Origin of the sequence: Dehalobacter sp., assembly GCF_030063005.1 — a bacterium.
Taxonomy (GTDB): Bacteria; Bacillota; Desulfitobacteriia; order Desulfitobacteriales; family Syntrophobotulaceae; genus Dehalobacter; species Dehalobacter restrictus.
In genome coordinates, this window is the sequence record NZ_JAPDHR010000014.1 from 1 (window position 1) to 57,671 (window position 57,671).

The 57,671-nt window shown below is 43.8% G+C and carries 52 protein-coding genes, 5 tRNA genes and 1 riboswitch (1 of these 58 running past the window's edge); of the genes, 42 read left to right on the top strand and 15 right to left on the bottom strand.

Features of this window, described 5'->3' with window-relative positions:
• Positions 1-116: 116 nt before the first annotated feature.
• The 3 genes from OKX56_RS04030 (at position 117) to OKX56_RS04040 (ending at position 1,620) form a co-directional block, all read left to right on the top strand.
• Positions 117-680, top strand: coding sequence for a transposase (locus tag OKX56_RS04030; protein ID WP_287895699.1), 564 nt, complete (start codon positions 117-119; stop codon positions 678-680).
• A 268-nt stretch (positions 681-948) separates the two neighbouring features.
• On the top strand, positions 949-1,119 hold the full coding sequence (locus OKX56_RS04035; RefSeq protein WP_158208560.1) for a hypothetical protein: 171 nt from the start codon (positions 949-951) through the stop codon (positions 1,117-1,119).
• 60 nt (positions 1,120-1,179) lie between these two features.
• Positions 1,180-1,620 (top strand): hypothetical protein, encoded by a 441-nt coding sequence (locus OKX56_RS04040; protein ID WP_287895701.1) that lies wholly within the window; start codon positions 1,180-1,182, stop codon positions 1,618-1,620.
• Here OKX56_RS04040 and OKX56_RS04045 read toward each other — a convergent pair.
• Complete coding sequence (locus OKX56_RS04045; protein WP_287895703.1) at positions 1,617-3,863, bottom strand: cell wall-binding repeat-containing protein; 2,247 nt, start codon at positions 3,861-3,863, stop codon at positions 1,617-1,619. The two genes, OKX56_RS04040 and OKX56_RS04045, sit on opposite strands and share 4 nt — an antisense overlap.
• Positions 3,864-4,181: 318 nt before the next feature.
• Between OKX56_RS04045 and OKX56_RS04050 the strand changes: the two genes are divergently transcribed.
• Together OKX56_RS04050 and OKX56_RS04055 are read left to right on the top strand one after the other, a co-directional pair.
• Positions 4,182-4,436: an IS66 family transposase gene (locus OKX56_RS04050; protein WP_287895705.1), complete on the top strand. Its 255-nt coding sequence runs from the start codon at positions 4,182-4,184 to the stop codon at positions 4,434-4,436.
• Positions 4,437-4,820: 384 nt separating this feature from the next.
• Positions 4,821-4,905, top strand: a riboswitch (cyclic di-GMP riboswitch).
• Between the two features lie 13 nt (positions 4,906-4,918).
• Entirely contained in the window at positions 4,919-6,220 is a 1,302-nt protein-coding gene (locus OKX56_RS04055) for a DUF5667 domain-containing protein (RefSeq protein WP_287895707.1), read from the top strand.
• 147 nt (positions 6,221-6,367) lie between these two features.
• Here the strand turns inward: OKX56_RS04055 and OKX56_RS04060 are convergent, their stop codons facing one another.
• The 3 genes from OKX56_RS04060 to OKX56_RS04070 all read right to left on the bottom strand — a co-directional run bounded on the left by OKX56_RS04060 (position 6,368) and on the right by OKX56_RS04070 (position 7,829).
• Positions 6,368-6,607: a DUF2922 domain-containing protein gene (locus OKX56_RS04060; RefSeq protein WP_287895709.1), complete on the bottom strand. Its 240-nt coding sequence runs from the start codon at positions 6,605-6,607 to the stop codon at positions 6,368-6,370.
• A 38-nt stretch (positions 6,608-6,645) separates the two neighbouring features.
• Positions 6,646-6,873: a DUF1659 domain-containing protein gene (locus tag OKX56_RS04065; protein ID WP_287895710.1), complete on the bottom strand. Its 228-nt coding sequence runs from the start codon at positions 6,871-6,873 to the stop codon at positions 6,646-6,648.
• 89 nt (positions 6,874-6,962) lie between these two features.
• Positions 6,963-7,829 (bottom strand): DUF3102 domain-containing protein, encoded by an 867-nt coding sequence (locus OKX56_RS04070; RefSeq protein ID WP_287895757.1) that lies wholly within the window; start codon positions 7,827-7,829, stop codon positions 6,963-6,965.
• A gap of 555 nt (positions 7,830-8,384) precedes the next feature.
• Here OKX56_RS04070 and OKX56_RS04075 point away from each other — a divergent pair.
• The 3 genes from OKX56_RS04075 (at position 8,385) to OKX56_RS04085 (ending at position 13,639) form a co-directional block, all read left to right on the top strand.
• The gene (locus OKX56_RS04075) at positions 8,385-9,650 is read left to right on the top strand and encodes an efflux RND transporter periplasmic adaptor subunit (protein WP_287895711.1); all 1,266 of its coding nucleotides are present in this window, start codon (positions 8,385-8,387) and stop codon (positions 9,648-9,650) included.
• Positions 9,647-12,943: an efflux RND transporter permease subunit gene (locus OKX56_RS04080; RefSeq protein ID WP_015044697.1), complete on the top strand. Its 3,297-nt coding sequence runs from the start codon at positions 9,647-9,649 to the stop codon at positions 12,941-12,943. The genes OKX56_RS04075 and OKX56_RS04080 overlap by 4 nt, the downstream gene beginning before the upstream one ends.
• 99 nt (positions 12,944-13,042) lie before the next feature.
• On the top strand, positions 13,043-13,639 hold the full coding sequence (locus OKX56_RS04085; protein WP_015044696.1) for a TetR/AcrR family transcriptional regulator: 597 nt from the start codon (positions 13,043-13,045) through the stop codon (positions 13,637-13,639).
• 276 nt (positions 13,640-13,915) lie between these two features.
• Here OKX56_RS04085 and ytvI read toward each other — a convergent pair whose 3' ends face one another.
• Complete coding sequence (gene ytvI, locus OKX56_RS04090) at positions 13,916-14,980, bottom strand: sporulation integral membrane protein YtvI (RefSeq protein WP_015044695.1); 1,065 nt, start codon at positions 14,978-14,980, stop codon at positions 13,916-13,918.
• A 266-nt stretch (positions 14,981-15,246) separates the two neighbouring features.
• On the opposite strand from ytvI, the gene OKX56_RS04095 reads away from it, so the two are divergent.
• From OKX56_RS04095 to OKX56_RS04105, 3 genes are all read left to right on the top strand, one after another.
• Positions 15,247-16,872 (top strand): S41 family peptidase, encoded by a 1,626-nt coding sequence (locus OKX56_RS04095; RefSeq protein ID WP_015044694.1) that lies wholly within the window; start codon positions 15,247-15,249, stop codon positions 16,870-16,872.
• A 91-nt stretch (positions 16,873-16,963) separates the two neighbouring features.
• The gene (locus OKX56_RS04100) at positions 16,964-17,764 is read left to right on the top strand and encodes a cell wall hydrolase (protein WP_015044693.1); all 801 of its coding nucleotides are present in this window, start codon (positions 16,964-16,966) and stop codon (positions 17,762-17,764) included.
• Positions 17,765-18,028: 264 nt separating this feature from the next.
• Complete coding sequence (locus OKX56_RS04105; protein WP_015044692.1) at positions 18,029-19,033, top strand: hypothetical protein; 1,005 nt, start codon at positions 18,029-18,031, stop codon at positions 19,031-19,033.
• A gap of 99 nt (positions 19,034-19,132) precedes the next feature.
• Here the strand turns inward: OKX56_RS04105 and OKX56_RS04110 are convergent, their stop codons facing one another.
• From OKX56_RS04110 to OKX56_RS04120, 3 genes are read right to left on the bottom strand one after another with little or no spacing between them, the layout of a single operon-like run.
• Complete coding sequence (locus OKX56_RS04110; RefSeq protein ID WP_242824918.1) at positions 19,133-19,708, bottom strand: hypothetical protein; 576 nt, start codon at positions 19,706-19,708, stop codon at positions 19,133-19,135.
• Positions 19,709-19,731: 23 nt separating this feature from the next.
• Positions 19,732-20,346: a type 2 periplasmic-binding domain-containing protein gene (locus OKX56_RS04115; protein WP_015044690.1), complete on the bottom strand. Its 615-nt coding sequence runs from the start codon at positions 20,344-20,346 to the stop codon at positions 19,732-19,734.
• 58 nt (positions 20,347-20,404) lie between these two features.
• Positions 20,405-20,911, bottom strand: coding sequence for a YlbF/YmcA family competence regulator (locus tag OKX56_RS04120; protein WP_015044689.1), 507 nt, complete (start codon positions 20,909-20,911; stop codon positions 20,405-20,407).
• A gap of 169 nt (positions 20,912-21,080) precedes the next feature.
• Between OKX56_RS04120 and OKX56_RS04125 the strand changes: the two genes are divergently transcribed.
• Positions 21,081-21,836 carry a GDSL-type esterase/lipase family protein gene (locus OKX56_RS04125; protein ID WP_015044688.1) on the top strand — a complete coding sequence of 252 codons (756 nt, stop codon included), beginning with the start codon at positions 21,081-21,083 and terminating at the stop codon, positions 21,834-21,836.
• A gap of 184 nt (positions 21,837-22,020) precedes the next feature.
• Here OKX56_RS04125 and OKX56_RS04130 read toward each other — a convergent pair whose 3' ends face one another.
• Positions 22,021-22,773: a ZIP family metal transporter gene (locus OKX56_RS04130; RefSeq protein ID WP_015044687.1), complete on the bottom strand. Its 753-nt coding sequence runs from the start codon at positions 22,771-22,773 to the stop codon at positions 22,021-22,023.
• A 202-nt stretch (positions 22,774-22,975) separates the two neighbouring features.
• Here OKX56_RS04130 and spoIIR point away from each other — a divergent pair, with 202 nt between their 5' ends.
• Positions 22,976-23,599 carry a stage II sporulation protein R gene (gene spoIIR / locus OKX56_RS04135; protein WP_015044686.1) on the top strand — a complete coding sequence of 208 codons (624 nt, stop codon included), beginning with the start codon at positions 22,976-22,978 and terminating at the stop codon, positions 23,597-23,599.
• A 94-nt stretch (positions 23,600-23,693) separates the two neighbouring features.
• Here the strand turns inward: spoIIR and OKX56_RS04140 are convergent, their stop codons facing one another.
• Positions 23,694-24,452, bottom strand: coding sequence for a LytR/AlgR family response regulator transcription factor (locus OKX56_RS04140; protein ID WP_015044685.1), 759 nt, complete (start codon positions 24,450-24,452; stop codon positions 23,694-23,696).
• A 109-nt stretch (positions 24,453-24,561) separates the two neighbouring features.
• On the opposite strand from OKX56_RS04140, the gene OKX56_RS04145 reads away from it, so the two are divergent.
• The 20 genes from OKX56_RS04145 to OKX56_RS04240 all read left to right on the top strand — a co-directional run bounded on the left by OKX56_RS04145 (position 24,562) and on the right by OKX56_RS04240 (position 41,376).
• Positions 24,562-25,218: a GerMN domain-containing protein gene (locus OKX56_RS04145; RefSeq protein WP_015044684.1), complete on the top strand. Its 657-nt coding sequence runs from the start codon at positions 24,562-24,564 to the stop codon at positions 25,216-25,218.
• Between the two features lie 213 nt (positions 25,219-25,431).
• On the top strand, positions 25,432-25,881 hold the full coding sequence (locus tag OKX56_RS04150; protein ID WP_015044683.1) for a MarR family winged helix-turn-helix transcriptional regulator: 450 nt from the start codon (positions 25,432-25,434) through the stop codon (positions 25,879-25,881).
• Positions 25,882-26,043: 162 nt separating this feature from the next.
• Entirely contained in the window at positions 26,044-26,910 is an 867-nt protein-coding gene (locus OKX56_RS04155) for a fumarate hydratase (protein ID WP_015044682.1), read from the top strand.
• The gene (locus tag OKX56_RS04160) at positions 26,903-27,478 is read left to right on the top strand and encodes a Fe-S-containing hydro-lyase (RefSeq protein WP_015044681.1); all 576 of its coding nucleotides are present in this window, start codon (positions 26,903-26,905) and stop codon (positions 27,476-27,478) included. Before OKX56_RS04155 ends, OKX56_RS04160 begins: the two co-directional genes overlap by 8 nt.
• Positions 27,479-27,482: 4 nt before the next feature.
• The gene (locus tag OKX56_RS04165) at positions 27,483-28,127 is read left to right on the top strand and encodes an O-methyltransferase (RefSeq protein WP_287895713.1); all 645 of its coding nucleotides are present in this window, start codon (positions 27,483-27,485) and stop codon (positions 28,125-28,127) included.
• Positions 28,128-28,220: 93 nt separating this feature from the next.
• Positions 28,221-28,919: a TIGR01906 family membrane protein gene (locus OKX56_RS04170; RefSeq protein ID WP_242824917.1), complete on the top strand. Its 699-nt coding sequence runs from the start codon at positions 28,221-28,223 to the stop codon at positions 28,917-28,919.
• A gap of 48 nt (positions 28,920-28,967) precedes the next feature.
• Positions 28,968-29,702 (top strand): ribonuclease PH, encoded by a 735-nt coding sequence (rph, locus tag OKX56_RS04175; RefSeq protein ID WP_015044678.1) that lies wholly within the window; start codon positions 28,968-28,970, stop codon positions 29,700-29,702.
• A gap of 20 nt (positions 29,703-29,722) precedes the next feature.
• The gene (locus OKX56_RS04180; RefSeq protein ID WP_015044677.1) at positions 29,723-30,322 is read left to right on the top strand and encodes an XTP/dITP diphosphatase; all 600 of its coding nucleotides are present in this window, start codon (positions 29,723-29,725) and stop codon (positions 30,320-30,322) included.
• Between the two features lie 129 nt (positions 30,323-30,451).
• Positions 30,452-30,528 (top strand) — tRNA-Pro (locus OKX56_RS04185).
• Positions 30,529-30,555: 27 nt separating this feature from the next.
• Positions 30,556-30,632: transfer RNA gene (locus OKX56_RS04190), tRNA-Arg, on the top strand.
• Positions 30,633-30,677: 45 nt separating this feature from the next.
• Positions 30,678-30,753, top strand: a tRNA-His gene (locus OKX56_RS04195).
• Positions 30,754-31,000: 247 nt separating this feature from the next.
• Positions 31,001-31,927 (top strand): tyrosine-type recombinase/integrase, encoded by a 927-nt coding sequence (locus tag OKX56_RS04200; protein WP_287895714.1) that lies wholly within the window; start codon positions 31,001-31,003, stop codon positions 31,925-31,927.
• 129 nt (positions 31,928-32,056) lie between these two features.
• The gene (locus tag OKX56_RS04205) at positions 32,057-33,052 is read left to right on the top strand and encodes an HNH endonuclease (protein WP_287895715.1); all 996 of its coding nucleotides are present in this window, start codon (positions 32,057-32,059) and stop codon (positions 33,050-33,052) included.
• Between the two features lie 13 nt (positions 33,053-33,065).
• On the top strand, positions 33,066-35,366 hold the full coding sequence (locus OKX56_RS04210) for a DNA cytosine methyltransferase (protein ID WP_287895716.1): 2,301 nt from the start codon (positions 33,066-33,068) through the stop codon (positions 35,364-35,366).
• A 39-nt stretch (positions 35,367-35,405) separates the two neighbouring features.
• On the top strand, positions 35,406-35,852 hold the full coding sequence (locus tag OKX56_RS04215; RefSeq protein ID WP_287895717.1) for a very short patch repair endonuclease: 447 nt from the start codon (positions 35,406-35,408) through the stop codon (positions 35,850-35,852).
• A gap of 1,691 nt (positions 35,853-37,543) precedes the next feature.
• Positions 37,544-37,816, top strand: coding sequence for a hypothetical protein (locus tag OKX56_RS04220; RefSeq protein ID WP_287895718.1), 273 nt, complete (start codon positions 37,544-37,546; stop codon positions 37,814-37,816).
• A 59-nt stretch (positions 37,817-37,875) separates the two neighbouring features.
• Positions 37,876-38,124 carry a hypothetical protein gene (locus OKX56_RS04225; protein ID WP_287895720.1) on the top strand — a complete coding sequence of 83 codons (249 nt, stop codon included), beginning with the start codon at positions 37,876-37,878 and terminating at the stop codon, positions 38,122-38,124.
• A gap of 111 nt (positions 38,125-38,235) precedes the next feature.
• Positions 38,236-39,168, top strand: coding sequence for a YqaJ viral recombinase family nuclease (locus OKX56_RS04230; RefSeq protein ID WP_287895722.1), 933 nt, complete (start codon positions 38,236-38,238; stop codon positions 39,166-39,168).
• Between the two features lie 15 nt (positions 39,169-39,183).
• Positions 39,184-40,041, top strand: coding sequence for a hypothetical protein (locus tag OKX56_RS04235; protein ID WP_287895723.1), 858 nt, complete (start codon positions 39,184-39,186; stop codon positions 40,039-40,041).
• A 228-nt stretch (positions 40,042-40,269) separates the two neighbouring features.
• Positions 40,270-41,376 carry an ankyrin repeat domain-containing protein gene (locus OKX56_RS04240; protein ID WP_287895725.1) on the top strand — a complete coding sequence of 369 codons (1,107 nt, stop codon included), beginning with the start codon at positions 40,270-40,272 and terminating at the stop codon, positions 41,374-41,376.
• Between the two features lie 1,491 nt (positions 41,377-42,867).
• Here the strand turns inward: OKX56_RS04240 and OKX56_RS04245 are convergent.
• Both OKX56_RS04245 and OKX56_RS04250 read right to left on the bottom strand, forming a co-directional pair.
• Positions 42,868-43,086: a helix-turn-helix domain-containing protein gene (locus OKX56_RS04245; RefSeq protein WP_287895727.1), complete on the bottom strand. Its 219-nt coding sequence runs from the start codon at positions 43,084-43,086 to the stop codon at positions 42,868-42,870.
• Positions 43,087-43,298: 212 nt separating this feature from the next.
• Positions 43,299-43,964, bottom strand: a complete 666-nt coding sequence (locus OKX56_RS04250; RefSeq protein ID WP_287895729.1) for a helix-turn-helix domain-containing protein — start codon at positions 43,962-43,964, stop codon at positions 43,299-43,301.
• A gap of 282 nt (positions 43,965-44,246) precedes the next feature.
• Here OKX56_RS04250 and OKX56_RS04255 point away from each other — a divergent pair, with 282 nt between their 5' ends.
• The gene (locus OKX56_RS04255) at positions 44,247-44,945 is read left to right on the top strand and encodes a hypothetical protein (protein WP_287895731.1); all 699 of its coding nucleotides are present in this window, start codon (positions 44,247-44,249) and stop codon (positions 44,943-44,945) included.
• Positions 44,935-45,708: a RusA family crossover junction endodeoxyribonuclease gene (locus OKX56_RS04260; protein WP_287895732.1), complete on the top strand. Its 774-nt coding sequence runs from the start codon at positions 44,935-44,937 to the stop codon at positions 45,706-45,708. The genes OKX56_RS04255 and OKX56_RS04260 overlap by 11 nt, the downstream gene beginning before the upstream one ends.
• A 563-nt stretch (positions 45,709-46,271) precedes the next feature.
• Here OKX56_RS04260 and OKX56_RS04265 read toward each other — a convergent pair.
• The gene (locus OKX56_RS04265) at positions 46,272-48,344 is read right to left on the bottom strand and encodes a cell wall-binding repeat-containing protein (protein ID WP_015045397.1); all 2,073 of its coding nucleotides are present in this window, start codon (positions 48,342-48,344) and stop codon (positions 46,272-46,274) included.
• 179 nt (positions 48,345-48,523) lie between these two features.
• Between OKX56_RS04265 and OKX56_RS04270 the strand changes: the two genes are divergently transcribed.
• The 7 genes from OKX56_RS04270 to clpX all read left to right on the top strand — a co-directional run bounded on the left by OKX56_RS04270 (position 48,524) and on the right by clpX (position 54,931).
• Positions 48,524-49,291: an IclR family transcriptional regulator gene (locus OKX56_RS04270; protein WP_015044675.1), complete on the top strand. Its 768-nt coding sequence runs from the start codon at positions 48,524-48,526 to the stop codon at positions 49,289-49,291.
• A 284-nt stretch (positions 49,292-49,575) separates the two neighbouring features.
• Complete coding sequence (locus OKX56_RS04275; protein ID WP_015044674.1) at positions 49,576-50,193, top strand: hypothetical protein; 618 nt, start codon at positions 49,576-49,578, stop codon at positions 50,191-50,193.
• 109 nt (positions 50,194-50,302) lie between these two features.
• Positions 50,303-50,376 (top strand) — tRNA-Gln (locus OKX56_RS04280).
• A 10-nt stretch (positions 50,377-50,386) separates the two neighbouring features.
• Positions 50,387-50,471, top strand: a tRNA-Leu gene (locus OKX56_RS04285).
• 337 nt (positions 50,472-50,808) lie between these two features.
• A complete protein-coding gene (locus tag OKX56_RS04290; RefSeq protein ID WP_242824916.1) occupies positions 50,809-51,966 on the top strand; it encodes an MGDG synthase family glycosyltransferase in 1,158 nt (385 codons plus the stop codon).
• Between the two features lie 311 nt (positions 51,967-52,277).
• On the top strand, positions 52,278-53,627 hold the full coding sequence (tig, locus tag OKX56_RS04295; RefSeq protein WP_015044672.1) for a trigger factor: 1,350 nt from the start codon (positions 52,278-52,280) through the stop codon (positions 53,625-53,627).
• Positions 53,628-53,677: 50 nt separating this feature from the next.
• Positions 53,678-54,931 carry an ATP-dependent Clp protease ATP-binding subunit ClpX gene (clpX, locus tag OKX56_RS04300; RefSeq protein WP_015044671.1) on the top strand — a complete coding sequence of 418 codons (1,254 nt, stop codon included), beginning with the start codon at positions 53,678-53,680 and terminating at the stop codon, positions 54,929-54,931.
• A 542-nt stretch (positions 54,932-55,473) separates the two neighbouring features.
• Here clpX and OKX56_RS04305 read toward each other — a convergent pair.
• Together OKX56_RS04305 and OKX56_RS04310 are read right to left on the bottom strand one after the other, a co-directional pair.
• The gene (locus tag OKX56_RS04305) at positions 55,474-56,670 is read right to left on the bottom strand and encodes an adenosylcobinamide amidohydrolase (protein ID WP_015044670.1); all 1,197 of its coding nucleotides are present in this window, start codon (positions 56,668-56,670) and stop codon (positions 55,474-55,476) included.
• A gap of 1 nt (position 56,671) precedes the next feature.
• On the bottom strand, positions 56,672-57,671 hold the 3' portion of the coding sequence (locus OKX56_RS04310; protein WP_015044669.1) for a heme ABC transporter ATP-binding protein. 272 nt of this gene lie beyond the right edge of the window; 1,000 of the gene's 1,272 nt are visible here — the last part of the coding sequence; its start codon lies off the right edge, out of view; the stop codon is at positions 56,672-56,674.

Genomic DNA, 57,671 nt, shown 5'->3' on the forward strand with positions numbered 1-57,671 from the left:
TATGCTCAAGCTAACAACATATCTGATGATGATTTTAGGATAATGGTTAACAATGCTCTTTGCGATCTTCTTGGAGTGGATGAGCCTGATTTAATGTAGCTCACGTCTGAATCTGTTTGACGCTTACGTTACCGCTTCTAAAAGCATACCCCCATCGGTATCGATGGATACAGCCACATACGACATTTGACTTCATTAAACCGAAAGATTCCAAGCTTTATGATTTACATTTTCGTGCCGTTCGCTTCGCTATTGCTGATGGTGTGTATGAAACGGTTTATACAAATCTCAATGCCGAAGATTTTCCGCCGGAGAAAATAAAACAATTCTATAATCTGCGCTGGGGAATTGAGACATCTTTTAAGGAACTTAAATATGCTGTGGGTTTGGCGAGTCTGCACAGCAAAAAGAAGGATTTTATATTGCAAGAGATTTTTGCCAGACTAATTCTATACAATTATTCTTCCATTATCATGCACCACATCAGTATTTCGGAAGATTTGCGAGTAAATTTTCCAGTGGCTTTAAATATATGCCGTCAATTTTTGAGAGAGTTAATTCCAGCGGTCCAAGTTCTTAAACTGATAGGTAAGCACCTTTCCCCAATACGCCCTGGCCGACAATTTCCTAGATATCAAAATCCGATTTCAGCAGTAGGGTTCCAGTACAGAATTATTTGACATGCGTGAAAGGACTTTTAAGATGCTTTTCGGGCATCTGCTTTTGTGTTGCTCAAAATTCAAAAACACCTGCGTTTTCTATGTTATTCCGTGTATACGACAACCCCAGCGGTATCACTTTTCTACTGCTGGGGTTTCTTAATAAGCTTATCTTAATGACATTGCCTTCGTAGTAGACAGTTAAAATAATAAAACTGTTTCTATGAAGGGAGCATATTTTTTATGGGACGGAAAACAAAAGTTCCAATAGAGGAAAAATTGAGAGCAATTGAAGATTATCTTTCTGGCAAAAGTGGGACATCTCAAATCTGTTACGCTTAAAGACCTTGAACAAAAGAAATCTTTAGCGGAGAAACAGCTGATTGTATTGAAAAAGCAATACGTCCTCGGAATGATCACAGGCTTATCTGTAGCGAATGCGACAAATTCTCTTGACTAGCTCAACGCAAATATTAAGAAGCTGACTTATACTAAAACTGCCATGGTATAGCAACTAAACGTGAATCTGGGGCAGGATGCTGATATTGATCTGGCTGTCGGCATAGTACCGGTGATATCAAAACAACAAATTTCCGCTATCAATGTCGATGCGGACTATTTGACTGCAAAAGGCCGGAGCTATGATGTGTTATTGGATTCTAATTCAGATAATTCTAAGAGTAAGTTTAAAATCGACTTCTACCAAACGTATCACACACTTTTAGAAAAACAAAGCGCTTTAGGCTCCGCGCAACAAAAGCTGACAGCGGCGGACAGCAAATTTAAAATTTCCGAGTTAAAATATAAAATGTCCAGTATTTCACTGCTCCAATACGAAGCGGATAAGAGTGAGTATCTGAGTCAGCAAATAGCCGTAGAAATAGCGGAAGAGACGCTTACCCAAGCTTATCGTGCTTATGAATGGGCTAATCTAGGATTAATTGTAAGCGCTGGGTATTAGAAAGGTCCTAACGTGTAGGTATTGGAATAGCCATGATTGGATCCGCCATTAACTACTAGTCGGAAAGTATATGTCTGGCCACTGGCGAGACCCGTTACCGTTGCCGACGTAGAATTTTTGTCCAGCCACGTTGTATTGGAATTGACCCAGGCCGTTCCTCCATCAGTAGATTGCTGGAGGACAACGCTAGACGCATTGGCGGCTGCGCTAAATGTAAAGCAGGCCAGTCCGCTGACAATTGTACCACTGAAATCAGATATTGGGACACCTATAGGGACAAGGGAGAAGGTATTGGAGTCTCCTGCCCGATTCCCTCCCGTTACAACCAGTTTGAATAAGTAGGTCTGACCGTTGATAAGACCTGTAACTACAGCAGAGGTAGAACTGGAACTCAAGACAGACGTCGTCGAGGAGTTCTGCCAGGTTGCGCCGCCATCAATGGATTGTTTTAGACTAATCTGCGTAGCCCCTCCCGGGGGGCTAAAATATAACGTTGCGTCACCGTTACCTGTAACTCCGGAAAGATCATATATGGGGATATTTGCGATTGAAGTATTGTTTTTTCCTTCGGAAAGCCATTGGCCGGAGACATAAGCTACATAACCTTTAGCTACGTTCGCTGTTGTGGTGGTCACATAAATTACGACTTCGTTACTGTTAATGTTAGCTGTACTGATCGTTCCTGTACCGCTTATGGTTTGTGTCGCGTTGGCGTTAAGCGTTTTAATCGTTGTCATTTTTCGCGTTGTCGTCTCCAACTTTGCTGTTATTCCATCGCAGGCAACGTTGACCGTGCCGAAATCTCCTTTTAAAGTCACCTGGTCGCCACGAATCATATTTACTATGGAGAATCCTACCGATGAGGTGTTCTCGTAACCATCAAGAGTGCAATTCGATAAAACTATCGTATTCTGTACTTGGGATTTTCCTTTAAGATGGATGACTGCTTCTTTTCCAGAGGGGACATCGATTACCAGGGTTTTAGACATAAATGTATCGCAGCAAATACCATCCACCGATCCCCCTCCCCGAATGGTCGTTCGGCCTTTGACGGTTACATTTTCTAAGGTTACTGTTCCGTTTCCGATACCTTCACCGAGTAGTAGGTCGCCTTCAATGACCGTATTTCGGACCGTGATATCCGATGCTTCGATTGCCAGACTTCCGGATATTGTCGTTTCCCCTGATGGAGGCCCATAGGTTCCCTTTTGGTTAAAAATGCTCCTTAAAACTTGGTTTTGACTGTGGGTATAGCCATTTAGAACACTGTTAGGAATCGTTTCTTCTCCGCCCAGGGTAAGTAGATGGCTGGAAACGGTCATTTTTTTGAGGATAAAATCTTCGGATGGCCCGATAGGAATTTTACCACAGAGGACAAGGGGAGATGATGTTTGGGCCGCAAGAGCTATCCCTGCAAGTGAGTTCGTTAAGCCTGCTTTGTTTTCCGCGCTAGCGAGATATATTATATTAAAGTCGAGGTCTTTGGAGAATTTATCAAGAACTGCGCGGTTCGTAGCATAGCGGTCGTTGCCTGCCAGTCTGAGGGGAGAAGGGGCTTGATCCTCAATATTTTTGCCGACGACTCCCGTGCCGCCGATAATATAGGTGCGAGTTATTTTATAATTACTCAAGTGCATTTTTACCACCTCAGGCAAGTTATCCGCTGGCGTAAGCAGGATGGAGTACCCTTTAGCGGCGGCCACTGCGGAGATAGACAGTGCATCCGCGAAGTTTACTCCGCTAACTAGTGCGACCTCTTTGGTGCCAAGTCTCTTCGCAATTTCGACAGAAGTCACATATCTGTCCGAACCATAGATCCGGTCAGTGGTTTTTATACCAATTGTTTTCAGGGTTTGCTCTACATCGGCGGAGATTGCCTCGTATCCGCCTACGAGGATCGCCTTGGTTGCTCCTAATCGTTGTATTTCGTTTTGGGTATATCTATTGATAGTATTTTTTTCTGTGAATAGGATGGGGGCATCGTATTTTTTGGCTAAAGGACCTGTACAGAGTGCATCAGCCAACGCGTCTCCTTCGACTAGAACCACATAATCGGATTTTTTCCATCCTTCCTGCGAGATGGCCACAGCTGTTTGGTAGCGATCCGTACCCGCTAGCCGATTTTCATCAGCCCTAGCAATGTTCGGACTAGGCAGAATGATTAGCATCAGAACAAAAAAGCCTATTATAAGAAATGTAGAAAGTACTTTTTTCCTTAGATGTAGATATTCTAGATATTTCACTGCCAAATCTCCTTCATATAATATAGAATTATCGCTATACAAGTTATTATTTCCCATTCTAATCCTTATCACTTTCTAATTCTCTGTGTGTGACAATATTCCTCCAAATAATATGATAGAAAAAGTCATAAAATGTACAAATGTAATTAATCTACTAGGTACTTATTGAAAAAAACGATGGGATAAATAAAACATAAAGTACATAACAGGGGCACCCGAGAGGCACCCGAGGGGACAGGTTCATGATTGATATCATCCTCACAAGTTGATCTAGATTTGACAAACATTATAAGAAAAGAGAGGGGACGTAACCGAAACATGAAGTTACGCCCCCATGGGTATCAAGTTTACCATAGTTTAGACCCTGGGATCACAGTGGTAGGATGCCTAGCTCACATGAAGAGAAAATTTACGGATGCGATTAAGGCCTTAAGCCCGGAGGAGCAAAAGAAGACCGTTTACTTCAAGGGACAGGAGTACTGCGATTACCTGTTCCACATTGAAAAGAAATACAATGATGCTGACCCTGGAGAGCGTCGGATAAATGGCTGTTTCATGATAATCTTGTTATGAAAGAGTAACAGAAAAATGAGACAAATAACGCTGAAATCCACTTTAATCCTCCTTAGAGTTTTTTGAGTAAACTTGAGAAACTCTAATTTAGAGGATTTTCTCACGGATCTAAGAGAGTTTTCATACACATTCTTATTAGACGCTTACAATGATTTTAATATGATTCGGGCCTGCTGGTTTACAGTGAGCTCTTTTTTACGCCACTAGAGTTTACGCTTACTTTTTAATTATTTAACATGCGAATATTTTATATAATTTCAACATAAAGTAAATTTAAAATTAATTTTTATGGGACAAAAGTCTCATTTTTTATACCCCAATGGTCTGGAATAAGTCCGAAAACCTTGATTTTCAAAGTATTCTGGAATATAATGGCCTCAGCCAAAACGATAATGGCAAATCCGTCGAAAGACGGAGACGCAAAGCCACGGGTCTAACACCGAAAGGTTATGACAGCCGGGTTACCGAAAGGGGTAGATAGAATGATCCATAAGAAGATTCTCGTTTCAATTCTTTGTGTCCTGTTAATCATTGCGGTCGCGCCAACCTGTGTATTTGCTGAAACAACCACGGATGGAACCACAGTAACCGAGGATGTTTCAACGAGTACTCCTGATACGACCACAGATCCCGCTACAGATTCAACAACGACTGACCCAACGACAGACACAACAACAGATGCAGTAACAACCGATTCCACAACAATGGATTCGACCGGCCAGGCCTCAGCTGAAGATGAAGCCGGTGTAACGCCGGACAGCTGGCTCTATTCAATCGAACAGATGATTGAAAGTGTTCAGGTTGCTGTAACTTTCTCTGATGAAGGAAAAGCGGAACTGCTCGTTGAGTTTGCCAATGAACGGCTCGCCGAAGCGGAAATCATGTCCGAACAAAACCAGTTGGATTTGATGGAACAGGCTCTGAAAGTGTACTCGGATACGATAAAGAAAGCCAACTTCCAGGTACAGCAGATGATCGAAGACAACGAAGCAGCTGAAGGTACGGATACGACGGCTACAGATTCTGCTGCGGATGATGGGGCCGTCACGACTTCCACAGATGAAACAGTCGCAGAGGACACGGCAGCAACTGACACAGAAGAGAATACGGTGATCAGCAATCTGCTTGCCAGCATTGAGCTTGTTCAAAGCGATGCAGATAAAGTCGTCTTAAAAATCAGCGGCAATCTGACAGAAGATCAGGCTGAGATCATGCAGAATATCATTAAAGCCGAAGTTCAAAACACCATTGCGATCAAAGCTTATGTGGCTGCCAAAAAAGCCTATGGGGATGCAGTGCAGCAATTTGCAGCGGCCAAAGCAGAGTTGGGTGAAGCCCGTGCTTCAGGTGACGAGGCTGCCGTTGCCGCTGCCCTGGAAAAAGTCGAACAGGCTGAACAGTACAAAAACGACATGCAGGAGCTCAGGAAAGATGTTCAGAAGATCAAAGTAGAGACGAACAAAGAAACGAAGGAAGTCTTGAAAGAGCAAACCCAAAACATAAAAGAATATAAGAAGGCCAATAAGGGCCAAGCCGTGAGCGACCAGGAAGATAGCCTGGAAGCAGGGGACGAACAGGATGCAACGGCTGTAGATAATCAGGATGTAACGGATACTGGCGATCAGACTGCCACAGTCGATGGCCAGTCTACTTCGGATGAAACAACAGTGGATGGCACAAGTGATGAAAGTGGTGGAACCGTCGATGCTCAAAGTATTCAGAACACAGTCACGAATACCCCTCCAAATAACGGACATAACGGTAAAGGGCAAGGAAAAAGATAGGACTTTATATTTTCAATAACTGAGAATCATTCAAATTGCATAAAATGCAATGCCTCCCAAAAAGAAAAACAGACAGCTATCAGGCAGATAAAGTGCCAGGGCTGTCTGTTTTTGTGGTCTTCATCTGTTTAGGCCGGTACTGCCCGCTTACGCTTGCGGAGGATCATAAAGGTCATTGGTCGTAGTTTCGATGACCTTTATATCCTTTACCCCTGTAAGGGCACCGTTTGCCGTGAGGAATATCCCGCCTGCTATAAGCGCGTTCATAACGTCCATGGCTTCAGCCAGCTGAATATCCTCTCGCGGTTGGGGAACTGTTAGGGAAAACGTGTTCTCTCCGGTGGTCGCGAAAGTTAATCTTGCTGTTCGGTTGGTGGTCACAGCCAATTGAATCACCTCCTTGACGCCTGAAATTGCCCTCCGCTTTACGCTTCGTTTGTCAATTCATCCGTTCTTCTGAAGTAAACGTCAAGCAGCGTATATTCCGACAGACTGAAGATGGCGTGAGCCGCCTCATAGACAGCTTGATTCGAAGCATTGTAAACAATATTGTTAAGGGTTCGCTGTTTGGTTATCGGAGCATCGGAGGTGCTGACTCCGGTCTGATAAACCAATACCAGAGCGGCGCCGGATGGTGCTGAAACAACGGCCATTCCAATCATCTCCTTTCTCTTTTATTGGACAGCTTACTTGCTGTCTTGTATATACTATGCTTGGCTTGTCCAAAGGTTCCCAAAAAAAATCAGGAACGAACTCTAAGCGGTTTCTTGGGGGGCGGCCACTCTTTAATCGTCTCTGCCATGTATTCAATCAGTCGATTGGCCTCTTTTCTTTTTTCTTCTTTCAGGTTCGGATCGATATGGGCCAGATTGGTGAGCGCTGTCGTCAGATCGAAGAAGGTATCGGCGATTGTTTTGCAGCAAGCGTTGCATTTTTCTACATACTTGATGTGAGCGTCCGGGTCATGTTCGGTTTTAAGGTTGTGGGTAAAAGGGGCTGTTATTGCAGAGGGGGCATCACCGGCAGAGGAGGCATTGTTGGCAGATTGCGCTTCTGCATTGATATTTTCCGGATTCGTTGGCCTTGTTGCAGCCTTAGCGTGCTCCTTTTTTAATTCGGAGATGGTGCTGTCGATCGTCTCCAGCCCTTTTTTAAGTAGCTGATTCTCCTGAAGCACCTGCTCCTTCGCCTGATTGGCCTGATCTCTGTCCTTCAGAGCCTGCTGAAGCTCCTGTTTCGTCATACTGCCGACGTCATTGTGCGTGATGAATTCCTCCCGTTCCTCTGCCGGGAAACCCAGTAAGAGGAGGGCCTGGGTATAAGTCAAATGGGACACTGGTGTCCCATTTGAGCTGTCGGATACTTCAGGGAAGTTAGGCCCGTACTCTTCGTAGAGCTTTATCAGCCTGGAGGCAGTTCGGCGAGAATAGTTCACGGACTCTTCCAGCCACTTAATCCATTCCCCGTGTTTGAGCATGGCCTTGGCTTCCTGCAAATGACGGCCGATTTCAATGGCGCTGGTAAGCAATATTTTCTTAGTTTGGTAGGTTATCATATTTATTTCAGCCGCAATGACAAGCGGTGTGCGTTCGGTAGCCGGATTATCCATACCGCCCATCCGTCCTTTCATTATGAGTCTAATTACAGCATATGTAGATAGGCTTCGGATGGTGAGGGCTTGGTTTTGTGACGTAACAGACAAAAGTAATGGCAATGGCAAAAGATAGCTAAAGATAGCAGGAATAGCTATAGACAATAAACGCAGCGCAATAATAAATAAATCCCACGGGTTTTGAATCCGTGGGATTTTTAATATCAAAATGATTTCACGAAGCACGATAGTCTGAAACTCATCATTGGACATAGCGGCTTCCCTCCAAAACAAAATGGATCCTTTAACAGATATTATGCAATATAAAAAAGAAAAAAACAACCATAAAATTCCAAAAATTTACAAAATAATGTTGCCATTTATGGGAAGAAAATATTTGGTAATATCTAACTTGAACCCATTGACCCAAGGCACAAAGGAAGATAAGATAAGAGAGGTGACGTGCCGACTGACCAGTCGGTCGCGACGGCCACGGCCGCAACCACGACATTCATGAATATGTCCCAAAAAGAATAGACTTAGAAAGATATTGATTTACGGGGGAGTAGAAAAATGAAATTCAAAATGAAACGGTCTGAGCAGGGTGGCAGCCCGGACTTGAAAAAACCGATTGGGAAGAAGAAAATGATCATTACCGTGATTGCAATCCTGCTTGTCCTTCTGGTCGGGGTAAGAATCTACGGTGCGATACAATCTGCTGCTGAAAAGAAGGCGGCAGAACAAAACAGACAGAATTATGTCCCGGTGGAAGCGTTGACCTTACATAAACAGAGCATCTCTTCTGCGATTACCTTAAGCGGCAAAGTTGAAGCGGATAAAGAAGCTTCCGTGGTCGTCGGCACCCCGGCCAAAGTGGCGGCGGTCTATACCAAAGTTGGGGACCGGGTCAGCAAGGGCCAGGTACTTTTCAGCCTTGATAAAACCGATCTGATGTCCAGCTATAACCAGGCTTCAGCGGCCTATCAGCTGGCGCAGGCCGGCTATGAAACCAATATGGCCAATTATGAAAACAGTAAAAAGAATTATGAGAATATGAAACAGCTGTATGAAATCGGCGCGGTCAGCAAGTCGGAGCTTGATCAGGCTGCCGTGGCGGCTTCGGATGCGGTTCTGGAAACGTATAAAGGCCAGCTGGCTCAGGCCAAGGCTGCTTATGACGCGGCGCAGAAAGCCCTGAATGATATGGATGTCAAGGCGCCGATCGACGGTGTCCTTACAGCGCTCGATGTGAAAATTGGGTCGATGGTGATGAGCGCCGTTTCTCCGGCCAGGGTGGTGGATTTGAATAAAGTGTTTGTTACAGTAAGCCTCAGCGAGCAGGAGATCAACAGCGTGCACAGCGGCCAGTCGGTTCAGATTGAAGTGCCTGCGGCTTCAGTGAAAGTCAAAGGGGTTATTGACAGTGTAAGTATTGCAGCCAATGCCCAGGGCAAATACGCGCTCAGAACCTATATCGATAATAAAGACGGAATCATCAAACCCGGCATGTTTGCCAATGTGACCTTAAACATTGCCGGCAAAGATAATGTCTTGGCTGTGCCGACCGATGCGGTGATTTTTCACGGCGGAAAAGACGTCGTGTATGTTGCCAAAGATAATGCTGCAGCCGAGATGGAAGTAACGACAGGACTTGAGAGCGGCACCGAGACGGAGATCGTCGGCGGACTGACGGAAGGGGACATCGTCATTATCAAAGGGCAGAACTTTGTGCAGGATGGTACGGAAATCAAAGTCGTAACTGTTGACGGCAAGCAGGTTGCTCAGGAAACGACGGATACGGCAGCTTCGGCGCAAACAGGGGGAGGCGTTCAGAAGTGAAAATATCTGAAACGTCGGTAAAACGCCCTGTTACAGTCCTGATGCTTGTTTTTATTATCATCATTCTCGGATTTGTGTCCTTCACGCGTATTCCGCTGGACTTGATGCCCGAAATGGAATTGCCTTATGCAATCGTGAGTACATCCTACAATGGAGCAGGCCCTCAGGAGATTGAAAACCTGGTCACGCAGCCAATCGAAAAGGCTGTTTCCACAGCCCAGAATGTCAAAAATATCAGCTCCATCACTTCGGAAGGCAGTTCGCTTGTTATTCTGGAGTTTAATTATGGAGTCGATATGGATCAGGTTGCCCTCGACCTCAGAGAAAAAATTGACCTGATTAAAGATTACTTCCCCGACGGCGTCAGCAGCCCGATGGTCTTGAAACTCAATATGAATTCAACCCCGGTCTTGACGCTTTCTATTTCGTCATCGACGATGAGTCTCTCCGAACTGCAAACCCTGTCGGAAGATACGATCCAACCGAGACTGGAAAGAGCGGAAGGGGTTGCTTCCGTGTCCGTGACCGGCGGAACCAAGGATATTATTGAAATCCGGACAAAAAGTGAGAAATTAGCCGGTTATGGCATTAGCCTCGCTTACCTTCAGGGAATCCTGGCTTCGGAGAATGTCAACCTGCCCGGAGGTACAGTCAAGAAAGGGACCCAGGAGCTGACTGTCAAAACGACCGGGGAATTCATGTCGGTAGCTGAGATCGAGCAGCTGCTTATTCCGCTGCCTACCGGCGGAAATGTTCAGCTGAAAGATTTAGCCGATATCGAATTAAAGCCGGATCAGCAGACAACCATTTCCAAAGCGAACGGCAATCCCGGTGTCAATATTTCGATCCAAAAACGTTCCGACGCCAATACAGTCCAAGTTGCGGAAGCAGCCTATGTAGAGATCGACAAAATCCAGGATGAACTAAAAGATGTCAAGATTACGGTGGTCATGGATAATGCAGCCTATATCAAGGCTTCATTGTATTCGGTCGCGGAGCATGGGGTTATCGGCGCTCTCCTGGCGGTACTGGTCCTGTACATTTTCCTGCGAAATATCCGTTCTACCCTGATTATTGCTTCAGCTATCCCGATTTCCATTATTGCGACGTTTTGTCTATTATATTTTACCGGCATTACGCTGAATCTGATGACGCTGGGCGGATTAATGCTTGGTATTGGCCGTCTGGTTGACGATTCGGTCGTGGTGCTCGAAAATATCTACCGCTTCCGACAGAACGGCTATTCCAGGGTCGAAGCGGCAGTGAAAGGATCTTCGGAAGTAATCATCGCTGTCATGGCTTCCACGCTGACGACGGTCGCAGTCTTTTTACCGATCGTCTTTGTCCAGGGATTAACCTCCACACTATTCCGGCAGTTTGCCTTGACGATCGCGTTTTCGCTCGGAGCATCGCTGGTCGTTTCGATGACGGTTGTCCCGATGCTCGCTTCCAAGCTGCTGAAAGTAGAGCGGAAGAATCAGACTGCTGGTTTTGCTGATGCTGGTAAGACAGGGGAAACGGATAAAGCATATACACAGACCGAAGCGGCTGAAGCATCCGAAACATCCGAAACATCCGAAACAGTGAAAGTAGCCATAACGGATGCAGCGGAAGATGAAGAAAATGGCAGGGGATTCTTCCGTACTCCTGCGTTCCTGGCGAAAGCCCACGATAAATTTGACCAGGGCTATGAAGCGCTGCTCCAGGGGTATAAGAAACTGCTCAGATGGGCCCTGGGCCACAGGAAACGCGTTTTTATCGTTACAACCATTGTCTTTGTCGTTTCCATTGCCTCTGTTGCCGCTGTTGGGACAGAATTCTTCCCGACGACGGATGAAGGCATGCTCTCGATCAGCGTTACGCTTCCTGACGGGGCAAAGGTCGGCGATACCTCGGCGGTCATGCGTGAAATTGAAACGAAGATAGAAGATATTCCCGAGATCGATACCATCTTCCTGGATGCCGGATCATCCGGAACCATGAGCCTGACAGGCGCACAAGGCAACGTTGGTACCTTTACCGTGAAGCTGCTTCCTTTAACGGATCGGAAACGCGGCGTCGTGGAGATCTCCGATGAAATCCGGGACCGGATTAAGGACGTACCCGGGGCCAAAACCAGTGTCGCAGCAACCCAGTCCGTGATGAGTGCCGGTGATCCGATCAGCATCACCATCAAAGGTGAAAATCTGGATCAGCTGAAGAAGATCGGAGACGATTTTGTCACCGTGATTAAAAAAGTCCCGGGAACCCGCGAAGTTAAATCCAGCTATGAAGACGGAATACCGGAAGTTGAAATCAACGTGGACCGTAAGGCGGCCAGCCAGTATGGTCTGAGTGCCGGAACAATCGCCTCTGCGGTAAAAGCATCGATCAGCGGGGCAACCGCGACACAGTTCAAATACAATGGGACCGAAATCGATGTAAAGATCAAAGGGGACGAAACGTTTAACCGGAATCTCCAAGCCCTTGAGCAAATTCCCATTACCACGGGCCTCGGCTATACCGTTACGTTGGGCCAAGTGGCGGATGTTTCCGTCAGCCGCGGTCCTGTCAGCATCAGCAGGGACAACCAGGCGAGGACCCTGACGGTCTCCGGTCAGATCAGCGGCAGGGACGTCGGCAGTGTCTCCAAAGATATTCAGACGGCGCTGGCAGATTACCGGATGCCGAATAATTATACCTATGAAATGGGCGGACAGCAGCAGGAAATGGTCGATGCATTCAGTGACCTGTTCCTTGCGCTCGGACTTGCCGTGGTTCTGGTCTATATGGTCATGGCTTCCCAATTTGAGTCGCTGGTTTATCCGTTTGTCATCATGTTTTCCATCCCGCTTGGATTTGCCGGAGCGTTCTTAGGATTATTCATCACCGGTAAACCATTAAGCGTTATGGGGATTATTGGTATTATCATGCTGGCCGGTATTGTCGTTTCCAATGCGATCGTTCTGGTCGACTATATCAATACACGACGAAGAACGTACAAGGAGGACGTGCATGAGGCAATAATCAATGCAGGACCGATCCGCTTGCGGCCGATCATCATGACGACGCTAACGACTGTTCTAGCCATGCTGCCGCTTTCACTCGGGATCGGGGAAGGCTCGGAGTTTCAGGCGCCGATGGCCATTGTCGTTATCACAGGTCTCCTATTTTCAACCCTGGTTACCCTGGTGCTGATTCCGGTCATGTATTCTTTCACGGATGATCTGTCCAACAAATTCAAACGCAAATTCAGAAAAGACAAAAAGTCTAAACCGGTGATCGCAGTAAACACGGATCAGCATACCCTTTAACTTGTAACAAGGGAAAAAGCTTTACTCAAAAAAAGCTGTAATTAAAAGACGAAGAATTTGATTTTACAGGCATCGGATCGGATAAAGGGGGGAACAACGGTGACCAAGGAACGGAAAAAAACTGAAATCCTCCAGGCAGCCGGCAAAGTATTTTATATCAAAGGCTTTGAAGGAACAAAAGTGGACGATGTCGCCAAAGAAGCCGGGATCGGCAAAGGGACCGTCTATGAATATTTTGATAGCAAGCAACAGCTCTTTGAGGAAATGGCCGTTTATAACTGCGAAGAGCATGGACGCAACATTCAGGACATTTTGGAAAAAGGAGGCTCTTTCAAAGAAAAAATCAGAGTTCTGGCAAAATATCAGGCAGAGTTGGTCAAGGAGCATATGCCGATTGCCAGGATGATGTCCTGTTCCAAGATTATGGTCAGGGAGATGGGAGCGGTCTTTATTGAACAAAATATCCGGGTCGGAGAGATTATCAAAAAGCAAGTCGTGCAGGCCATGGATCAAGGGGAAGTCAGGGCTGATATCGATCCGGAATTTGCTTCGGCGGCAATCATGGGCATAATCATGCAGTATTGCGGCAAAAAAGTGATATTTGCTGAGGCCATGCCTGAGGAAGCGGACTATGACAAAATCGTTCAGATCCTGATGTCGGGAATTGGAATAAAGCCGGATGATAACAGAAGATAGTGAGCAGATCATAAAGAATCAATAAAAAACAGGTACGTTTCCGATGGGCTGAAGGTGCTCTCTGCGGGACGTACCTGTTTTTTATTATATAGAATGTTGACTAGTACCATGTAACCCTAAATCTTGTATATCCTGGCGGCGGATTTCTTTTCATACTGCGTTGTCGTCAATCGCCATACACTCGGTATGGCTCAATCCTCCGCCTTGTCTTAAAAGAAATCTGCTCACCATTATATTACAATTTTAGGGGTTACAAGGTACTAGAATATAGCTTAGTTATATCTTGAAATTCAGTTTGATGACGCCGACCTTGACAAGGGCTCTATAGAAAATACAGGCCAGCGGGAACAGGAATACGCCGAGGACCCCCATCACTTTGAAACCAATCCAGATACTGATCAGAGTCGTCAGAGCGCTTAAACCGATGCGCTCGCCCAGTATCTTGGGTTCAATCACTCTCCGTACGACAATGATAATGATATACAGAATGGCCAGACCTGCGGCCAAGAACAGCTGATCCTGGAAAAGCGAGACAACAGCCCAGGGCATTAGCACGGATCCGGTACCGAGGATCGGCAGGATATCTACGATTACGATCAACAATGAAATGACTGCCACGTATTTTACATGGAGGATAGCGAGACCGGCAAAAGCAATAATATAGGTGATTGTGCTCAAAATGACCTGCGCTTTAAAAAACCCTAATGTAGCATTGCGCAAATCACTTAAGACGTAAGCGACTTTCAGCTTGGAGGAATCTTTGAAGAAGGAGTAGAAGAAACGGTGGATATTGCTTAACTGGAATGTGAACAGGAAAACGGATACCAGGTAGATAATCGACAGGAAGAACATGTTCGGTATCGCCGTGGAGATACTAAGTGTTGAGGAACCGATCGCGGATACCAGGTTGATGTTAGCCAGGTCATTGATCCATTTCATGATCATATCGTTTATTTCGGGAGGCAGCAATCCGATCGTTTCCTGGATACGCCCCGTAACGTTCAAAAACCAAACCTGAATTGCCGGGCCGTTCGATTGAATAAAGTCAAGCAGGTCCAAAAATTGAACATAGAGCTTACTGATGATCAAGTAGAGGAAAATAACAATACTGGCAAGAAAAAACAGGTAGGTCACAGACACGGAGAGTGTCTTGCTTTTAAATCTGGAGACCTTGCTCAACCATGCTGCTGCAGGTTCCAGAAAAAGGGCCGTGAAGTAAGCAAGGACAAATGGCATAAAATGCGGAAGAATCTTATAAAGGCCATATGGAATGACGAGGGTTGCAACAATGATTAATACGGCGATAAATACTTTTTTGGAGTAATCAAGAAGATTTGACATTGTCCGAACCTTTCTTATCAGCGATGATCAGAAAAATATGTTTTTAAAATAGTCCTGTTTAGATAATATTATCGGAAAAGCCTTGAATATGCAATCAAAGTCTGGGAAGCACATGACAAATAATCCTGAAACGGAAAGGGGAATGCCCGTTTTCGTCGAATTACTGCTCAGATAAAAAATTTGAACGAAACTTAAACGAAGCCTGAACATGCAAGATCATTGAATTTAGGCCGGACCTGCAAATCATACAGGAGGGAAAAAAGAACGTGAAATTTGGTAAAAGTCTAAGGTTTTTGATGACAGTGCTTCTGGTATTCTGTCTGGGTTTGGGACTTCCGCTGCAGGCTTATGGCGCGGAAAACGATGCCCTGGATGAAGTCAGAACAATTTTGCAGGAGCAATATGTCGATGTTGTTCCGGATGAGATACTGAACGCGCCGACGGTCGAAAAAATGCTTCAAGGGTTGGGTGATAAATACACCGAGTATCTGACCGCAGCCGAATATGATGACATGATCAATTCACTGAATATGTCCTTTTCCGGAATCGGGATAGAACTGGAAATGGTACAGCAGGGGGTCAAGGTTACCCGGATCATTACTGGTTATGGGGCTGATAAGGCAGGAATCAAACAAGGGGACATTATCCTCGAAGCAGATGGCTATTCCCTGGCGGGAAAGACCTCGGAATATTGCGCTGGCAAACTTCGGGGGACGGAGGGAACCAAGGTTCAGGTAAAAGTCAAAAGAAACGCTCAAATCCAGAGCTTCACTGTCGTACGGATGAAGATTGTGATGCCGCTGGCTGAAGGCCGGGTGCTGGAAGGGCATATTGGCTATATCGCAGTTAATTCCTTTGGCGAGGATGTTGCAACCCAGTTCGGCAAGCAGGCCCTGGCCCTGCAGGAAAAAGGCGTAGACTGCTGGATTATTGACCTGCGTAATAACTCCGGAGGGTATACGAAAGCGGCAATGGAGCTGTTGGGTTATTTTATCGGGGATAAAAGCGCGTATATCATGAAAGCAAGGGGAAACCTGGGTATTGTCGATACAGCCGTCAAGCAGGCTTTCACGATGGAAGGGCCGATTGTCTTGTTGATCAATGGGTACACGGCAAGCGCTTCTGAGATTACATCGGCCGCGCTGAAGGACTATGGCAAGGCGACCGTCATCGGGGAAACGACCTACGGTTCAGGCCGGGTTAAGGCTTTGATCCCATTAAGCAACGGAGACTATTTGAAAATGTCCGTTTACAGGTTTTTCTCTCCGTACTATAACCCGATTGATGAGATTGGAATCAAGCCTCATCTGGATTTGACCGGCGTCAATGAGCTGAATACGGCTGTTTTGATGCTTAAAAACTATAAGTCTGAAGATAAATCACAAGATAAATCAGGGTATATCCAGCTGGAGGCGGGCCCTTATCTTTATCCGCTTTCGGTAAAAGAGCTTCGTCAAACTGAAAATTGGGTACTTGGCAAGAAAATCCTGGATTCAGCTTATGTAACCACAACACTTAAACTCGGAGGCCCCAACGGTTGGGAGCCATTTCCTGAAGAGGTTCTCCAGGACCGCTGGCAGATCTACTACCCGGGATATGAAGAGTCCGGAGATCTTAAAAATATCCCGCTCGGCAAGGTGTTCAACGTGAGCTTTAACCGGGAAATGGATTGGAATTCCGTAACGGCAGACAGTATTGAACTGATCAATACTGCTACAGGAGAAAGAGTCAAGTGCGCATACGTGTTTGTCGATCAGCAGCGTATGACTGTGAAACCGGAAATGAAACTTCAAGCCAATACTGGGTATTGGCTGGTGATACATCCTACAATCAAGGATGCTAAAGGTCAGGCAATTACCGGGGGTGTAGCGTCAGCCACAACGGCGAAATAACTTTTCTTTGTGATTCTTATAACAAACAACGTATAAAAATCACCTTTTATGGGAAAGAATAGAAATAGATTAATCCCAAGAGGTGATTTTTTTGGAAGACCGACGATGCCGGAAAGGTTTGGCAGTGATGCTGACCACGGCGATTATCCTGACTGCTACTGCCCAGACAGTATATGCTGTACCTGAAAAATCAAGAGAATTGCTCTATTCCCGGGTATTGGAAATCCAACAGACTGTCCTTGAGAATGTCATGTCAGATGCCAGAGACATTATTCTGACGAAAGCAAATGAGAATCGTATATTCCGGATTCTTTTGGACAAATTCTCCGGACAGCCGGAAAATCAGATTTCCTTTGTGATCGAACAGCTGCCTTTGGAAAATAAAGTTGTTACCGCAAACATAGAATCAGATACGGTGATTGAGACGGCTAAACTGGCCGAATCGACTGATTCAGCAGATTTGATTAATTCGGTGGATTCAGCCCGGGAGCCTGAAAGGGTTACTTCGGATATTTCCCGCAGCAGTCAAATTGTTTATGACCAGGAAGATGTGATACTTTTAGCAAAAATCATTTATGCGGAAGCCCGTGGAGAAAGCTTTGAAGGTCAGGTTGCCGTAGGGGCAGTGGTTCTGAACAGGGTGGAAAGCCCGAAGTTCCCGGATACGATCCGGGAGGTCATTTACCAGCCGGGACAGTTTTCTGCAGTCCTTGACAGGCAGATTGAACTGACACCGGGAGATGAGGCCTATCAGGCTGCGCTGGAAGCGCTTGAGGGGCAGGATCCAAGCGAGGGCGCTCTCTTCTATTACAATCCGCGGACAGCGACCGACAGTTGGATCAAAACCCGCAGTGTGGTAAGAAACATCGGAAACCATAATTTCTGCGTCTAACACAGGAAGATATATGGTTAATAAGATCAAATAAGGGTATATGGCTATAAAGCTATAAGACTTAGGGTTCTTTCCTCAAAGGAAGGCAGCTGAAACGAATCAAAAGATTTGTCTGCAGCTGCCTTCTGTCGTGAAGAACGCTTAACAAAATAGTTTTATATAAAAAGTTAAGTAAGCTTCACGGTGTCACAGCTGCAGCCTGCTTTTCATATTATGACATAGCACAACACAGCGCAATTTGTAAACATACGAGGAGGTTAAAAGATGTTCGGACATAACAAAGGGTTAGGAATCTTTCCCCAGGGTATTGGGGGTATGCCCGGAGAATCGATGGGTATGACGCCGAGACAGCTCAATTTAGTCGCTTCGGAAGGCTTCAGCGGAAACGGAATGGCGACGATCGGAATGGATAACAATTTTTCGGTCATTGCGCACCTACCGCCCGCCCATACATTTAGTCCTTATGCTCCGGCAGTTTATGCGGCTTATCTGGTTGACGGCAAGGGAAAAAACGGATTTTATGCAGGAACGCTAAGACCGACCGGCAATGGAATGTATCAGGCCAATTTTAGGAGTCCTGTGCCACTCGTACATTATGACAAAGTTGTCATTTCACTGGAGAGCCCGCAGTCCATCATGCAGTCCCCGCAGGGTCCTATTGTCATGAAAGTCAAGGAAGGCTTTTTCCCGGGGCTGGGACCGGTCAAGAAAGCCGGCAGCAATATGTGGGGAAAGGTGAGAGGCTTTGTCGGCAGCAGGTTTGGCAGCAAAGATGAAATCAGCCAGAATCAGCCTGCTCCCGGGCAAAATTCCGGGCAGGTCCCTGCCCAGCGGCCAGTTCAGCAGTATCCCCAGCAGCCCCAACAGTCCCAGATTCCGCAATATTCACAGCAGCCTCAAAATCAGCAGTATCCCAATTATTCGCAGAGCCCTCAGTATCTTCGGAACTCACAGCAGCAGTATCCTCAGTATGCCGCCCAGCAACGTACTTATCCGCAGCAGGGTTATCCACAATGGGGAACGCAGATGCAGCCAAACAGGCAAAGATATGACCGACCGTATATGCCTCAGGGCGGATATCAACAGGGACCGGTTTATGGGCAGAATCCTGCTTCACAAGTTTCAGCTATGCAAAATCCGATGATGCAAACTCCAGCGTCTCCGGCGCCGGTTCAACCTCTGGAATTTCAGCCGGCTGCTCAAGTCATAGAACAACCCAAGAATCAGACGATACAGCAAGTATCGGCCGACGAGCCGAAGGAATCATAACGGGCAGCAAAGTTCATCTTTGCCGGAGTCCGAAAAAATAAATATTAATAATACCTGATAAGACGCACGTGGCCGTAAAGGTCAGGTGCGTTTTAATGATTAATTACCGTTTGCCGTATTCGCCGTGTCCGTCCTGCCAAAAATGGTCAGCAGGCCATAGAGAATAAGGCAAGCCAGCGGTACCACGTATCCCGGAACACTGTCGATGGATTTGAGTTTAAAAGCATATAAGGTGGAAGCACGGCTTTGCACAGGCGTAAAAGGGACACTAAAAGAAACATTGATTGTCATTCCTTCCTTCGGGATCAGCGGAGTCTGAGTCATCTTGAGACGAAGTATTCTGTCCTCCCTTAAAGCACTGATGTCCGGCAGGGACTGACCGTATTCTCCCGGAAAGAATATTCGGGCTGAAACCGGAACAGCGGACCATTTATAAAATAGGGCCGTTGCAAGTTCCAGACCAATAATAATAAAATACCCATGCGGAATCATGATTTTGGTCAGCGGGATGATCAGGGTGCCGACTGGACTGTTGTTACTTGGATGGAGTGCGTTGGAGATCAGGAGGGAGATATAAAAAGGGACCGCTGCCTCTATTATTTTTTCCCCAGTCAAAGATTCGGCAGGAGAGGTGTTCTGATAAATTTGACTGCGGTGATGGAATACGGCAGACATTTTTTGCATTGGCCCCCTTTTAATTATTCAGTATTGCCCGGATCATTTTTGTATTTGGGGTAGAACAGGAAGTAAATAAATAAGATAAGCAAGGGGATAATCGTTTTCGGGAGTTTCTTAATTTCAAATATTTCAATGCCATAAATTAATACAAATTTGGTGCCGGTACTTTGAGGCACTCCGGAGTAAGGTGTAATCAAAGCCAAATTAAACGCCAAACCTTTCGGTTCCAACGGAGTTTCGGGTTCCTGCTGATTTCCTGTGTCATTACCACCTGCTCCGGCATCATTTGACTGGGGAGATAAGGGCAGGCCATTAAGGAATAGCCTGATATCCGGATAAGCCTGCTGATATTGACTGAGAGCAGGAATACCCGAGAAAGCAGAAGACCACTTTGCCAGCAGAGAAGTTGCGAGTCCAAGCGCAATAACTGTCAGGTAACTGAGGGGGATGTTTAATATTTTCAGCGGTATCAGCAACGCTCCGGCGGGGCTGTAGCTATTTTGCGGAAACAAACTGTCAGTCAGAAAAAGGGCCAACGTTAAAGGGATAGGTGTTAAGGGCGGGAACATTTCTGCAGAGGAAGAACTTCCAAAGTATTGATTATTCAGATATTGGTTGCTGTTCAAAAACGTCATTAAAAAAATCTCCTATCCCTTATAATAAGAAAAGACAAACGGCAGAATAAGACGTGGTTTATTTGCTCTTGGGATTTAACCGGCTTAGCAGTTCGGAGACATTGAGCCCTTCAGGGATTCGAAAGCCTTCCGGGATCGTCATGGCAGGGCCGTTTTTGTCGCCTCCGATCGTATCCAGAAGCTGCTGGGCAAGATTTTGGATTTCTTTGGGGAAAGGCAGCTGTTCGGCACTGGGCATACCGTAAATTGTGGTTGTGATCGTCAGGTTCACAGTTGCCATTATTTTCTCCAGATCCTGCTGGATGGAGAAGAAGCTTCGGATGGAAGGATATAGTTTGATCAGGCGCATTTTTAAGTCGATGAGCGCTAAGGTATCCTTTTCGGATACCACTTTACTGAACATTTGAGCGGTCAGGATTTGGCGTTCTTTATCCTGATATGCCGCAAAAGCTTTGGCAGCTTCAGGGTCGTTTTGGATTTCGGCTTCTGCTTCTTTCAGCCTTTGTACTTCCGGTGTTTGCAGAAGCGCTTCGCCGAGTTCGCGTGCTTTAACAATGTATTCCATATGAATTAGGCACCTCCTTATGTATCAGGTTATGCAGTTTAAAATGCCGGAGTGCCTTAAAATGCTAAACAAACTGTAATCAATAGGAAACGAAGAACGAAAAAAGTTTTATTCGGGAAGGATTTAAGGGAAATATGTAGAAAAATATTGCGATGAGGAGGAATGAACATTGCGCACTTACCGTTTGGAAATTAGGGTTATTCAGCTTTCCGTATTGATGGCTGTTATTGTATTGGTCTTTGGGTATGTAAATGTTTGGAACGGAGGAACACCGGAACAGTCCGCCAGCGGCAGCTCGACAGTCCAGAACGGCGGAGCAAGCACTGAGGGCGGTGCAGAAAATGAAGCCGGCAATACCGACGGTGATGCTGTTTTGAATGGCAGCGGTACGACTGTCAATACCAAAATGGTGTGTCTGGGTGATTCATTTACGTACGGTTACCCGGGTGAACCAAGTAATTCCTGGCCGCAGCATCTTGCGGATGTCCTGAAAGTGGAAGTGGTAAATTCCGGTCAGACTTATCAGAATGCATCCAGCCTGCTGGATCGCTTTGAAGAGGATGTAATTGCTGAGAAACCGGGCACAGTTATTATTTTTGCCGGCGTTGGAGATGCCATCCGCGGCACACCACTGGAAGAATACCAAAACAATATCAAAGCCATAGTCGAAAAAGCTATAGCCAATCAAATCAAGCCTGTCCTGGTGCTGCCGATTCCTTTCCCTGACACGGATGAGCTCTATAAACAATACAGGGAATGGGAAACTGCTTATGCACAGGAACAAAAGATTACAACACTTGATTTTAAAGGGGTGCTGTTTGGCGATGGGGACGAGATCCTCAGAAAATATTCCGATGACGGGAGATATCCGAATAAGGACGGCTATCAGGCCATGGGCGATTATGCCGCCACAGTCCTGCAGTAATAATTTAACGTATTAACAAAGAGTCAGAGACAGCCTTCGGGCTGTCTTTTTGACGTCGCGGATGGACTAATGCCGAACAAAGATCCTGTGAATAGCGAATTGCTATGTCTATACCTTCATACCGTGCATGCGTAGGATAGAGTTGGAGCTCCACTTATACCATGGATGGCAAGGAGCGGCGGTATTAATGCGGTAAGAAGACGGAGATAAATCCGAAGAAAATAAATCCGCCCAGTCCTCCAAGAAAGGCCCAGACCGGGTGGTTTTCGCGGGACAGCGGCCATAATTCGGCCAGAACCAGAAACACCATCGCCCCAGCGGCCAGGGCCACAAAAAAACAGAGCGAGGTATGGACAAGCTCCATGGCCACCCTGCCGAGCAAGGCACCCAGCGGAGTAAATATTGCAATCAGGAGAGTCAGCGCCAGAATCTTCGGTTTTCTGATCCCGGCCATTACCAGAGGTGTAGCAGTGGCCATTCCTTCAGGCAGGTTATGCAGAGCAATACCAAGGGCGATGAATGTACCCAATTGACCGGCGGATTCGTGCCCCGCAGCAATGGCCATTCCTTCAGGTATATCATGAAGCGCTATGCCTGAGGCAATCAGGATGCCCATCCGTTTCAAACGGCTGTATCTATGATTGGGAAGCTGACGGTTTCTTGCTTTGAGCAGTCTGTCGGCAGAAGACATCAGTATCATACCGGACAAAATCCCGCCCAGGAGCAGTCCCGGCTGTTTGAAGGATGCAGCCAGCGGCAAAAGATCAAAGGCCACCACAGCAAACATGACGCCCCCTGCTGCGGACAGTAGAACGGCCAGAATCCAATCCGGAGGGTCTCCCAGGAAAAGCACAATCAGGCAGCCGGCTGTTGTGGCCAGTCCGGCAATTGTGCTAATGTACAACAAATACAGTGGAGACTGGAAGTCCAGGAGCATTTTTCCACCCGATTCCTTCGGCAGATTGTCAGCAAATTTGACAGGGCCTTATGAATCTTATTTTCAGACTTCAATAAATATTCGCACTGCCTAAAAAACTTCTGAGACGCACTGAATAGAAAACTTCTTTGTTGGAAATAATTGACATAGAAAGAAGTATTTTGTATATATGAATTTCAAGGTACTGAGAGAGGGAAATTAAATGTTAATATTTGTGAATAAAAGCATAATAAAGTTAATTGTCTGCCTGATCTTGTGTTTTAGTTTCTTGGTGATCAATCCCTGCGGCCAGTCAGCAAACAGTGCGGAAACCGAAGCGTATGACAGTACAAGTCTCATTCGCTTTCATGTTATCGCGAATTCGGACAGTGAACAGGATCAGCTGCTGAAATATGCGGTAAGGGATGAAGTTTTGAAGGCTGCTTCCCCGAACCTGGCTGAATCACAATCTCTGGCCGAATCCAGAGAAATCCTTCTGAGCATGGAAGGCCAGTTACTGGAGATTTCCAGGAGCGTAGTCAAAGAGTGGGGGAAAACCTATCCGGTGACCCTTGATTATGGTGTATTTGCTTTCCCAACAAAATCTTATGGTAATATTGTACTCCCGGCGGGAGACTACGAAGCGGTTGAGATCAAGATAGGAAATGCTGAAGGGGCTAATTGGTGGTGTGTCTTGTTCCCGCCTTTATGCTTTGTTAATGTTGAGGAATCCACATCACTTCCTGTTGACGGCAAGCCTGCTGTGCCGTTGAATACAGCGGCCAAACAAAAAAAGCCGACCTATCAGGGGAAAGAAATCGGCTTTTATCTGGAGCGTTTTTTCTAGTACTTTATTAACCGTATAATGATCATATAGTGGCAAGCAATTTTCCACAATAAAGCGTTGCCGTCAATATATGAAGATTAGGGTTAACATGGTACTATATCCCAAGGATCTCTTTGAGTCGGCGGGCCTGAGTGCGGCTGACTGGGACTTCACTTTTGTCCTTGTCCTGCACGATCACAGTATACGTACCATTAAAATAAGGGACAAGCTCCCTCATTTTTTTTATATTGACCAGATAGCAGCGGTGGGTTCTGAAAAAAGTTTTTGGATCGAGTCTGGATTCCAAATCCCGCAGCGTATAACGAGTCAGGTAGAAGTCAGCTTCTGTTTTGACGTAAACATTGTCCTTATCTGTGGAAATATATATAATTTCTTCCGGCCGGATCAGGATGGTTTTCCCGTTATATTCAGCGGCAATCACTTCCAGGGGTTTGAATTCAGGGATATCCTCCTTGACCGGTTCAGTTTTAGGTTGACCTGGAGCAGGCGTTTTACGCTTTCTTACCGTATTTAAGGCTTCTTCAAGCCGCTTCGGATGAATCGGCTTAAGAAGATAATCGTAAGCATGAACACTGAACGCATCAAAAGCAAATTCTTCATGGGCAGTCGTAAAAATTACCGCCGGTTGTTTCGGGCTCTGGGAAAGCTTTCTGGCAAGTTCAATGCCGTTTAAGCCGGGCATATTGATATCGAGAAAAATAACGGAATAGTCGACACTGTCAATTAGTTCCATGGCTTCAAGCGCGTTTTCTGCTTCCCCAACAATTAGCACGTCTTCAAATGATTTCAAGAGATAACGCAGTTCTTTACGGGCCGGGGATTCATCATCAACCAACAAGGCTCTTATTTTCATATTTTTTGACCTCCCTGAATTCTATTTCTTTAGGACAAAGCATATTATCTTTTTAGAAATTTCTTTTTAGCGGACATTTTTATTATTATTTTAGAAAGGAGAACTTCCTATGAGAAAAATACGGCTGCTGCTGACTTTCATTCTGCTGATCGCAGTCATTACACTTCTGGTCGGCTGCAATATCCTGAATGATCTGATCAAGGAAGGCGGAGGTAATGCTCCTTTAAGCAAACTTCTGGATAAGACTGCTCAGGAAGACACGGTTGAAGTGACTACACAATCTCAGCAGACGGAACAAACTGTAAAACTTTATTTCGCAGATGCTGACGGAAAAGTCTTAATCGAAGAGAATCGAACAATTCCCAAGACACTGAGCCTGGCTCGCGAAACAGTAAGCCAATGGCTGCTGGGGCCGGCCGGAAAATCAAGCGCTTATCCGATGGTAAACCCGCAGACGGTGTTATTGGACATTGGAATCAAAAACGGCATTGCCACAGTAGATCTTAGCAAGGAATTCCTTGAGCCTTACAGCAATGTCGCGGCCGAAACTGCTCTTTATGGTTTAGTCAACACCTTGACTCAGTTTCAAACTGCCCAAATCGTGAAGATCCGGGTCGAGGGGCAGGACATTAAAACCTATCGCGGAATCGGTCTGGAGAACTTAAGGTACCGTAATGATTTGATCGGCTACGCCTCAGGAACCGTGCAGGATGATGAAGTAACTGCTAAAGTATCCCCAAGCGGAATCAATCTTTTCGAACAATAACTTCAATATTTTACCATTTGTTGAAAAGATCAAGATACGTTATGATATTAATTATATAACACCTATCGTTAAAATCATCAATAATATTTGAATTATGAAAATTTTACTAGTGTTAATTTCCGGAATATGGTAAAATACTTTAAAAATGATATGTGCAAATATATACTTATATATAGGGGTTATCTATTTGATTTTTTGAGGTGGGGTGTTCGCATGTTAGAGAACAGAGAGTTAGCAGGTCATCTTGACCATTTGCTTCAGAGGCTCACCGTTTCTACCCAAAGGCAAAAGAGTGATTTCGCAGAAAAGCTTAGTATTTCCCGTCAGCAGTTTGAAGTTTTAACGATTATTTTTGAAAAGGGCCAGATTACGATGGGTGAGCTTTGCAAGGAAATTTCTTCAGCCTGTAGTACGGCAACGGATCTGGCTGACAAGCTGGAAAGAGCCGGCTATGTGGAGCGAATCAGGGAAAAACGGGACCGCAGGATCGTAAGGCTTAATATTTTACCCAAGGGAGAAAAACTGGTCAAATCGGTAATTGAGACAAGGACCGAAAGGCTTGAAAGTATTCTGGAATTTTTTGAACAGGAAGACCGGATGCGTATTATCGGCATTCTGGAAACTTTATCCGATAAATATGAGAGGCTTTCCAGAAAAGAATAAAAATCGAATACAACGTTTATCGAACATTTTTGTCGAAGTAAGATCTTTCTGGCAAAGATGTTTTTTTTTGACGGCAAACCTTTTTTAAAAGTTATATTTCTTGAATCCCGTATTTGCGCTATACTGAATAAAAGTGTTCCGGACAAAAAGCGGAGGTAAATTGTGAAAGAGATTCATGTTAACGAGGTCATTTCCGCAGTGGAGAGACTGTGTATTGAGGCGAACTGTATTCTGAATCAGGATGTTATTGATGCTTTGAACAAGGCTCTTGGCACTGAGGAATCCCCCCAGGGCAGAGAAGTACTTCAGCAGCTTTTGGAAAATGCGGAGATTGCAGGCAAAGAAAATATACCGATATGTCAGGATACCGGGATGGCGGTATTGTTTGTAGAAGTTGGCCAGGACCTGCATATTATCGGCGGAGATTTGACGGGAGCCTTGAATGAGGGCGTACGCAGGGGCTATGAAAAGGGTTTTTTGCGTAAATCTATCGTCAAAGATCCTTTTAACAGGATCAATACCGGAGATAATACACCTGCGGTTATTTATTATGAAATCGTATCAGGGGACAAGATTGGGATTACGATTGCACCGAAAGGGTTTGGCAGCGAAAACATGGGTGCCTTGAAAATGTTTAAGCCTTCGGATGGTTTGCCTGCTGTAAAGAATTTTATTGTGGAAACGGTGGATAAAGCCGGGCCTAATCCCTGTCCACCCATCGTGGTCGGAGTTGGACTCGGCGGCACGATGGAAAAGGCTACCTATTTGGCTAAAAAGGCCCTGCTTCGTCCGATCGGGGAATCCAATCCGGTTGAGGAATATGCCCGGCTGGAACAGGAGCTTCTGACTAAAATTAATCATTTAGGGATAGGCCCCCAGGGTTTTGGCGGTCGGACGACAGCACTGGCCGTAAATATTGAGGTATTTCCGACGCATATTGCAGGGCTGCCCGCAGCTGTAAATATTAATTGTCATGTTACCCGACATCGTCAGGTGGTTTTGGAAGGGAGGGTTTCTTCCTGTGAGTAATGATAAAACGGTTGAAACCCGGAAAATTTCAGCACCGCTGGATGATACGACTGCTGCTTTTCTCAGATGCGGTGAAAAGGTGCTGATCAGCGGAGTCATCTATACCGGAAGAGATGCGGCTCATAAGAAAATGGTTGAGGCCTTAGCTCGGGGAGAGGGGCTGCCCTTTGATATTAAGGGACAGGTGATCTATTTTGTGGGACCCGCCCCGGCTTCTCCAGGTAAAGTTATCGGATCTGCCGGACCGACAACCAGTGGCAGAATGGATGCCTATTCTCCTAGTCTGCTGGCCAAAGGTTTAAAGGGGATGATCGGAAAAGGGCTTCGTTCTCCCGAGGTCATACAGGCCATCAGGGAAAACGGTGCAGTCTACTTTGGGGCGATCGGCGGTGCCGGAGCACTCCTGGCTTCCTGCATCAAGGAAGCTGAGATCATTGCCTATCCGGAACTCGGAACGGAGGCAGTCCGGAGACTTGTTATTGAAGATTTTCCTGCCATTGTCCTGATTGACAGCCTCGGGCAGAATCTTTACGAGACAGGAAGGAAAGAATATCAAATATTGGGGTGATGGTTTGTTCTATTCTTTTGAACTGGAAAGGTACCTCGAAGAATTGCTTCCTGCCAGGGATGGGCTGCTTCGTGAGATGGAAAGCGTTGCTTTGGAGGAAACAATTCCTGTGGTTACACCGGCAGTTGGTCACTTCCTTGAGCTAATGGTCAAGATGACGGATGCCAAGCGTATTCTGGAGATCGGTACGGCGATCGGTTATTCCACCGTTTATCTGGCCAGAGGTGCAGCCGAAACCGGAGGCAGGGTTTATACGCTGGATATGAACAGAGGGAGGCTCAACAGAGCAGAAGAATATCTGAAAAAGGCCGGGCTTACCCATTTGGTTGACTTCAGCTGTGAGAATGCACTGCACGGCCTGTCGAAACTGACGGAAACTTACGATTTGATATTTGTAGATGCAGCCAAAGAGGAGTACCTGGATTACCTTAATCTTATCACACCGCTTATTTCCTCTGGCGGGGTTCTGGTGGCGGATAATGTTCTATTCAGGGGCTGGGTTGTGCCTGGTTCGGTTTTTGACCGAAAGTATGATCGAATGGTCGGTTGTATGAGGGATTTCTTGCAGCGTCTGGCCTGTCTGCCGGGATTTGAGGTAAGCGTGCTTCCGTTTGGAGACGGCATTGCGTTGGCCAGAAAGAACAAGTAGGAATTTGGGCAAGATACGAAGTGAGGATTAACGTATTTAACTAGGATATTTGGTTAATGTATTTGGTAAGGATATTAGGATATATGAGGAGAAATGATGTCAGGTAAGAAGGCTGCGAACGGGTTTCTTGCAATTGTCAGCGGATTGATTCTAATCGCTGTCATGTTGCTGACGGTGATTGAACAATGCGTCTTTGATCTCAATTTCTTCCGGTCGGAATATAACAAACTGGACACGGTATCTGTGACCGGGATGCCGGAAAAAGATCTGATGGTGACGACCACGGAACTGCTGGCTTATATCCAGGGGGACAAGGATAACCTTGAAATCCGTGCAGAGATTAACGGTCAGGAAAGACAGGTGTTTAATCAGCGGGAAATCGTCCATATGGCAGATGTTCAAAGGTTGTACCTGAGCAGCCGCATGGTCCGCAACGCAGGTCTGATTGTCCTGCTTCTGTTTCTGATCTTACTAAGGATAAGCAACGGGAAGAAATACTTCCGTTCCTGGGCCGGCGGCTTTCTGGCCGCGGCAGTCATATTTCTCTGTATATTCGGGGCAGTAGGGATTGCGGTCTGGCGGGATTTTCAAGTGTTTTGGGACAGCTTTCACTATCTGATTTTTACGAATGACCTTTGGCTGCTTGATCCGGAGACCGATATCCTGATCCAAATGGTGCCGGAGCAGTTTTTCTTTGATCTGATTGTCAAAATTCTGGCTCTTTTTGGCTCTGCTGTACTGATCCTCGCTCTTGTCGCTGCAAGAATCCGGTTCGTCTATCAGAAAGTATAAGTACTGATTTAATAATAAATTCTTGAAACAGAAAGGGAGTTCGATAATATGCTAAGATTTGACGGAAGACAGCCCGATGAAATCCGGCCTGTGAAGATTACCAGGAAGTTTACGGACCTTCCCGAAGGCTCCGTCCTGATTGAGGTCGGGAAAACCAGGGTGATTTGCACGGCTACTGTTGAAGATAAAGTACCGCCATTTAAAAAGGGGACCGGCAGCGGCTGGGTCACAGCGGAATACTCTATGCTTCCGAGGGCGACGGCCGTGCGCAATCAGCGTGAGGCTTCCAAGGGGAAATTGGGCGGAAGGACAATGGAGATCCAGCGGCTGATCGGCAGGGCGCTGCGTTCCATTGTCGACCTGAGTAAACTTGGAGAAAGGACCATCTGGCTGGATTGTGATGTCCTTCAGGCAGATGGCGGGACCAGGACGGCTTCGATTACGGGTGCTTATGTTGCCCTGGCTGATGCTGTAAACTACCTGCTCAAAAATCAATTGATTAAGCAGGACCCTTTAACGGACAGTATTGCGGCCATTTCTGTAGGCAAAGTAGATGGGATACCTGTAGCCGATCTTGCCTATGAGGAGGATTCCAAAGCCGAAGTCGATATGAATATTGTGATGACCGGTTCGGGGCGTTTTGTAGAGATTCAGGGTACTGCAGAAGGTCAGCCGTTTGACAAAGAGGATCTGAATTCATTCTTAAACCTCGGTGAATCAGGTATTCAAAAACTCAGCGCTTTGCAGGAGGAAGCGCTGGCCAAAGAGCTTCCGGTAACATAGTCCGAAGGAGGTTTGTAAGGATGAAGGTCTTGCTTGCGACAATGAATAAGGGCAAAGTAATGGAACTGGAGGGATTGCTTAATGACGGAAAAATTGAAATTCTGTCGTTAAGCGATCTTTCGGATTACCAGGAGGTTGAAGAGTCTGGCAGTACATTTGCCGAAAATGCTTTTATTAAGGCGCGGGCTGCCTGTGCCACGGGGAAAATGATTACGCTGGCAGACGATTCAGGGCTTGAAGTGGATGCTCTGGCGGGAGCGCCCGGCGTTCTTTCGGCACGCTATGCCGGGGAACCGAAAAATGATGAGCATAATATAGAAAAACTTCTGACAGACCTGGAAGGCGTACCTGAGGAAAACAGGACTGCCCGCTTCCGCTGTGCACTGGCAATCATCTGTCCTGACGGCCAGGAATATTTGACGGAGGGATCGGTTGAAGGAAGAATACTGACCGAGAGGATTGGAACCGGTGGGTTCGGTTATGACCCTGTGTTTTACCTGCCTGACCTCCAGAAAACGATGGCAGAGCTTAGTCTGGATGAAAAAAATTGTCTCAGCCACAGAGCCCGGGCTTTTGCAAAAGCAGTTCCATTGCTGACAGCGTTAATGAAATCACTTTGATCGTTATTTGATAGTTAAATGACAATCTGAAGTATAAAAAATTAATAGAAATTTGAAATGCATAAAATAAAAATGCTTCTTGACTAGTTTTTTCTCTTGGGATATACTATTCATTGTCACAAAAAGCGGCGGGGTATAGCGCAGTTTGGTAGCGCGCCTGCCTTGGGAGCAGGAGGCCGGGGGTTCGAATCCCTCTGCCCCGACCATAATCAATGCTGCAGTGATTAAAACGTGCGCCTGTAGCTCAGCCGGATAGAGCATCTGCCTTCTAAGCAGGTTGTCGGGGGTTCGAATCTCTCCAGGCGCGCCATTTTTCATTTGAAGTGTATTTCTCAAAAACAAAAAATTATTCATGGTGGATGTGGCGAAGTGGTTAACGCACCGGATTGTGGCTCCGGCACTCGTGGGTTCAAGTCCCATCATTCACCCCATAACGTTCAAACTAGCACTGAATGCGGCATTTAAGCGTATTTCGGTGCTTTTTGTTATATGCGGACGACAGTGAAATTGGGATCTAGTCCGGTGTGGTGAAAAATGAAGTGTCCGGTGTGTTGCTATTAGCCGTCTCCACATCCTGTGTGTTAACCGCTTCACCACAACCACCATATCAATTACATTTATGTTCAGAATGTCTCTTATCATGTTATAGGCTGCGCTAAATATGAAGGAGGCATATTTATGTCCAGAAAAAGAAAAGGAAATATTATACGCAACATTAACTGGGAAGAAGGCTTGGTACAGTTTCTTAGTGAAAAGGCAGCTCAGGGACGCTCAGAACGTACTCTAAAGGACTATGATTATCATGTGAGACAATTCTATCATAGATATGCCGAAGGAGATCTTAAGACGAATTTGTACAAATATCTTGCTGAGAAATGTGCACCGGCAACGTTCAACCTTAGGCTCGTTTATTTGAAAGCATATTTCAAATGGGTAGCTGAACAGGGTTTTCTTGAGGAAAATCCTCTTGAAAGTATTACAAGGAGAAAGGCCGAACCGCGTATTGTCCAAATTGATTCATCTGTTTTAGCTCGTTTGATCAGTTTGCCTGATATAAATACTTACGCCGGGTTACGAGATAAAGCTTTGATATGTTTAACCCTTGACACAGGAATAAGGCCGAAAGAAGCCTGCAATCTATCTGTATCAGACTTTAATTCAAAGATGTTGGAGGTTATTGTTCCGGCAGATATAGCAAAAACACGGAAACAGCGGACATTGCCGATTAGTCAGTTAACATGTTCTTTAATAGCAAGACTTATATCTGTTCGTCCAACCGAATGGGCAAAAGATGTTGTACTATTTGCTTCAGCGGATGGAACGACACTAAACAAAAATACATGGGGAGATAGATTGGAGCATTACTCAACAATTATTGGTGTGAAGATACGCCCATATGATTTAAGACATGCATTCGCCTTGGGGTTTTTGCGTAATGGGGGTAATGCCTTATTCCTCCAACGAATAATGGGCCATACAGATTTGAATATGACAAAAAGATATGTCGCTGCTACTGATGAAGATCTAAGGAATGCATTAACAAGTGCTTCGCCATTGGCGCGCCTAGTCAAGCCAAAAAGAATAATAAATATACATGAAAAATAAGGCTATATTGTCTTGTGTAGTTGCTTTATAATGTAAAAGAAAATCTGGTATACTTAGTCATAGATAATTGATTATCTGTAGTACCTTAAAGGAATATTGTTAATCTTTGCCTAGGTAAAATGGAGGAAAATGATGCTTTATTACTTGAAAAAATGCGGATTTCAAGAGTTGGGAAGTGTAGGTATAGATGGAGTTGTACATAGGGGAAGATATATGCTTACTTCAATGAACAACAATGTCCAGAGTTTCTTCCCGCCTCTGACAACGGCCGAATTAAATGACTCTGCTCTATTACCGATAATTCCACTTTACTCTGGTAAGAAGGTTTATTGCAACTACGTATATCATAATGATAAATTTCATGGATCACGGGCCAAACATCCAAGAAATGAGCATCGGATCTATTTGAATAATGAACTTGAAGATAATAAACTCCTGTTTGGGACAAATGACATTGTTGTTATGCGTCAAGACGAGATTAATGAGGAGAATATTGGAACACAAACGGTATACTTTATGGATTTGATTAAAGATCATGATTCTAAATTGTATCATTTTTGTGACCAAATTATTGACGAGTATCCCATAACTGGTGGGTATGGGATATATGAAGGCGTTATTTCGGAATTTGAAACACAGGTTGCAAGAATAATGAGTCATGGGGAACCGCCTGTTGCAATTGATACTAGTGTTACGAGGAGGGTAGCAGCAGAAGAAGATACTGATTCTGTTGCAGATTTATTTAACGCAAATTCATTTAGAGACTTTGTAATGGTCGGCTATGAGAATAAATGCGCTATCACGGGTAAAGTTATTAGCTATGGAAATTATTCAAATTTAGAGGCTGCCCACATCAAACCAAAAAGTCATGGTGGATTATTTATTCCTGATAACGGCATCGCATTAAACCGTGATTTGCACTGGGCGTTTGATAAAGGATTCTTTACACTCAATGATTCACTTGAAGTGCAGGTTCATCCAAAGGTAAGCAGCGATTATCTTCAGTCATTTAATGGGCAAAGCATACGTATACCATCAAACTCTTTCTTTGTACCTAACTTTAACAATATTGAATATCACAGAAGAATTGTATTTGGGTTATTCTTAACTTCAGGAAGACTATGAGGAGAAATTAGATATGAATGCAATTGACCTTTTTGCCGGATGTGGAGGACTTTCTAAAGGTTTTCTTGACGCTGGGTTTAATATAATTGTTGGTGTGGATAATGATGAAGCAGCATTAGTAACTTTTGAGAAAAATCACAAGGGAGCAATCGCACTAAATGCTGATCTTTCAAAGCAAGAAACGTTTGATAGAATAAAGGAACTGGCTGGGGGAAAAACGATAGACGTTATAATAGCAGGCCCTCCATGTCAGGGCTTTTCACTGACTGGCCCACGCAATTTTGATGATCAAAGGAACAAACTATATCTTGCTGTTTTCGAGGTTGTTCGGCAATTTCAGCCAAAAGGTTTTGTCATTGAAAATGTTCCAGGCATGGCAACCTTATACGGTGGTCAGATCAAAGAGGAAATACTCAAGAGATTTCAAAAACTGGGATACAATGTAGGATGCAAAATCCTAAATGCGGCAGATTATGGCGTTCCTCAGATAAGGAAGCGTCTTATATTTATCGGAATAAGAGAGGACATTGGGAACGTTAGTTTTCCCGAACCGCAATTTACTCTAGATACTTACAGGACGTGTCGTGATGCTATTAGCGATTTGCCATCACGAGTTTTAGAACTTGGCCAAGAAAATGACAAATATTCTGGTGAAGTGAAAACACAGTATCAGAGATTGATGCGGGGTTCTAATAACGTATTGTATAATCACGTTGCAACAGCACATACACAGATGGTAAAAGATACTATATCTTTGGTTCCAGAAGGTGGAAATTATAAAGATTTGCCCCAAGGTGTTGGTGAAAGCCGCAGGTTTAATGAGGCTTGGACAAGATATGACGGCAACAAACCATCTAGAACTATAGACACAGGTCATAGAAACCATTTTCATTATGAATACAACCGCGTACCAACAATTAGGGAGAATGCTCGATTGCAGTCTTTCCCTGATGATTTTGTATTCTATGGAACACGTACCCAACAAAACAGGCAGGTTGGTAATGCAGTCCCGCCCCTTTTGGGTTTCGCTATAGGCAAACATTTATTGAGTATTATGGGAAACTCAAAGAAAGGTATTGTGAATACAATTGATTTATTTGCAGGATGTGGTGGCCTAACTGAAGGTTTCAAGCAGTCTGGTTTTTATAATACTATTGCATGTGTTGAATGGGATAAAGCTCCTTGCGATAATCTTCGAAATCATTTGAAACGAAAATGGAGGTATGATGATGCTGAAGAACGCGTTCTCCGCTTTGACATTCAGCGAACAAAAGAGCTAATTATGGGTTGGGACGATGCGGAATATGGTAAGTCAGTAGGCTTAGACGCTCTTGTTTCAAAACATGGAGGAACTGTAGATTTAATCATTGGCGGGCCACCTTGTCAGGCATATTCAATAGCAGGTCGCATTCGTGATGAAAATAGTATGAAATATGATTATAGAAACTATCTATTTGAGAGTTATATCGAGATTGTTAAACACTATCAGCCTCGCGCATTTGTTTTTGAAAATGTACCTGGGATGTTAAGTTCAAGACCGGGGGATGGCACTAAGTTAATAGCTGAATTAATTTGCGAGAAGTTCGCTGAAATTGGGTATAGTATTTTGCCAAATCTTAAAGATGCTATAATAAACTTTGCGGAATATGGTATTCCCCAAAACCGAAGCCGCATTATTATACTGGGTATTAATTCTAATTATTACGGTATATCGTCAGGTAAACTTTTAAATGAATTCTATAATAGAGTCTTACCAAGCCGCAAAAGTCGAAAGGTATCAACTGTTCGAGATGCTATCGGAGATTTACAAAAGTTGTATCCCTTACAGCAGCCTATTGTTATAAATGGGAGAAGATATTCACATACGCTTCCAGATAAAGACGGAATACACAATCATGAACCGCGTTATAGCAATGCCCGAGATATGGAAGTATTTAAATTACTAGCAAGAGATTTAGAAAGTGGTGAAAATAAATATACTTCTGTTGATGCTCTTAAAAAGCTATATACATCACTAACGGGTAGAGAATCAAATATTCATAAATATCACGTTCTCAAGTGGAATGAACCAAGCAATTTAATCCCAGCGCACTTATATAAGGATGGTTTGCGTCATATTCATCCAGATTCGGAACAGTCAAGAACAATAACGCCAAGAGAAGCAGCACGTCTACAGACTTTTCCAGACGATTACGAGTTCATTTCAGGAACTTCGCTTGAATATAAAATGATTGGTAATGCAGTACCGCCGCTTTTTGCGAAGATTCTTAGCGAAAGTATCTATGATTTGCTATTTAGAGATTTGAATAATTGAGTATATTACTTGTGTAATCTAAAGAGCGAGGTTATTAGGATGTCAGATAATCTATCAAAAGAAGTTAGAAGCTATAACATGTCTCGCATCCGTAATAAAGATACAACAGCCGAGGAAAAGGTCAGAAAACACTTATTCTCTCAAGGCCTTCGTTATCGTAAAAATGACAAGAGGTATCCAGGTCACCCGGACATTGTTTTGCCAAAGTATAAGGTTATTATTTTCGTTAATGGTTGCTTCTGGCATAAGCATGATGGTTGCCCATATTTTGTATGGCCAAAGTCAAACGTGGAGTATTGGCGTCCAAAGCTTGAAAAGAATCAGCAACATGATCGTGAAGTATATAAGCGTCTTACAGAGATGGGGTGGCGTGTTATAGTAATATGGGAATGTGAACTTAAGTCGAAAGTAAAAAAGGCGACATTAGAGCGACTTTATAACGATATAACAAAGCTCCCCATAGCGTCATGCGAAAATCAAGAATAAGAAATATAATGGTAATACCTAAGATTCAGCAGGCCGTTGGTCTGCTTTTATTATATAATGCTAAGATAGGAAAGGAAGCAATGAATTCCTTGTCAATATGAAATGAAAGTTTTCATACTTATCAAAATGAGAAATATGATTTACCCCAAGCTCCTGGAAAGCAAGTTGTCAGCGATGAATCAGGTGTTATCTGGGAAGGCAATACCGCATTGAGGTCAATCAAGTTTAGTTTAGAAGAAATTCAGCTTACGCATCGTTTGCTTATTCCTACCGATCAGATAAATAAACAAACAAACAGCGAATATTACATCAGTGAAGCAAAGGAGAGATTGTTCCCTAGGTTACGAAGCATGCTAACTAACCTGGTATTCAAGTTTCAGAGGTCAAGATAACAGATACAAGATAACCGATAACCGATATCGTTGGTAATCTTGAACATTGAAGGATAGTCTCAATTCTAATGGAGGTCGACAAAGCTCCAATATTCGACTTTATCATCGTTCGTGAATTGGCACATCCGATAGAGGCAACCCATACACCTAGCTTTTGGAATATTGTCATAGCACATATATACCACCGATGAATAAAGAGAAGGCTTGCTAAAGGATAATGGTCAGGTGTTGGAACAAATAATATAAGAACTATCAATTTCTTCAATAACTGTTATAATATTGTTATAAAATCGTTTAAACCTCTAGTTGTATGAAAGCTAGCAATAAGATTGGGAAAAACTGATAAGGTTCAAAGCGTGGCATGGCAGGGCGAGGCTTGGAAGGGATAACTATTACTGATTTTTACAAGGAGGGAAAAGTTATGTCTGAAAAGACTCATAAGAATCAGGAGCAGAGGCTCCGACGCGCATTGAATAAAGTTGGTTACTCGTTGCACAGGTCCCGTGCCAAGATTAGTCTCGACAATTTAGGTGACTACATGATAGTGGACCAAAGCTCCAATTCTGTGGTCGCCGGAAGCCGGTTTGACTACACCCTGGAAGACGTGGAGGCGTGGCTAAACGGAGATTAACCAGCGCAGTGAGGGTGTCTTCCGGGATGCCCTCACTGTTTTATCGCATAGTCACAAATCTTATAGGGGAAATGATAAATAATCACAACTGTGATTCACCCCCAAAAGTGATTTAATATATGTTCTTTCTAAAAAGCAGGCATAGCCTGCTTTTTTATAACCACTATTTGCAAGAGAGATGCCATATATATGATGAAGAGGAGGCTTCTATGTGAGTAAAAAAAGCGATTCTAGTTAACATCTATTCTATTATCAGTGATTTTAAAGGCGCTTTAGTGTTTAGTTCTTATAGTGAAGATGATAAGGCTCCAGATTTAGACGAACTAGTCTTATATTGTGAGCTTTGGTGATATTATCAAATTAGTAAACTAAAAAGTGTAATTTCCTAAAGTTTTGCAGGCCTTATTGGCCTGCTTTTAAATTGACAGTGAATAATCTACGGGTGAGATGCCGTTAACATGAATGGAGGATAGTACCATTATGAAGATTGATACCAGTTGAATTGCTAGCCAATTAAAAAGAAAGCACCCTTATATAGGTGCAAAGAAACCATCTACAAAAGTATTACCAATCAAATTCATTTTGTCAACTCAGTGCGACTATTACTTTTCAAGTCAGTACACATGTACTGGCTATTTTTATGTCCAAAATCAAAGGAGGTACATCCTATGAATGCATTAGCAACGCTAAAACTATTGCCTCAGGAGTGTAAAGGTAGTTACAGATTCAATTCACCCTTATATGTAACGAGAGGATTTCAGGAACATTTTAAAGAGGACACTTTTCTCTTGGCTATGACCGCTATTCAATGGGTAGGCGAAGAACGAGTTAGATCTAAAAATGGAGCAGATTATCTCCAAGTCTTTGAAGCGAATGGTGAACGGTTTTGGCTAATTGATGATGTCGATCATGTTACTGCTTTGCTCCCAGAAGAGTATTAAATAACGGTGTTTGCGTGGTAGTTCATTATTAAAAATCGATTATGAAGGGAGATATCCAAATGAAAATTGAAAAATACGGGTCCAGATTCTGGGCTGTTTATGACAGCCTAAATCAGCTTATCTGCGTCACAGTCTACAAAAAAGGAGCATTAGAAGTTCTAAGGAGATTGGTAAATCGGCCAGATCAGCATGTTTATGATAGTTATTTGAGGTATCAAAAAGCCCTTAAACAAGCTAGAAAGGATAAGAATTCATTAAGTAACAGCAGTCCAAATTACCGGCCTGGCTACAAAAGAAATAAAGGGTAAGGCATATTATCTAGGATGTATTTGTAGGCCTAATAAGCCTTTAGAATGGCTCATACGGATGGGGCTAATGTAACCCCATCCGTTCATCATTTTAAGAAAGGATTGAAAGCAATGGCAAAAGTACTAGTATCAACTAGAAATATGGACAATAAAGAATGGTTAGAATGGAGGAAAAAAGGAATTGGCGGAAGTGATGCATCTATAGCCTGTGGATTAAACAGGTATAAATCACCTGTCGAGTTGTGGATGGAAAAAACAGGCCAGATAGAACCAAAGGAAAGTGGAGAAGCAGCCTATTGGGGAAAGATTATGGAACCATTAATTCGTGTGGAATTCGTTGAAAGGACAGGCCTTCAGATTAAGCCTGAATATTCCATACTGCAGCATTCGGATCATCCTTTCATGCTTGCCAACCTGGATGGAATAGTAACCGACCCCATAAATGGTAATTGTGTCTTTGAGGCTAAAACTGCAAGCGTTTATAAATCTGGTGAGTGGGTTGAGAACATTCCTGAAGAGTATCAACTTCAAGTTCAGCATTATTTAAGTGTTACCGGTTTTTCAGGGGCGTATGTTGCAGTTTTGATCGGGGGGAACCAGTTTAAGTGGCACTTCATCTCAAAGGATGATGAGCTTATTTCCATGCTTATTGAACTTGAGAGAGAATTTTGGCATTGCGTCGAAACGTTGACCCCGCCACCTTTTGATGGTTCAGATGCTTCCTCTGAGCTATTAGATCGGTTATATCCTTCAGCTGAAAATAAGAGTCAAATAACGTTGCCGAAGGACAGCTTGTCACTTGTTAAGCAATATGAAAATGCACAATGTGAAGAAAAAGTAATCAAGGAACGCAAGGAAGAAGCAATCAACAAAATTAAGGGGCTGATGGGCAATTACGAAATAGCTGTTGCCGGAGATCGGTTAATCAGTTGGAAGAACATCGTTACCGAGCATTTTGATTCTAAGCTTTTAAAGATTGAACAACCTGAAATATATGAGAAATATCTTGGAAAAACCAATTACCGCCGTTTCAGTATTAAGTAAAAAGGGGCGTCGATTATGGCAAATGTAAAAGAAAAACTCAATTTACAATTAAATAAAGCTAAAGCAATTCCGAATATCAGTAAACAAGAAAATGAGATTATCGTGTTCCCTGAGGAAATATCATCGACCCAATTTAATGAAAAGCCTTATTATGAATCAAATCCTTGCCAAATTGTTCCCGAATTTGCAGTAACTTTTGAGGAGGCAAAGAACCGCATCCAAATGCTACAGAGCTTTGTCAAAGAACTCATGGTTCCTGGTGTCGATTATGGCTTCATCCCAGGCTGTCCCAAGCCAACTCTTTTAAAACCGGGAGCAGAGAAACTTTGTGATATCTTTGGGTTTTCGAAGTTGGTCTCAATAACAAATCGGATTGAGAATTGGGAGGATGGATTTCTGAGTTATGAAGTCAAAGCCACTTTAATCAACAAGCGGACCGGCCTCGTTGAAGCGGAAGGTATCGGCAGCTGTAACTCAAAAGAAAAGAAATACAAAACCCAGGATGCATACAACCTATCTAATACAGTTTTAAAGATGGCGAAGAAACGTGCTATTGTTGACGCTGTTCTTTCTGCAACCAGGTCATCCGGTATGTTTGCGCAGGATATTGAGGAATCCCAGGTCGCTTTTGCTAAAAACAATAACAATGATTGTTATGCACATGCTGTTCCGTCAATTCAGGATCAACCGGTTAATAGAAACCAATTAGCCGAGATGACCGTTTTAGCAGGAAAGAACCACTTATCTTCAGATCAAGCCAGATCCTTACTGGCAAAGAGATACAACGTCTCAGAAAGCAAGAAACTTACTCGGTCACAAGCTGAAGATTTCGTTAGATACCTCCGAGATATTCAGAAGGACCAATATAATTAGTAACAGGATCATTTGTGAAGTCCCTTATAGGCTAAGAAAACCATATATAATTCCGAGAAAGGGGTACCCTAAATATCTAATCTAACGGCTAAGTTCGGTGCCCCACCGGTTGTCCATAATTCAATCACAGCGGCTCACGTTAAAGTGAGCCGCTGATTTATTATACGAAAACGACACTGTATTTTAAAAGTAGTATAATAAAGAAAGAAATGTATAATGAAGTAATAAATGGGAAGCGGAGGAAAAGAAATGAAGTATTATCTTAGGATCAGTATTCTTGTAGTTTTGGTTATTGCATTACTATCAGGCTGTGCTTCGAAGCAGGAGAGGGCAATCAATACTCTTCGGGACAAAGGGATATCCTATACGGATGATAAGGTGTTTATTGATTATCTGTCACAGGACGATAAAGAGACCATTGGTTTGTTTATCGACGCTGGTTATGATATCAATAAGAAGTATGATGATTTTGGTACTCGCGGTGAAACACCATTAATGGGTGCTTGTATTTATGGTGCTGTCAATTGTGCCAGTTTGCTCATTGACAAAGGCGCCAATTTGGCTGCCGTCAATGATAATGATCTGAATGCTTTGGATTATGCGGTTCAAGGTAAGAGCCCGGAAGTGGTTAAATTACTCCTTGATAAAGGGATGTCACCTAATCAAGTCGCTCCGGGAGATGTGACTCCACTAATGATGACCTGCACTTATGACGCAGAAACGACAAAGATTGCACCGGCTTTATACAAATCGCGTAATACCGAGCCGGCAGTTAAAATTCAGATACTCCAAATACTAATCGATAAAGGCGCTGACATTACTTTATTCGATGCCGCTGGTCAGAATGTGCTTCATTACGCCGCGTCCTTTACAGATAGCCCGGAGATTATCAGTTTCCTAGTCAGTAAAGGTGTTGTAAATGTCATGGACAACAACGGAGAGACGCCAGTATACAAGACCATTAGATTTAATAAACCCAACGCGGCTGCGGCTTTTATTACTAACGGCGTAATCATGTCCTTTGAAGATTTCAATAACATTATTCAGGTGACTGATGGTAATAGAACATGGAAACAGATTATATTCACTGCTATTGGCAGTTCAACCGAAGCGATCACTAGTGATAAATTGGCAGAGGATCGCTTAATTAGTGTCGGTTTTCATGGCGACACGAATTACGTAGCCAAGAGTGACGGACTCTTTGATTATTACGGTACGCAATGTTACCGTGTTCAAGTAAGTAATAAGAAATGGGCGGCTGAAGGTGGCAGCGGGTCTGCTGGCACCTATGTCGTATCGCCAAACGGTATGATTTTAGAATGGGGTGAGGAATGATGGTTATAGGTTTACAGGCAGATAACTGAAAACCTCTTTATATTAATTAGATCCTATACAACGCATAATCTTTCGAGCTGGATAAGGGATAATTCAAACTAGTCATCCTCCTGTTTGCCAATATTCCTTGGTAACAGGAGGATGCTTTGTAAATAGTAGATAAAATGTTCTTAAAGCATAAATTATTACCATCTATGTACAAATAGGTGATATATTAAAACTGAGATAAATCCGTTCTTTTGGCAACTTGGCGTAGATAACTTAAAATATTACCTTTTGAACGCTGGTATAACATATTTGCTTCGGCTAGTAATGCAGTTCTGCTGCCCGAAAACAACCGGAATAGCCATATTTGGAAAGTTCCGCGCAAAAACATGAGAACAGGAACGCCATATGGCTTTTTTAGAGCCAATGTTTGGTACGCATCTGAAGAAAAAGCGAAAGGATATATTAACCGCTTAGTTGATAGCATACATAATTATCATGGAGAGAATGCAATGCAATATGAGAGAAGTTAAAGTACCAAGCCCAAAGGTAGATGCCCCGTAGATTATTTGATATGGATGATTTGTACTGATAATAACGGCTCACTTTGCACGAAGCCGTTATTTATCATTCTGGAAACAGAGTCAGTCATAGATCTCTATGAGTTTTTACCCTTTTCATAAAGATTCAACAGTTGTTCAGCCTCGTCCAGGTCTAATTCATAGTCTGCGCCGCAAATTACGGAATTAGTATATAAATTACTAATCATATATCCGCAATGGTTACAAGACCTGGAGGCAGATTTTCGAAGATATAAACCCAAGCTAGCAGCTTTTCTGCCTAAACTGTATTCTTTATCGTCGTTTTTGATATACAACATTACGGTCACTCCTTAATATTCGTAACAGAAAACTAAGTAATCATGAACAAAATAGTATCCGTGAGTAATCATTGATCTTTTTAACCAGGCCATTTCGATATCGGAAAGATATAGCTAATTCTTCTCGGCGTTTATCCGGGGAAATTCTGACTAGATCGTCCTCTATTGATGCAAATTGCATAGAACGCTCCAGACAGATCCTCACCATTACTAAGTCCTCAAGCAGTTTGTATTTATTCGAATCAGGGTTGATTATTCTTTGAGAATAACACTCCTTAAGGTAGGTATACTTGTTCTTTTCAATCGGACAAGAACATCCGTATTCTAGACTGTTAAATGCGCTGCTCCCATATTCATTAAATAATGGGCAGGACATAATGTTAAAACATGCATGTTGCTTGCATGCAAGAAAATCAAGGTTGTTTAGCCCATGCTTAAGTGAATTTAATGCTGACCTTCGTTTTCCTTCAGAAGTTACTGGACCTTGTCTTGGCATGATGGTTAACACCCATTTCGTTTCGTTATGGGACTTATTTAATCGCAAGTCCTCTCAGATAGTGCTGGCTCTTATGGATTTATCGGGGAAAGGCAAATTGCACACTGCTTTCCCCGATATTTAGAATAATTCACTTTCGAGTAATACCTTTGTTATTAGGTAAAAGTTTAGGGTTATAGTAAAACAACTCCTGAGCTCGAATCCATTCATCAAGGGCTTCTTCTCGAATACGGATATATTTGCCGACTCTATAGCTCGGGATTTCGCCTCTGTGTACCATTTGAATAATTCTCCAATAACTGCAACGGAGCTTTTCAGCTGCTTCCTTTGCTGTAAGTGCCTTTTCCATGGATAGAGACCTCCTACTTTATAATTTAATATATATATTAGTGCTTCATTATTAACCGAGAATTGTTTTGAATAAGCTAATTAATAAACAAATACTATATTAGATAACAGACAAAGAAGGCCTTAATGAATGCCTTCTTTGTGCGTCTTTATCTGGTTTATCATTTCCTCCTATATTTAAATGTTCATGCAAGGTCGTGAATGTTAATTCTTTTACTCCTTTGGTAATGAAGCACTTTGATTTGATACAAATAGGGTTAGAGTATTGAATATATAACCGAATAGCTTATCAATGTTAATTCGATCTGTTGCTTTGGTATTTCTGAACTGTTTGTCGATATCGTCTCTAATTTTTGAGTGGTTGTTTAAGAGATTTCCGAAAGAATTTAATAACCAATATGCAAATCCTTCATCCTGAATACCGATTTTTGATGCCTCGTAAAAAAGAGAATGTATTGCTTTAGAATACCTCTTAAAACTAACATAATCCGCAATAAAGGTTAGATCGCTTTCATCAAGATGATCCATTCCCAGGGTAATTTCAGATAGGATATTTTCGTTTGCTTGAATCGTATAGTTACTTTCAATTTCTCGCTGATGTAAATAACAGTAAATCAGATCTACAAATGGCGTTTTGTAATCAGTTAATTTAACGTCGAAGTGCATAATAGCGTTAGTCTTACTTAATTCATAAGCTAATTTAACAACGGTATCAAATGATGGATTCTTGATTCCTCCGTTTTCAATTCTAGTAATGTAATTTTGTGTAAGGCCTATTCTTTTACCAAACTCCTCAGCGCTGATACCTTCAACCCGTCTTACATCTTTTAAACATCTAGCCATCTCAGTATCAAAATCATTGTTAAAATTCAAATTCATTAAACCCACCTCCTATACTTTAATTATATCATATTTAATGCATAAATGCAATACATAATGATATTATGCACTAAAAATGCTTGACTCAAACATTGAGGCATAGTATAATGCATATATGCAATAATGAGTGCATTAAAGAGTTAAGGGACTGATGACTGGATGCTTTTAATAGACAACCTAGTGATTTCAGAGAATTTCCATATGGTAGATAGAATTCTGGTGAGTAGGAATTATCCCCCGAATATGTTTACGCCAGAACAATTTATCCGGGAGTTACACTTTATGTTTAGGACAGATAGAAATGGGCAGTCCTACGCTGGATATCAGGAATATAGACAACACAATCATGTTCCGAAAGCGTCGTTCTCCAAGATCGACGATGCACTAATACAGAAAGGCCTAATTTCAATAATTCAAACCAGAGGGAAGAGAACATACATGAATATTTATTTCCTCCCAGTTTTTGATGAATTAACGGGTATGAGTTACCCAATAACTAACTCAGTCAGGACAAAGCTTAATTATAGGCATTGTAGGGTTCCTTTCATCATGGTTCCAGCTACTTTGGAGAAGTGGTTCTTGTCTTCAAAGCTGCTAACTGTAACAGAAAAAAAGGTGTTGCTGAAATGTTACCGTTACAATTCCCTCATGTACTTTGGTGGAGTTGATCCCAGCGTATATCGTGAGGAAAATGGCGTCACATATATATCCCCGAGGTTTTATGAAGACTTATATGAAACCGAATCAGAGCTGTTAGATATTATCGACAGACTGATTGATCTAGAGTTATTGATGAAGGTTGAAGTGGTTGTAGAATATATTGATTTTGAGTTCGATAGATTATCTAGAATCAAAGGAGATCATACTCTTGGATCAGCTATTCCAGAGGGATGTAGTTTGATTACAATATTAAGGCCGAAACATCAGGTGAAGGATGATGTCTTGGCGTTGAAGGGAGATGATACAATTCATGCAGCTTAATATTATCAATCCGCCTAATGCAAGGCTTCGCCCAATATATCCAGAGGAGGTATCGGCTAGCCCATATCGGCCTTCTCTCACGGCTGATTACCAAGAAGATATAAACTTTGAGTTTGTAAAAGCCATCAATCGTCAGAATAAAGTGAATAACTTCCCATTGGGTTTAGAGGTATCAATGGCAATTAAGGTCCAAAGCAGTAGAGAACTAAACCTTATAGGCGTTGCAAAGAATGTGTTCGATGCTCTTAACAAACGCGCATACAGGGATGATGTTGTTATTGAGTCCTTTCGAATTGATCAAGTTACAGGGATCAAAGATAGAACAGATATCAGGGTTATTTGCGGTAAGCGTATCACTCCTATTAGGCTAGACGAAAGCGTGCTTGATCCATATACAGAACTCAGTTTTACTGTAGAAGGACAGATTAGCGATACAATCATACCTATTCCGGGGTATGGGCACATGCTTCAGGTTGATCAATTAAGCCTTGCAAATGATAGTATATTAAGACCAATAATTGAGACAGAATTCAATCAGGGCTCCCCTCAGCCATATTCTGGCGACATTGGAATTAGCTTTGATATAATGACTAATTCACTTAGAACCGATATAGATAATATTGTTCTAGATTATCTATGCAACATGAATGGTATTGTATTCACAAGGTGCCATCAGATTAAGTCCATGCATGCAACAATAGACAGATGCATGCATGGGACACTTCAACAAGAAGGGTGTATTATTAATATAAGCCTTATTTAGAAGCTGTTCGGTAACTAAAGTGGAAGCATATATCTATACAGTGCTAGGATCCTAAGGCTTAATAATCGCAACAATCAATACCCCTGCCATATTGATCAGTCTAGATGGAATCATACCCTATTTTAAGTGAACTAAGAACAATGATTCGGAATGTGCTATTATACCTCATGAATTTGCTCAATTGTAGAATATATAGTATAATCCGGTTAGGTTATAAAAGCGTAGCCCGGCGTGTTGCAGGGACGATTCTGAACAATATAATATGTGAAAACCGCATTATAAGCGGGGTTGCGGATATGCCGCTTTCCTACCGGATTGTGGCTCCGGCACTCGTGGGTTCAAGTCCCATCATTCACCCCATATAAAAAGATTAAGCTTTATCGCAAGATAAAGCTTTATTATTAGGAATGATGGGACTTGAACGGGCGGAAAAAGGAAATGCGACCTATGGAAGCATTTACCCGCCCCGGCGTGATAGCCGCGAAGCGGCGGAGCAAGTCCCATCATTCACCCCATATAAAAAGATTAAGCTTTATCGCAAGATAAAGTTTTTATTTATATTTTCACGGAACAGCTGCCTGCGTCGTGGCGGATGCTTCCGCGGATAGACCGCTCTGGCCGCTGCTGTTTAGTGCAATGATTTTATAATAATAGGTTGTCTCCCGATCAAGGCCTGTATCCGTGTAAGGAGGTGCTGCCACATTTTCCGCTATCGCACTGTAGGTGCCCTCGGGAGAGGATGCCCTGTAAATGGAATAGGATGCTGCCCCGCTGACAGAGGACCAGGAAAGTGTGATCTGACTGGAACTTTTCGATGTTGCCGTAAGATTTGTCGGGGCAGACGGGACGCTGAGCGCAGTCGTAGCACTTGCGACAGGTGAAAAGGCGCTCGATCCGGTACCGTTCATAGCTTTTATCTTATAATAATATGTTGTGTTGGCGGATAAGCCGTTGTTGATATACGAGGTTGAGGATAATGTTGCGATTTGGAAGAAAGATCCAGAGTAGGAAGAAGCGCGGTATACAGCATAGGAAGTGGCACCGTTCACTGTTGGCCAGGATAAGGCAATTTGATGGATACTTTGCGATTTCGCTGTAAGATTCGCCGGAGCAGCCGGGACAGAAGCAATATCGTCCAAAAGGGTGTTCACGACGTTTTGCGGTATTACGGCTGTACCGCCGAAGACAATCAATTTGCTGATCAGATCACTTTTCTGACTGATATAATTCCCGGCAGAAGTGTTGGTCAGAGTGTTGACCAAAATAACCGGGGAATTTGTCTGTGCTGCCAGGGCCGAACCTGCGAGCGCATCGGGAAACGATTGCCCGGTTGCGATACAGCAGGCTGCCAGATTGAGTTGAGCTGAAAATTCATTAATGATTTTAAGGTTGGTTTCATAGCGGTCTGCACCACTCAACCTTTTCCCCGCAGGAAGAAGATTTAAAACACTGATGCTGATGACACCGGTACCGCCAACAACATATGTACTGGTGACATTTTGCAGAGCTTGCTGGATGTTACCGGGCAAGCTGTTTTTGGCCGTAAGCAGGATCGGAATTTCCTTGATCGCGGCGATAGGAGCAGCAGACAAAGCATCCGCAAAGTTTTCGCCCGTGGCAATGATTGCCTGGCTATAGCTTCCCAGCGTCTGGGCGATTCTGACTGAGGTGTCATAGCGGTCAGAACCGGCAATCCTGGATATGGATATCCCCATATAATAGATCTCCCGCTCCACGCTTGTGGAGATGGCTGAAGTCCCACCAATAAGAAAGACATGTGAGACGTGCAGACGGGAAAGTTCGGTCCTGGTCTTGGCGCTTAATGATCCGCTTGAGGTCAGTAGAATAGGAGCATTATACTTCGAGGCGAGCGGAGCGCTGCATAAGGCATCCGGATAATTTTCACCGTTGACGATGACGGCATAGCTGGAAGAACTCCAGCCATACTGGGAAATCAAAGCAGATGTCTCATATCTGTCACTGCCTGACAAACGATTTGAGGTTATGAAAGATGATCCTGGACTGCCAGCGGTCGCGTTAACGATATTGGAAAAATAGCCTATACCGGAACTCCCAACAGCTTTGATCTTGTAATAATAAGTATTGCCTGATGTCAGGCTGCCATCTGTATAATTGGTATATACCGTCGAGGAAATCTCTGTATAGGTCCCTGAATACGAAGCCGAGCGGTAGACCGCGTAAGAGGTCATTCCACTGATTGAATTCCAGGAAAGATAGATTTGCCCTGGTCCGGAGGATTTCGCTGAAAGACTTGAGAAAGATGCAAGGGTCGTGGCGCCAGCATAGGAAGAAAGTGCGCTTGTTTCGTTGTTGTCGGCAGTCTGGACCTTATAGTAATAGGTTTGGCTGGAGGTTAAACCGGTGTCGGTATATTGGTTTGTGGTGACCGAGTTAGTAAAAGAGTAGGTTCCGGAATGGGAAGTTGACCGGTAGATATTGTACTTGTCCGCGCCGTTTACGATAGTCCAGGTTAACGCAATTTCATTCGGACTGAGCGTAGAAGCGGATAAGTTTGTCGGAGCCGACAAAGCGGCGGCAGAAATCTGAGGCATAGTCAGGAAATTGACGAGGAAACATAAGAGTATCACCAATGATTTAGACCTGATTTCTCCCATATGATATTCACCTTCCATCGCATTCTCTTTTAGGGGACCATGAAACAAGTATACCATTTCTTGGTTTATTATCTGTAAATCATTTGTAAATCCTTTGGAGTATTCAATTTAATTTTTTATTGTTATTCTTATTAAAATCATCCATAATAGAAATCAGCAAGAAGATGGGAGGCCTGTTTGTGACAGAAAGATATGTTCAGACTGTGGAAAGAGCGCTGGATATATTGGAAGTGCTGGCCAGTTCTAGGGAATCATTCGGCGTGACTGAAATTGGCAGCAAGATAGGGCTGCATAAAAGCACGGTACATCGGATTATTCAGACTTTATGCTATCGGGGATATGTCGAAAAAGAGAAAGACAGGGAACGGTACCGTCTCGGGATAACAATAGCCGAAGTTGGCAACGCATTTTTCAATCAGCTTGAAGTCCGGAAGGTTGCCGAGCGCTATCTGGAAAGCCTGGCTAAAACCTTTGATGAAGTAGTTCATCTGGTCCTGCCCGACAACGGCGAAGTGGTGTTTATCGATCATAAGGAAAGTTCCCAGTTGATCGGCATGCACTCCAAGGTAGGCAGCAGAGGTTACATGCATTGCACGGCGGTTGGTAAAGCAATCCTTTCCACTTTGCCGGAAGAGGAAGTAAGGCTTATTCTGCAGAAAAAGGGTATGCCCCGTTTTACTCAGCAGACGATTACAGATCCGGAAAAACTGATCAAACAGCTGAAGGAAATAAGAAGAACAGGTATTGCAGTTGCCGCTGAAGAAACTGAAGTCGGGGTCATTAACATAGGAACACCCATTTATGATTATTCGGGCGGAACTATTGGCGCGATCAGCATTTCCGGACCAATTAACAGGCTGATGGAGAAAGGGATTGAAAAGGTCGGTCAGGAAATCAAGCGTGTTGGTCAGGATATATCCTTCAGATTAGGATATTCTGGCCGCTGATATTACAGTAATCTGCCAAAAGAAACGCTTGACGGAAGTAGAAAACTAGTACATAATATTAATACTACATTTTCAAATATTTCAGAATCCTTCTGTATTAGTTTGCATAAAATAACCAAAAGATCAGAATCAAGCTTGAGCAAAAAAAATGAAAAGATGGACATGGAAATAGGTTTAGATCAAATATGAAACGGTGTTTCAAAGAATAAAACAAACTTATTTTTATGCGTACAAAATGAAACAGTGTATCATATAGTGAGACAAGAGTGGGGGGGTAATTGATTATGATGAGAATTTCATCAATAGCTTATAATCAGGATAGAGATTGTATAGGATGCGCTATCAGAGATGAAAAGCAAATATCCACCTATATTCTGTCTTTTCAGATTGCAGACCAGTTGCTGTCGCGTTATCAAGGAAAATGGGGTATTTCCGGCAACGCGATTACACTTCTTTTTACGGATCTAGACCATCCACTGACGATTGATTATGATTCCGGGATCATTAATTACGGATCCCTTACGACAGCATTTTATCATCGCTATAACCCTGCCAAGGGGCTGACAGTGCTGGTCGAGGATATTTGTTCCGACCTTGCGATCCCGCAAAGTGAGCCCATTGAATATGAAGAATATTTTTTTAGATTGTTCGTCAAACTTGTAGAAATTTTCCATGCCCGATGCAATGTTCAGATCTTACCTGGTAAAAATGAAGGCAAATGGGAAATCCGTTTAGGCGAGGGGGAAGCTTCAGGCTGGATCGGAAAAGATGGAATTGCCGAGAACCGGTTTGGTGAAAAAATCGATATAAAACAATGGCAGAGTCTTAGAATTGAAAAAGCAGCGCTTTATGTCTTTGGTTTTAACTCTTTCTGCAAAAACTTCCAGTGTCCGATCAAATAAGGACACTATTTTTTTGTATAATTTTGTTTGACAGGGCAAATTTTTTTAAGTATAATACTGTTTGCGTGTTAGAACTGTCAGGGAATTGCATAACCGATTTTCATTCCAATGGGGTATCGCCAAGCGGTAAGGCATCGGACTCTGACTCCGACACCGGTGGTTCAAATCCATCTACCCCAGCCAACTTTTACATGCGGGAGTGGCGGAACTGGCAGACGCACTGGATTTAGGTTCCAGCGGGTAACTCCGTGCAGGTTCAAGTCCTGTCTCCCGCACCAAAATTGATGATTTCGAGGCAGTTGACCTATAAAGAAGGTTGACTGTCTTTTTTGTTTCTGCGTTTCCAGCCTTAGATTTTCGTTTCTTACGCACTAGATCACAAATTGGCAAAATGGAGGTGCTGCAACAAAGAAGTTGCAGAAGATATAACACCGATTGTGAAAAAATCGAGAAAAAGTATTTAAATGTCGACCGGCAATTATTATAATATGGATGTAGCAGAATAATCCCGGATCCTTGGACTAGAATATCTTTCATATATAATTATTTGATCCGGTCCATAATATGAATAGTAATGACACCAAATGAAGAGAGTGTTTGGAAGGGGAAAAAGAAGTGTCGGGAATTCTAATTTTTTCATCAAACTATGGTGAAGGACATTTCCAGGCAGGCGAAGCACTCGCCGAAGCTTTTCGTCATCAACCTTCGCCAATAGAGGTAAAGCACTTAGATTTTGGTTCTTTTTTTTACTTTAACACGGATTATTTTATGAGGAAAGCCTACGCAACAATGATTAAGAAGACGCCAAAACTCTGGAGAATACTCTTTGAAAAGACGGCAGGATTGACTGCCGAAGATTGCCGGAAGTTTGTGCGGGGATTGGAAACGAAGAAGCTGTTGGACTGCATCTGGAAGTTTAATCCTGATGTGATTGTAAGTACTCATTTTATACCGGCTGCCCTACTGGGTGAACTGAAGCTGAAAGGGCTCCTTTCTGTTCCGCTGGTCACGGTGGTGACGGACTACCTTGTTCACGGCGTATGGATCCACTCCGGAACGGATAAGTATATTGTAGGTTGCAAGGATGCCTGTACCAGGCTCGTGGAGGCAGGAATAGCGCCCCAGAACGTGATTCAGTCCGGGATCCCTCTCCGGTTAAGATTTGAAGAACCCATGCAAAAAAGCGCTGCTAAACAAAAACTACGGCTTGACCTGGACCGGAAGACGGTACTTATCATGGGTCTTAACGGTAAGCCCGTAAGCAATGTCGCAGAACTGAAGGATATTGTCCGGAACCTGGCTCAGGATATTTCGGCACAATTATTGGTGGTTTGCGGCTACAATAAAGAACTGTACCATGCGCTTAACAGTGAAATTCGGGAAACAAATCTCTGCATCAGACTCTACGGTCATGTCGACAATGTTCAGGAACTGATGGCAGCTTCTGATCTTATGATCACTAAAGGAGGAGCACTGACGATTTCCGAAGCGCTGACCATGGGGCTTCCCTTGCTGATGTACAGACCGATCCCAGGGCATGAAAAAGGAAATGCTTATTTCGTTGAACAAGCGGGAGCGGGGAAGGCTTTCGGGACCCCGGATGAACTGATCCACTACACAGTAGAGCTGTTCAAGCATTTGGCCAGACTGGAGACAATGAGTTCTGCGGCCCGGATGATACTGCCGGTCAATCCTTCACAGAATGCAGCCGCGTATATTTTGACACTTAGGAAAAGTACCAAAACCGATTCGTTCAAAACAGAAGCGATTTAGTACCCGGCAGGAAATCTGCTCGCCATTATATTCCAAAATTAGGGTTAACAAGGTAGTAGATTTAAACAGAATATCAAGCGTTTTCCTTGATTCTTTGAAAAACTTCTGATAATATTAACTGGTCAATATCAGGTTTACTGGAAAGGGGAAACGGATGTTTCCTCTTTCTGAGCTTATTGCTTTTTTCCAGGGATTTACGCTTAAGCTAGGTTTGCATTTTTTTGAAAAAGGGCAGAATATCCTGGTGTGAAATGTTGATACTATTTAAATATAAAAAATAATGTAAGGTTAAATTCCAAGGAGGAGCGGACATGTCTGTCAAGATCGAAAAGAAGAACAATAACATCTACGAAATGGAAATTATGGTTGGGGTTGAAGAGGTTTCTGCAGCTTTTGACCGGGTGATGAAAAGAGCTGGCCAGGGACTCAGCATACCAGGTTTTCGCAAAGGAAAAGCCCCCAAGCATATAATAGAAAGGTATGTTGATAAAGACGCTGTGAATAATGAAGTGATGGAGCAGGTCTCTTACCCGGCTTTATTTGAAGCCTATAAAGAGCATTCTATTACGCCAGTTTCCAGACCGGCTATGCAGGTCGTCCAATTCGAGGCAGATAAAGATCTCATTTTTAAAGTTACGGTAGAGACCAAACCTGATGTAGAGCTGGGACAATATAAGGGTCTTGGCATCGAAAAACAGGCTGTTGAGGTTACAGACGAGCAGGTGGCCGAAGAACTGGAACGCCGTCAAAACAGACACGCTAAACTTATTCCGGTTGAAGACGGAGAAATCATTGACCAGGATATCGTCACGATTGACTTTGAAGGATTCCTCGGTGATGTGCCGTTTGAAGGAGGAAAAGGCGAGAATCACGAGTTAACTATCGGTTCCGGCACTTTTATCCCAGGATTTGAGGAACAAATAAAAGGTTCTAAGAATGGTCAGGAACTCGAAATTAATGTCAAGTTCCCGGAAGGCTATCACAGCGAAGAGCTATCTGGAAAAGATGCCATATTTAAAGTCAAGATCAACGGTATTAAGAGAAAAGAACTGGCTGCTCTGGATGACGAGTTTGCCAAAGACGTCAGCGAATTTGACACGTTGGAAGAATTGAAGCAGGATATTAGAGAAAAGATGATTTCAGCTGCAGAAACCAGACGTGACAATGAATATAAGACCGAAGTTATTAAGAAGGTCGCTGAAAACGCAGTCTGTGAAATTCCTGAAGGAATGAAACAGGAGCGCATTGATGCGTTAATGGAAGACCTGCAGCAGAACATGTCCTATCAAGGGATTTCCATGGAGCAGTATTGCCAGTATGTCAATACCAGCAGAGAAGCGCTTCGCGAATCCTTTAGCCAACAGGCAACTGATGGACTAAAAACTGAACTTGTCCTCGAAGCAATTGCGGAAAAAGAAGGAATTACGGTTACCGATGAAGAAATTGAATCCGAGATTAATAGAATGGCTATGCAGTATGGCAGGACAGCTGAAGAACTGAAGTCAGCTCTTGAAGCTCGCGGCGAGATGCAGATGTTCAAAATTAGTTTAACATCAGAGCATACCGTTGATTTCCTGGTCAAGAACAATGGAGCAGGGCAGGAAAGTGCTGCAGCACAGAACACGGATTCAGAGAGTAATGTTGCGGAGGAAAATGAATAAGATAGTTATTGCGACAATGATAAGGGAATTCTCAGTAAAGGGGTGAGCATATGGCAAAGTTTAACGATGAAAAGAATCAACTGAAGTGTTCCTTTTGCGGTAAAACACAGGAACAGGTCAAGAAACTGGTAGCAGGTCCCGGGGTATACATTTGTGATGAATGCATCGAGCTCTGTAATGAAATCATAGAAGAGGAGCTCCAGGATGATGTAGGTTCAGAAATTGGAGAGATACCTAAGCCAAAAGAAATCAGAAGTATTCTTGATCAATACGTTGTCGGTCAGGACGAAGCAAAAAAAGCATTATCTGTTGCAGTTTATAACCATTACAAGCGTATCAGCATTGGCATGAAGGTCGATGATGTCGAACTTCAGAAATCCAATATCATTATGCTCGGTCCAACAGGTTCCGGTAAGACGCTGCTTGCTTCTACACTGGCTAAAGTTCTTAATGTTCCATTTGCTATAGCGGATGCAACCTCACTGACGGAAGCCGGCTATGTCGGAGAAGATGTCGAGAATATTCTCCTCAAACTGATTCAGGCTGCTGATTATGATATTGAGAGGGCAGAGCGAGGGATCATCTATATTGATGAGATCGATAAGATTGCCCGGAAATCTGAGAATCCATCCATTACAAGGGATGTATCAGGTGAAGGTGTCCAGCAGGCACTGCTCAAAATTCTGGAAGGCACAGTAGCCAGTGTTCCTCCACAGGGAGGACGCAAGCATCCCCACCAGGAATTCATCCAGCTCGATACCACGAACATCCTGTTCATTGTCGGCGGGGCTTTTGATGGGATTGACAAGCTGATTCAAAACCGTATTGGCAAGAAAGTGATGGGTTTTGGGGCGGAAATTCAAAAGAAGAATGAAAAGAACGTCGGGGAATTCTTAAGGCAGATCCTGCCGGTAGACCTCTTAAAATACGGGTTAATTCCCGAGTTTGTCGGAAGGCTTCCTGTTATTGTTACCTTGGATGCCCTGGATCAGGATGCGCTGGTTAGCATTTTGACCCAGCCCAAAAACGCTCTGGTTAAACAATATGAAAAATTGCTGGAGATGGACGGTGTAGGGCTGGAGTTTAAAGAAGATGCGCTTAGAGCCATTGCTGAAGAAGCGATTCGCCGTAATACAGGAGCGAGGGGTCTCAGGGCGATTATGGAAGAAATCATGCTGAATGTCATGTATGATATTCCAACCCGTTCGGATGTCACCAAATGCATCGTTACCAAGGATACAATCCTTCAGCGGATTGAGCCTGAGCTTATCACGGTGGACAACAAGAAGGAAGAATCAGCTTAAACAGAATAAATCTAAACCTATGAGATACTGTTAATAGTTTTATGCTATTGGCAGTATTTTTTGTAAACTTAGGGTTTACGTCATGTACCCTAACCGCTCTTTGGCTATTGCGCCATCCATGGCGCAAAAAGCCGCGCTCCGCATCGTGCTCCGCTTGGCCGCGGATAGACTACATGACGTTAAATTTTGGGTCTATTAAGCCATCATATAAAGAATGCGGGATCAGAATCGAGGGGAATTCCGTATAAAGCTTCCAAGCAAATTTTACAGCCGCCGACGAATGAGCTTTGCCAGCGGCTGTTTTTAGTTTGAACCGCTAGTACCACAAATAATGAGTTGTATTCTAGCATGCAAACCTACTTAACCCTAAGATCAGTCTGGGGGACACAGTTCGCTGTGAGCGGAGCAGGATAGCGCAGCGCGGCTTTTTGCGCCAAGGATGGCGCAATAGCCGAAAAGCGGTATTGTGGCTCACAGACTTACCCTCACATAATGGTAATGTAATATACAAAATGAAAAAACAACAATTTGAGGATACTGTTCTAGTCGATCTTCGCTGCAGCAATGATCCTTACTGTTAGCACTGCAAAGCAATGGGACATTTCCAGTATGGCATCGTCAATGGAGCTGCAGAAAATTAAGAAATCATTCAAAGGATCATGCAGGAAATCCTCCGGTAAATCATAACTTCTCTTGAGACGTTCAATGATGATTTTGCCTTCGGAGGCAGCCTGGGCAGGTGATAATAACTGCCAGTCCAATTGATCCATCAGATGGGCATAGAGCGTAGTGAGGACCACCAGTTCCTCTTCGCGTTCTATCTTTATTAACCTGTTCAGGAACTTTTGCTTATCCAGCGATCCTAGTTTTCTCGATTCCGCTTGATTCGGAACTCCCGTTCGAGACGTAGATCCTTGACATTCCAGGACACCGATGCCCTTCTGGTATTCCTGCCAGAGGGTTTCTTCATTGATACCGAATCTTTTCAGGCGGTTCAACAGACTGAATTGGTATTCCGGACAAAGACCGGTCTGCAGGAAAAGAGCCTCTTTCAAAGCCTGTTTGACGGTAATTCCAATCAGTTCTCCCAATTTGCTGTGTTTGCCGGCATAGAAAAGCCGGGAGCCAGACTTGCTGTTGCAGATGATGACCGTCCCGTCTGTGCCTGATCCTGTGGCGATGCCTCTGGAATAACAGCTGCCGGCCATAAGCTCCTGCAGGGCAGCCGTTTTGGCTTCTGTACAGGTCACAAGTGCTCGGGTCAGGGTCTCTTCCGGAAGATCGGCATTGATATACAGCAGAATATTAATCGTTCCAGCCGGAATGTTTACCGTTTCCCCCTGCCGTTCATGGAAGAAAGCTGGATCACCGATCCGGCCGCCGTTCATTTCGACGCCGCCGGTTACCACTGCGGTGACGGTCAGATCTTCGTAGCTTGCAGTCTGAATGGTCACATTGTTCATGGCAGCGGCCGTTAGCAGGCCTGCGGAGGCTTCAGGATCAAGACCCAATTCCGTGGCAATCAACTTCATATGTTCCTCATAGACGGCTGGAGTGATGTCACATGTTAAGCCCATTCCGGAATTAATATCGTGGTTAAAAACAAATTTCAGGTTTTCACGGTAGCCGCCGTTCAAATGGGCGGTACTCAGAACCTTGCGGTCGTCCTTGAAAGAAATAATGATACTGTCTTTATAGCGCTCAACGGTATCACCTGTTTCGTAAGTCCACAGAAGCAAATCATTTTCCTCCGATCCTACCTAATAGTTCCCGGATGCTTTCGAACTTCTCTGCACCATGCTGTAACATGCCGGTGAGAAGGCTGTCAGCTTTGCCACCGGTAAAATCTCCTGTGTAATCCCACTGTTCCGATTCAGGTTCCACAATCATTACTTTTTTGTTTTTAAGGTGTAAAGCCGCTGAAACTTGTTCTAAATTGACGATGTTCCCGTACCCGAAAGGGACAGACAAAACAATGATCAAGTCCGCTTCGTTTAGAAGGTCTTCGTTCATGTTAAACGCTTCGGCGGAGATGGGGGCAAAAGGAGCTTCTTCTGATACGGCAATGCCAAGCTCTTTGGCTTTTTTCCAGTCCGAATCTCCAACATTCAGGACGCCGCAGCTCACCTGATAACCGGCTTGAACCAACTGTTCCATCAGATAGACACCGCTTCCGCCGCCGCAGAGTAAATGGATACGTACATCCCTGGCAGCCTCACTTCGGTCCTTCTTTTTACTTAACGGAATAATATTAAAGCGTCCGGTGATTTCATTCGTAGTAATCGCAACTTCGATATGGTAGCTGTCCCGGATCTTCCGGGCGGTCAGCACTTCAACAGGACTGCCATAAGCCACAATTCTGCCTTTATCGAGAAGAATGATTTTATGGCTGAACTGGGCAGCAAGGTTAAGATCGTGCAAAACAGTAATCACGGTCAGGCCTTTGGTCTTATTCAAACGATCCAGAAGCTCCAGTAATTCGTATTGGTGCTGGATATCTAAATGAGAGGTGGGTTCATCAAGCAGCAGCACTTTGGGTTCCTGAGTTAAGGCTCTCGCCACAATGACCCTTTGCCGCTCGCCTCCGCTTAGTTCGTTCACAGAACGGTCCCTCAAATGCCAAACGTTTGTCAGTTCCATCGCCCATTGAGCAATCTCCATATCCTTTTCAGAATCGCCCTCAAATCTCTTTTGATGGGGCATTCTGCCCATCAGTACCGTCTCCATGACAGAAAAAGCA

What these genes read in the sequence shown, in the direction of transcription:
- OKX56_RS04115 (WP_015044690.1), bottom strand. Translation starts at nt 20,346, where the DNA reads ATGACGTTTTTGAACAGCAACCAATATCTGAATAATCAATACTTTGGA.
- ytvI (WP_015044695.1), bottom strand. Translation starts at nt 14,980, where the DNA reads ATGTCAAATCTTCTTGATTACTCCAAAAAAGTATTTATCGCCGTATTA.
- OKX56_RS04205 (WP_287895715.1), top strand. Translation starts at nt 32,057, where the DNA reads ATGATGCTTTATTACTTGAAAAAATGCGGATTTCAAGAGTTGGGAAGT.
- OKX56_RS04240 (WP_287895725.1), top strand. Translation starts at nt 40,270, where the DNA reads ATGGGAAGCGGAGGAAAAGAAATGAAGTATTATCTTAGGATCAGTATT.
- OKX56_RS04225 (WP_287895720.1), top strand. Translation starts at nt 37,876, where the DNA reads ATGAAAATTGAAAAATACGGGTCCAGATTCTGGGCTGTTTATGACAGC.
- OKX56_RS04200 (WP_287895714.1), top strand. Translation starts at nt 31,001, where the DNA reads ATGTCCAGAAAAAGAAAAGGAAATATTATACGCAACATTAACTGGGAA.
- OKX56_RS04215 (WP_287895717.1), top strand. Translation starts at nt 35,406, where the DNA reads ATGTCAGATAATCTATCAAAAGAAGTTAGAAGCTATAACATGTCTCGC.
- OKX56_RS04265 (WP_015045397.1), bottom strand. Translation starts at nt 48,344, where the DNA reads ATGGGAGAAATCAGGTCTAAATCATTGGTGATACTCTTATGTTTCCTC.
- rph (WP_015044678.1), top strand. Translation starts at nt 28,968, where the DNA reads ATGCTAAGATTTGACGGAAGACAGCCCGATGAAATCCGGCCTGTGAAG.
- spoIIR (WP_015044686.1), top strand. Translation starts at nt 22,976, where the DNA reads ATGTTAATATTTGTGAATAAAAGCATAATAAAGTTAATTGTCTGCCTG.
- OKX56_RS04210 (WP_287895716.1), top strand. Translation starts at nt 33,066, where the DNA reads ATGAATGCAATTGACCTTTTTGCCGGATGTGGAGGACTTTCTAAAGGT.
- OKX56_RS04150 (WP_015044683.1), top strand. Translation starts at nt 25,432, where the DNA reads ATGTTAGAGAACAGAGAGTTAGCAGGTCATCTTGACCATTTGCTTCAG.
- OKX56_RS04140 (WP_015044685.1), bottom strand. Translation starts at nt 24,452, where the DNA reads ATGAAAATAAGAGCCTTGTTGGTTGATGATGAATCCCCGGCCCGTAAA.
- OKX56_RS04110 (WP_242824918.1), bottom strand. Translation starts at nt 19,708, where the DNA reads ATGTCTGCCGTATTCCATCACCGCAGTCAAATTTATCAGAACACCTCT.
- clpX (WP_015044671.1), top strand. Translation starts at nt 53,678, where the DNA reads ATGGCAAAGTTTAACGATGAAAAGAATCAACTGAAGTGTTCCTTTTGC.
- OKX56_RS04070 (WP_287895757.1), bottom strand. Translation starts at nt 7,829, where the DNA reads ATGGATAATCCGGCTACCGAACGCACACCGCTTGTCATTGCGGCTGAA.
- OKX56_RS04170 (WP_242824917.1), top strand. Translation starts at nt 28,221, where the DNA reads ATGATGTCAGGTAAGAAGGCTGCGAACGGGTTTCTTGCAATTGTCAGC.
- OKX56_RS04230 (WP_287895722.1), top strand. Translation starts at nt 38,236, where the DNA reads ATGGCAAAAGTACTAGTATCAACTAGAAATATGGACAATAAAGAATGG.
- OKX56_RS04245 (WP_287895727.1), bottom strand. Translation starts at nt 43,086, where the DNA reads ATGGAAAAGGCACTTACAGCAAAGGAAGCAGCTGAAAAGCTCCGTTGC.
- tig (WP_015044672.1), top strand. Translation starts at nt 52,278, where the DNA reads ATGTCTGTCAAGATCGAAAAGAAGAACAATAACATCTACGAAATGGAA.
- OKX56_RS04130 (WP_015044687.1), bottom strand. Translation starts at nt 22,773, where the DNA reads ATGCTCCTGGACTTCCAGTCTCCACTGTATTTGTTGTACATTAGCACA.
- OKX56_RS04220 (WP_287895718.1), top strand. Translation starts at nt 37,544, where the DNA reads ATGAATGCATTAGCAACGCTAAAACTATTGCCTCAGGAGTGTAAAGGT.
- OKX56_RS04145 (WP_015044684.1), top strand. Translation starts at nt 24,562, where the DNA reads ATGAGAAAAATACGGCTGCTGCTGACTTTCATTCTGCTGATCGCAGTC.
- OKX56_RS04050 (WP_287895705.1), top strand. Translation starts at nt 4,182, where the DNA reads ATGAAGTTACGCCCCCATGGGTATCAAGTTTACCATAGTTTAGACCCT.
- OKX56_RS04065 (WP_287895710.1), bottom strand. Translation starts at nt 6,873, where the DNA reads ATGGCCGTTGTTTCAGCACCATCCGGCGCCGCTCTGGTATTGGTTTAT.
- OKX56_RS04260 (WP_287895732.1), top strand. Translation starts at nt 44,935, where the DNA reads ATGCAGCTTAATATTATCAATCCGCCTAATGCAAGGCTTCGCCCAATA.
- OKX56_RS04235 (WP_287895723.1), top strand. Translation starts at nt 39,184, where the DNA reads ATGGCAAATGTAAAAGAAAAACTCAATTTACAATTAAATAAAGCTAAA.
- OKX56_RS04105 (WP_015044692.1), top strand. Translation starts at nt 18,029, where the DNA reads ATGTTCGGACATAACAAAGGGTTAGGAATCTTTCCCCAGGGTATTGGG.
- OKX56_RS04120 (WP_015044689.1), bottom strand. Translation starts at nt 20,911, where the DNA reads ATGGAATACATTGTTAAAGCACGCGAACTCGGCGAAGCGCTTCTGCAA.
- OKX56_RS04275 (WP_015044674.1), top strand. Translation starts at nt 49,576, where the DNA reads ATGATGAGAATTTCATCAATAGCTTATAATCAGGATAGAGATTGTATA.
- OKX56_RS04250 (WP_287895729.1), bottom strand. Translation starts at nt 43,964, where the DNA reads ATGAATTTGAATTTTAACAATGATTTTGATACTGAGATGGCTAGATGT.
- OKX56_RS04180 (WP_015044677.1), top strand. Translation starts at nt 29,723, where the DNA reads ATGAAGGTCTTGCTTGCGACAATGAATAAGGGCAAAGTAATGGAACTG.
- OKX56_RS04255 (WP_287895731.1), top strand. Translation starts at nt 44,247, where the DNA reads ATGTTTAGGACAGATAGAAATGGGCAGTCCTACGCTGGATATCAGGAA.
- OKX56_RS04055 (WP_287895707.1), top strand. Translation starts at nt 4,919, where the DNA reads ATGATCCATAAGAAGATTCTCGTTTCAATTCTTTGTGTCCTGTTAATC.
- OKX56_RS04075 (WP_287895711.1), top strand. Translation starts at nt 8,385, where the DNA reads ATGAAATTCAAAATGAAACGGTCTGAGCAGGGTGGCAGCCCGGACTTG.